Consider the following 55,612-nt stretch of genomic DNA (forward strand, 5'->3'; position numbering starts at 1 on the left):
CGGGCGCGCGAGCGGCGCGTGGGAGTGGCGCCCGGCCTGGCGGCCACCGGCCGGTGGGGCGGGAGGGTACGTCTGGGGCTCGTGGGATCAGGTCGCGGAGTGAAGTGCGACTTTGGTACACCAAAAGTCGGGCAAAAGGGGCGGCTTGCTGTACCAAAGTCTCCCTTTACCTCCGACAGGGGTGGGATGGGGTCGCCGAGCAGCCCCCAGCTCGACTCACCGACCCTGACCCCGGGCCCTCGCTCAGCGTCACGCGCTGGGCGTGAGCGACGGCCGACAGCAGACCACCACCCCTGCCACCTGCCGACCTCAAGCCGAGGCCGCAGACACCGACACCGACACCGACACCGACACCGACACCGACACCGACACCGACAGGCCACACCCCACCACTCGCATCCCGCAACCACCCGCAACTGCCAAGCCGGGGCCCCACACCCGACCCCGCCGCTCGCGCGCCCGGCCACCCTCACTGTCCGCAGCCGCCAGGCCGACACCACACTCCCACCCGGCCTTGGCGCGCTCGGATCACCCACGACCCGCAGCCGCCGAGCCGGGGCAGCACAACCCACTCAGCCTTCGCGCGCACCGACCGCCCCCACGACCTGCAGGCGCTGAGCCGGTGTCGGGCCACCCATCCCCCTCGTGCGCACCGGCCACCCCCACGACCCGCAGCCGCTGAGCCGGTGTCGCACCACCCCACCCCCCTCATGCGCCCCAACAACCAATCCGCACCCGGCACTCAAACGCTCACCACCCTCCACCCGTCCCGCTGCCCTGTTTTTGGGCCGCCCGGTGTACCTCAGCCTCGCGGGTCCGGGACGGGTGTCAAGGGTGGAGCGACAGCGGAATCGGCGCAGCCGACGCGACCAAAGGGAGCGCCCTTTACACCCGGCCCGGACCCGCCACCATCCGACGAACCGGGCGGCCACCGGCGCCCAACGCGGTACTGGCCCACCACAACGCAGCCCCGCCCCACCCCCACCACCCCCACCACCCCAACCGACCCCGGCGCCGCTGGTGGTCCAGTACTCCACGGTCCGCTAGGTGCGGGTTGCCGTGCTGGGGGCGGTGGCTGACGCAGTGTCGATTGCTTCGGCCAGGACGTCGCGGGAGCGGACCAGGTCGGCGATCGTTCGGTCGATGCGGTCGCGTTCCGCGATCAGCTCGTTGACCAGCTGGGGCGTGGCGAACTCGTTCGGGCGGCCGTCCTCGTCCCGCATACACGGAAGCAGCCGCGCGATCTTCTTGCTGGTCAACCCTGCGGCGTAGAGCGCCTGGATACGGATGACCCGGTCGACCGCCCACGCGCCGAAGTTCCGATGACCACCGGGCGTTCGCTCGGCCCGCAGCAGGCCCTGCTGCTCGTAGTAGCGCAGGGAACGTTCACTCACCCCGCTCCGCCGCGCCAGTTCACCGATCCGCATGGTCCACCTCGCAACTGTCCGCCCCACCACTGTCCGACCCACAACTGTCCGACCCACAACTGTCCGCCCCGCAGGGCTGACACGGGCTTGACGCCCGACACGGGGCTTGAATCTGACACGGGTGTCACCTTTTACCGTACCGGCATGACGAGCACATCAGCTGACTCCCGCCTCTTCGACCCCGCCACCCTCGGGCCTCTGCGCCTGCCGAACCGGCTGGTGATGGCGCCGCTGACCCGTAACCGTGCCGGAGCCGACGGGGTTCCGCAGCCGATCATGGCCACCTACTACGCGCAGCGGGCCTCGGCGGGGCTGATCATCGCCGAGGCGACCACGCCCAACGCCGTCGGGCAGACCTACCCCAACATCCCCGCCATCCATGACCGAACCCATGTGACCGGGTGGCGGCGTGTCACCGACGCGGTACGTGCGGCCGGTGGCCGGATGTTCCTGCAGTTGCAGCACGGTGGCCGGGTCGGCCACCCGGACAACAGCGGGCTGATGCCGGTCGCGCCCTCGCCCGTTCCGCTGCCGGACACGATCCACACCCCCGGAGGGCGCGTGCCTTCCGTCGTTCCGCGTGAGCTGGCCCTCGGCGAGATACGGACCACGGTGGCCGACTTCGCCGCGGCCTCGCGCAACGCCATCGACGCGGGCTTCGCTGGCGTGGAGGTACACGCGGCCAACGGTCAGCTCATCCACCAGTTCCTGACGAAGAACACCAATCACCGCACCGACGCCTACGGGGGCCCGGTCGCCAGCCGCATCCGATTCGCGGTCGAGGTGGTCCGCGCCGTCGCCGACGCGATCGGTCCCGAACGCGTGGGCCTGCGTATCTCCCCTGGAGCCACCTTCAACGGCATCAAGGAAGAGGAAAGTGACGCCGAGCGCGTCTATACGGCACTCGTCGACGCCGTGGCCGAGATCAGCCCGGCCTACCTGCACATCGAGTTCGCCAACCCGGACCAGGGCCTCTTCCAGGACATTCGCGCGGCCTGGCCGGGCACTCTGATCGCCAACCCCGCGCTGGCGTGGGGGCAACCGCTGCCAGCCGACGGTGGCCGCCACGCGGGCGAGCGGCTCCTGGCCGCCGGAGCCGACCTGATCGCGCTGGGCCGTGCGTTCCTGGCCAACCCCGACCTGGTCGAACGGTTGCGCGTCGGCGCACCCCTCAACCCCGTACGGGACCAGTACACGATGTACACGGGTGGAGAGACGGGTTACACCGACTACCCCGTGCTGGCCGCCGCCGCCCCGCAGCCGGCTGGAACGCCTGGCTGAGGCGGGCAGCGGTCTCTTGTCTACTTGAAGAAGGCGATGCCGTCGTCGGGGAGGTCGCCGAGGTCCTTCGCCCAGGACTGGACGTCCTCGGGGGTGACGACCTTCTTCAGCTGAGCTGACATGTACGGGCGCAGCGGGACCTCGGGGGTCTGCTTCTCGCCGACCCACATCAGGTCGCTCTTGACGTAGCCGTACAGGCGCTTACCGCCGCTGTACGGGCCGGACGCGGCGGTGCGGGCGACCGCGTCCGTTGCCAGGTCGATCTGCGGCTTCTTGTCCGCCAGCTCGCCGTACCAGACCTCGACGACACCGTCGTCGCGGACCATCACGACCTCGACCTTGCGCTCCTTGTCGATACGCCAGAAGCCGGACTCGGACTCCAGCGGCTTGACCTTGTTGCCCTCGGCGTCGAGCACCCAGGTGTGGGAGCGATACTCCAGGAAGTCCCGGCCGTCGTGGCTGAAGCTGACCTCCTGCCCGAAGTTGCACTTCTCGGCGCCGGGGAAGTCAGAGACTCCCGCGCCCGCCCAGTTGCCCAGCAGGAAGGCGAGGGGGACGAGGTCCGGGTGGAGGTCGGACGGGATCTCGATCATGAGTTCAGCTCAGGCGATCTGTGTAGGAGGCGGTGCGGGGTGTGCGGGCGGTCAGCGCTGGCCCTGGTACAGCTTCTTCACGGCCAGCACGGAGAACGCGAGAACGCCGACGGCGACCAGAACCAACAGAGACTCGAAGAATGCCACAAGCACGGGGTGCTCCTCGATGAGCGATGGTGAACGGTGAGTGGTGGATGGGCGTGGTGGATGGTGAGCAGGACAGAGCCGGACCCAGCTTAGTCGGCCGCCGCCCGGCTCTCTCTGTGAGGTCCGCCGGGTGTGATTTCAGTGCGGGCATACAGTGCGGGCATGGCGAAGAAGCTCGTGATCAAGGTGACCGCCGGGGCCGATGCCCCTGAGCGCTGCTCGCAGGCCTTTACGGTGGCGGCTGTGGCCGCGGCCAGTGGGGTGGAGATCTCGCTGTGGCTGACCGGTGAGTCGGCGTGGTTCGCGTTGCCGGGGCGGGCCGCGGAGTTTGAGCTGCCGCATGCCGCGCCGTTGCCGGATCTGCTGGCGTCGATCCAGGCGGCCGGGCAGGTCACGCTGTGTACGCAGTGCGCGGCCCGACGGGACATCGGCGAGAAGGACGTGCTGGAGGGGGTGCGGATTGCGGGGGCTCAGGTGTTCGTCAGCGAGATCATGGCGGATGGGGCCCAGGCGCTCGTCTACTGAACCCGGCCGGTCATTCGGAGCCGCGGCGCTTCTTGCCGTCCAGTTCGTCCCACCACTCGTCGGACTTCGGGTCCCCGGACGGATCGTCCCACCAGCGGTCGTCCGGGCCTCGCCGGTTGGCGACGATGGCGGAGAGCGGCGCGAGGACCATCGCGACCACGCACATTGCGACAGCCGCGGGGACCGACCAGAGCCGTACGACGGCCGACCCCAGTACGAACAGGGCCAGACAGCCGCCCATCATGACGAAGTAGACATGCATCCGTCTCGCCAGCATAGGTCCAGCGTAGGACGGAAAAGCCGGAGAGCCGCACCCTTTGTCCTGGTAAGCGTCCAACCCCCAGGGGCGCGGCCCTCCGGCCGTAGGTGTGCCGTCTGGATCAGACGGCGATGGCGACCTCGGCCGCCCCGCCCTGCTGGGCCACGACCGTACGGTCGGCCGTCGCGCCGGGCACCAGGGCCCGCAGGGTCCACGTACCGGGCGCCGCGAAGAAGCGGAACTGTCCGGTCGCCGAGGTCGGAACCTCGGCGGTGAACTCGCCGCCGCCGTCGAGCAGACGTACGTAGCCGGAGACCGGCTCGCCGTCGCGGGTCACGGAACCCTGGATGATCGTCTCCCCGGCCACGTCAACGCCTGCCAGGTCCGGGCCGCCAGCCTTTGCTCCACACATCTCGTCAGTCCTGTCCTCTGGTGCGAGTGGGTCGGTTGGTGTCGCTCAGTCGCTCAGTAGCTCAGTTGCTGAGTCGCTGAATCGGTCAGTCGCTCAGTTGGAGCCGAGCTCGATCGGCACGCCGACCAAGGAGCCGTACTCGGTCCACGAGCCGTCGTAGTTCTTGACGTTCTCGACGCCGAGCAGCTCGTGCAGCACGAACCAGGTGAGCGCCGAGCGCTCACCGATGCGGCAGTAGGCGATGGTGTCCTTGGCGAGGTCGACCTGCTCGTCGGCGTAGAGCTGCTTGAGGTCGTCGTCCGACTTGAAGGTGCCGTCGTCGTTGGCGTTCTTGGACCACGGGATGCTGCGGGCGCTCGGTACGTGGCCGGGGCGCTGCGACTGTTCCTGCGGCAGGTGGGCCGGGGCGAGGAGCTTGCCGCTGAACTCGTCGGGCGAGCGTACGTCGACGATGTTCTGGGTGCCGATCGCGGCGAGCACGTCGTCGCGGAAGGCGCGGATCGCGGTGTTCTGAGCCTTGGCCTTGTACTCGGTGGCCGGGCGCTTGGGGACCTCGCTGACCAGGTCGCGGGAGTCCAGCTCCCACTTCTTGCGGCCGCCGTCGAGGAGCTTCACCGAGTCGTGGCCGTACAGCTTGAAGTACCAGTAGGCGTAGCTGGCGAACCAGTTGTTGTTGCCGCCGTAGAGGATGACCGTGTCGTCGTTCGCGATGCCGCGCTGCGAGAGCAGGGCCTCGAAACCGGCCTGGTCGACGAAGTCGCGGCGGACCGGGTCCTGCAGGTCCTGCTTCCAGTCGATCTTGACGGCGTTCGTGATGTGGTTCTTGTCGTACGCGGAGGTGTCCTCGTCGACCTCGACGATGACGACCTTCGGGTTGTCGAGGTTGGCCTCGACCCAGTCGGCGTCTACCAGGACGTCACTGCGGCTCATGTTTTCTACTCCTCCGGGGCAGTTCGGGGCAGTTCGGGGCAGTTCGGGCAGTTGCGGCGGGGGCGGTACGCGAGAGTGTGCTGCTGCGGACGTCGGGTCGGCACGAGCGTTTGCGGGTATGCGTCAGCGTCGGCGCAGGGCACACGGGCGGCCCTGACTGAGGTCGAAGGGCCTGGGATACGGGAGTGGGAACTCCCGCTCAGATGGCGCGACAGAGCATGGCGGCGACGCGGCACAGGTCTACTGCCCGCCGCTTCGTGAGGTCCGCCTGTCGCTGCTTCATGGGGTCGATCGTAGGGATGCTGCCGGGCCGTGTCACCGGCGTGTCGGATCGTGAGACGCGATCGTCCGCATGTCGGGATCGAATGCGGGTCGAGGCTGGCCCCGCACGGGGACGGGGCGGCTCGGGGGTGCTGTGTATCTACTGATCGGACGAGGGCGTCTCGAATTTCGGACAACCTCGCATTTCGCTGGCCGGGACCGGTCAGCGACTCACCGAGTTAGCGACTCACCGAGTTAGCGAGTTAGCCCGCCAGCCTCACCTGGGAGCCCGTCACCGAGATCGCGACACCGTCCGCCACCGCCTCCACCTTCTCCAGGCCGATCCCGGACGGCAGCCCGTCGACCTTCTGCTCGAAGTCGGTGATCTCCCGCAGCTTCGCGTCGGCGATCGGCAGCGCGGTCAGCCGCGGCATCGTGTCCGCCCGTACCTTCACCGTGTTCCCGCCATCGACGATCACCGAACTCAGCACCTCCGCGGGGGTGGTGAACTTCTGCCCGGTGCCCGGCATCGTGCCGGTGACCTCGATCTCGACCTTGATCTTGCCGTCGCCGCCGTCGGACAGGCCGGTCACCTTGGCGGTCACTCCGGGCATCACCTGTACGGGCTCCACCTCGGCGGCCTTCAGCAGTTCGGCATACGAGATCCGGGCCGAGCCGGTGGCCCGACTCGCGGTGGCCGAGCTGTAGTTGTTGGAGAACGCGACGTCGTGCATCGTGGCCTTCAGCTCCTCGATGCGGACCTTCTCGCCCTCGTTCGACGCCTCCAGGCCGTCGATGCCGATCCGCACCTCGTCGAACTCACCGCTCATGACCTGGGTGAGGAACGGGAAGCCCTTGATCGAGACGTCCGGCGTCTGCGCCAGGCCCTCGCTGGTCCGCAGCCGGTCCGCCGCCTTGTCCTCGGCGAAGCCGACCGCCAGGCGGTCGGCCGCCACGAACAGGCCCCCCAGAACCACAGTGATGATCAGGATGATTCGCAGTGCGCGCATGATTCGGTGTTTCCCCCACCTCAGCTGTCGTTGTTCGACCCTAAACGACACATCCCCCACGACTTGCCGTCGCGGGGGACTGTCGACCAGCTGTGACGATCAGGGGTTTCGGCCGGGCTCTCAGGCCACGACCCGGCCCAGTACGTACACCGCGGGCGCGGCCAGTGCCAGCGGCAGCGCGACACCCGCCGTCATGTGCACGAAGCGGGACGGGTAGTCGTAGCTGGCCACCCGCAGCCCGACCAGCGCGCACACCCCGGCGCCGAGCCCCAGCAGCGCCGCGCCCTGGGCGACGACGCCGGTCAGCTGCCCGGCGACGATCCCGGCACCGGCAGCGGCCAACAGCGCCACCACGACGGAGGCCACACCGGGCAGCGGCAGCGCTCGGGCGAGTACGGCGGCGGCCACGGCCACCGCGCCCACCGAGATCGCCGCGGGTTCCGCCCCGAGGTGCCCGGCCGCCAGGATGGCCAGCGCCGCCGACGCGACGGTCGCCATCAGGCCGTACATCCGCTCGTCGGCGCCCGCGCGGCTGCGCAGCTGGAGTACGAGGGTGAGCAGCACCCACCCACCGAGGGTGCCCAGGATCGCGGCGGGCGCGTGCTCCCGGCCGACGCCCAGCAGCACCGCGTCCGCGACGACGCCGCCCAGGAAGGCGAGCGCGATGCCCTGCCGGGCGGGCCACATGCCGTTCAGCCGGAACCAGCCCGCCGCGGTGACGGCCTGCAACAGCACCAGCGGCACCAGCAGCGCGTACGACCCGATCGCGGCGCCGCCCGCGAGCAGCAGGGCCAGTACGGCGGTGAGCGCGGCGGGCTGCATACCGGGCGCGATGATCGGCGACCGGCCCTCGGCGCGGGCCCGCTGGGCGTCGGTGATCCGGGGGTTGCCGGTGGTGGTGGCGGGTCCGTAGCCGGGGCCCGCGGCTGCGGCGTCATCCGGCCGCGGGTGAGCAGCCGTGTGCGGAGAGGTCGGCGCCGGGGCTTCGGACGCGTGGGTCGGGTACGCGTGCGCCGCAGCCCCGTACGGCTGCTCGGGCGCCAGGGGCTGCGCGAAGGGGGCGTAGCCATGCTCGGGCCCGATGACCGGCTCCGGCGAGGCCTGCTGCGGCAGATACGCCGTCTCCGCCGCGTTCAGGGGCGCGGCGGGTGCGGCCGGTGCCGTCGGCGCCACGGGGGGCTGGACCGAGGTCTCCCAGGTCTGCGCCTGCCAGGTCTGGGTCTGCTGCGAGTCGCCCGGCATCTGCTGCCCGGTGGGCCACTGCGAATCGGCGGGCCACTGCGGCTCGGGCTGCGGCGGGTACGGCTGATGCGGTTGGTACGGCTGCTGCTGGTGGTGCTGGTGGTGCTGGTCCTGCTGATACGGGTCGTCGTACGGGTCGTACGGCTGGTTACTCATCTCGCGGTCACCCTCCTGCGAACGGCGGGAGCACCTCGACCGTGCCGCCCTCGGCCAGCGGTACGGTCTCATGCGCACGGGTACCGACAGGGTCACCGTCAATAAGGAACGAGCATCGCCGCAGGACGCGCTCCAGTTCCCCGGGGTGTCGCAGCCGCGCGGCGTCCAGCGCGTCGGCCAGGGTCGCCGCGTCATACGGCTCCTCTGCGACACCGGCGGCCGACTTGGCGGCCGCCCAGTAGCGGATAGTGCCGATTGCCATCGCAGCGGCTCCTTACGTTGTAGTACCGCCTCCATGATGCGGCCTGTGGCAGGGCGCTCAGACCCGGGCCGCCACCGCCCAGGCCCCGATCCGCGCCAGCAGCGCGTCGTCCGCCGCGTGCTCGGCGTGGCCCATCCCCGGCTCCAGCCACAGTTCCGTGTCGTCGGGCGCCGCCGAGGCCAGCATCCGGGGGTGGTCCAGGGGGAAGTACGGATCGGCGTCGCCGTGCACGATGAGCAGCGGCGTCGGGGCGATCAGCGGCACGGCCGCGACCGGCGACAGCGGCACCGGGTCCCACTCGTCGCGCTGGATACGGGTGCCCAGGACATGGCGGCCGACCGCCCGGCCGAGAGGGCGGGTGACCACCCAGTGCAGCCGCCGCATCGGAGCCGTACCGCGGTAGTACCAGCGGGCCGGGCCACTGACGGACACCACACCGTCAACGCCGTCAACGCCGTCAACGCCGTCGACAGCGGCAACACCCGCGACGCCATCGACACCGTCAACCGCCGTACCGACCGCTCCACTAACCGCCCCATCGCGCGCCTCTACGCGCCCCCAGCCTTCCATGCGCCCCCCGCGCGCCGCCCCCTCCCTCGCCCCCTCCCGGGAACGCCCCAGCGCCGCCTGCCGCAGCACCACCGAACCGCCCATGGAGAAGCCAACGGTCACCACGCGCGCGTGCCCGAACGAACGCGCCCACCGCACGGCCGCCGCCAGGTCCAGCACCTCGCGATCACCGACCGTCGAGCGCCCGGCCGACTTCCCGTGGCCCCGGAAGGAGAACGTGACCACGGCCGCGTACCGCGTGAAGACCCCCGCCGCCCGCCGCACATGCGGCCGCTCCAGATTCCCCGTGAAACCGTGCGCGACCACGATGACCGGTCCTTCGGCGCCGAGCGCGCCCGGCTCGTACCGCGCGTCGATCGCGACCCCGTCAGCCGTGCGCAAAGTCGCGCGCAAACCAGAGTGCAATGTGGCCCGCGCCACACCAACCGTCTCGTGCCGAGTGATCGGCTGCACAGAAGATCCTTCGGTTCGGCCTGCCGCGGCGGAAGTCATGTGGGTTATTCTGCTTGGCGAAGGACCCGGGCAACGCAGCCCCTGGGTCCTTTCGTGCTTTCCGGCAGGCTTTAGGCCTCAAGCCCGATACCCACCGGAAGGCGAAGTGTGGAAAGCGGCGGCTCCAGGGCGCGGGACCGCCAAAGCACCACCAGCAACACCAGCACCACAGCACGACCAGCACTGCCACATACGTCCTCGCAGGGACCGAGGAGGAACCGACGTAATGGGCGAGCGAAACCAGCACCACCCCAGTCCGAGCCAGGCAGGTGGGCGGCCATGAGTTCTCTGCTGCTGCTCACCAATGCCCTCCAGCCGTCGACGGAGGTACTCCCCGCCCTTGGCTTGCTGTTGCACAACGTGCGGGTGGCCCCCGCCGAGGGCCCGGCACTCGTCGACACCCCAGGTGCCGACGTGATCCTGATCGACGGCCGCCGTGACCTTCCGCAGGTCCGCAGCCTCTGCCAACTTCTGCGGTCGACCGGCCCCGGCTGTCCGCTGGTGCTCGTGGTCACCGAGGGCGGCCTCGCGGCCGTCACCGCTGACTGGGGCATCGACGATGTCCTGCTCGACACCGCGGGCCCGGCCGAGGTCGAGGCCCGGCTGCGGCTCGCGATGGGCCGCCAGCAGCTCACCGGCGACGATTCCCCGATGGAGATCCGTAACGGCGACCTCTCCGTGGACGAGGCGACCTACAGCGCCAAGCTCAAGGGCCGGGTCCTGGACCTGACCTTCAAGGAGTTCGAGCTGCTGAAGTACCTCGCCCAGCACCCCGGCCGGGTCTTCACCCGGGCGCAGCTGCTCCAGGAGGTCTGGGGCTACGACTACTTCGGCGGCACGCGTACGGTCGACGTCCACGTACGGCGGCTGCGGGCCAAGCTGGGCCCGGAGCACGAGGCGCTGATCGGCACCGTCCGTAACGTCGGATACCGATTCGTCACCCCGGAAAAGGTCGACCGGGGCGCGGACGAGAAGCAGGCGAAGGCCGCCCGCCCCCAGCCGCCTGGCGAGGGGCAGAAGAGCGCGCCCCCGAGCGCACAGCCGACCGAATCGGCACCCGCCCCGTCGGACTCCGTGCATAACGATGCGGTCATGCGCCCTGCCAAGCGATGACTCTTCCCGCGTAGACTCACGCGCGTGGCCAAGGTGACTAGGGACGATGTAGCGCGACTGGCGGGTACGTCGACCGCGGTCGTCAGCTACGTCATCAACAACGGACCGAGGCCGGTCGCCCCGGCCACGCGCGAGCGGGTACTCGCCGCGATCAAGGAGCTGGGCTACCGCCCGGACCGGGTCGCGCAGGCGATGGCGTCGCGCCGTACGGACCTCATAGGCATGATCGTGCCGGACGCGCGGCAGCCGTTCTTCGCGGAGATGTCACACGCCGTGGAGCAGGCCGCCGCCGACCGCGGAAAGATGGTCCTGGTCGGCAACTCCGACTACCTGCACGAACGCGAGGTGCACTACCTGCGGGCGTTCCTCGGCATGCGGGTCTCCGGTCTGATCCTGGTCAGCCAGGGCCTCACCGCGCAGGCCGCCGCCGAGATCGACGCCTGGGACGCGCGCGTGGTGCTGCTGCACGAGCGGCCCGAGGCCATGACCGCCGACGACGTCGCGGTCGTCACGGACGACATCGGCGGGGCGCAGTTGGCCACCCGTCACCTCCTGGAGCACGGCTACGCCTACGTGGCCTGTCTGGGCGGCACCGAGGACACCCCGCTGACCGGCGACCCAGTCACCGACCACGTCGAGGGCTGGCGCCGGGCCATGCAGGAGGCGGGCCGCTCCACCGAGGGGCGGCTCTTTCACGCCCCGTTCAACCGCTATGACGCCTACCAGCTCGCGCTGACCCTGCTGGGCGGGCCCGACCGTCCGCCCGCGATCTTCTGCGCGACGGACGACCAGGCGATCGGTGTGCTGCGGGCCGCGCGCGAGCTGCGGATCGACGTGCCGGGCGAGCTGGCCGTCGCGGGCTTCGACGACGTCAAGGAAGCCGCGCTCACCGACCCGCCGCTGACGACGGTGGCATCGGACCGCCAGGCGATGGCGCGGGCGGCGGTCGACCTGGTCCTCGACGACGGGGTGCGGGCGGCGGGCTCCCGACGCGAGCGGCTGCGCCAGTTCCCGTCCCGGCTGACGGTCCGCCGCTCCTGCGGCTGCGACTGATCCGGCAGTCGGTAGTCCGGTCGTCCGGCTGCCTTTATATCGGGCATACACGGTTCTGCCGGGCTTCTCAGGGCGTACTCAGACAGCTCTCATGGTGGCTGGCGAAGCTCTGAGACATGACCGAGAGCTTCCGCCGCGACGGCGAGTACCCCGAGCAGCAGCCCACTGACAGCTCCGCTCCGAGTCCCGACGGCAGCGGGTACGACGGTAGCGGGTACGACGGCTTCCCGCCCCCGCCGCCGTACGCCCCACCGGCGCCCTACGCCCCACCCGCGCCCCCGACCCCGACCCGCCACCGCGCCAAGCGCCCGGTCGCCGTGCTCGCCGGTGTCGCCCTGTTCGCCGCGGCGATCGGCGGCGGCACCGCCTACGCCGCCCAGGAGCTGTTCGGGAGCGCGAGCCCCGCCGCCAGCTCCAGCACGCCCGTCGTACCCACCAGCCAGCGGGGCACGGTCAGCGGCGTCGCCGACGCGGTCAGCCCCAGCATCGTGGAGATCAGCGCGAACGGCGGCTCCGGCCAGTCCACCGGCTCCGGCGTGATCATCACCGAGGACGGCGAGATCATCACCAACAACCACGTCATCTCCGGCGCCAGCTCGATCAAGGTGACGACCAGCGACGGAAAGTCGTACGACGCCGAGGTGGTCGGCACCGACAGCTCCAAGGACCTGGCGCTGATCAAGCTGCGGGACGCGTCCGGCCTCAAGGCCGCCTCGCTCGGCGACTCCGACCACCTCAAGGTCGGCGATACGGTCGTCGCGATCGGCTCCCCCGAAGGCCTCACCGGCACCGTCACCAGCGGCATCATCTCCGCCCTCGACCGCGACGTCACGGTCTCGACGGACGGCGGCCAGGGCCAGCGCGGCGGAAACGGCGACGGCGGCGGCCAGGACCGGTGGCCGTTCGAGTACGGCGGTGAGCAGTTCAACGGCGACACCGGGTCGTCCAAGACGACGTACAAGGCCCTACAGACCGACGCCTCGCTCAACCCGGGCAACTCCGGTGGCGCGCTGATCGACATGAACGGCAACATCATCGGCATCAACTCCGCGATGTACTCACCGAGCGCCTCCTCCGGCGCGAACTCGGGCAGCGTCGGCCTCGGCTTCGCCATCCCGGTCAACACGGTCAAGGACGACCTCGCGGGGCTCCGCGCGGGCGAACGGAACTGAGAGCCTGTACCCGGACCACTCGAACGACCCGAACGACCCGAGCGACACGAGCGACACGAACCACTCGGACCCTGACCACCCGCACACCCCGAGGACCCGACACCGATGAACGCCGCCGCCCCCGATGCCGCCCCGCAGCGCATCCTGATCGTCGACGACGAGCCCGCCGTCCGCGAGGCCCTCCAGCGCAGCCTCGCCTTCGAGGGATACGCCACCGAGGTCGCCGGGGACGGAATCGAAGCGCTGGACAAGGCCGCGACGTACGCCCCCGACCTCGTCGTCCTCGATATCCAGATGCCCCGCATGGACGGCCTCACCGCGGCCCGCAGGCTGCGCGCCACCGGCTCCACGACCCCGATCCTGATGCTCACCGCGCGCGACACCATCGGCGACCGGGTCACCGGCCTCGACGCGGGAGCCGATGACTACCTGCCCAAGCCGTTCGAGCTGGACGAGCTGTTCGCCCGCATCCGCGCGCTGCTGCGGCGCAGCTCGTACGCGGCGGCCGTCAGCGCCGACCAGATCGACGACGACGTCCTGTCCTTCGGCGACCTCCGGATGAACCTGGCGACCCGCGAAGTGGTACGCGGCGCCCGCCCGGTCGAGCTGACCCGTACCGAGTTCACGCTCCTGGAGATGTTCCTGGCCCACCCGCGCCAGGTGCTCACCCGCGAGCAGATCCTGAAGGCCGTCTGGGGCTTCGACTTCGAGCCGAGCTCGAACTCCCTCGACGTGTACGTGATGTATCTGCGCCGCAAGACCGAGGCGGGCGGCGAGCCGCGCCTGCTGCACACCGTGCGCGGAGTCGGCTACGCCCTGCGGACCGCGGCCAGCCCGGGTGGCCCGGGTGGCCCAGGCGGCGCCGAGTGATCCGTCGCTTCCGGGCGCTGCCGCTGCGGACCCGGCTCGCGATGCTGGTGGCCACGGCGGTGGCGGTCGCGGTCGCGGCCGCCGCCGCGGCGTGCTGGCTGCTGACCCGGCAGCAGCTGCGAAGCGAGCTCGACACGTCCCTGCGGGGGATGAACGCCAGCCGCGACTACCTCTTGGACACGGTAAGCAAGTGCCGCGACGAGAGCCAGACAGCTCCCGCCGGGAACCTCCCTCCCGGCACCGCCTACATCCAGGTGATCCAGCCCGACGGCAGCCGTTGTGTCGGGTTCAGCTCGAAGTCGCTCCGGGTGGAGGACTCCGACCTGGAGGTCGCCCAGCAGTTCCTCCGTGAATCCCTGCACGACGGCCGCACCGACGACGGGCAGAAGGTCCGTGTCCTCACCCGCCAGGACACAGCGACCGGGCTCACCGTGTCGATCGCCCGCCCCACGTCGGAGATCGACAGCGCGCTGAACCAGCTGGCCCTGCTCCTCCTCGCCGTCGCCGGGATCGGCGTGCTCGGCGCCGGGGCGGCGGGCCTGGTGATCGCCCGTACCGGACTGCGCCCGGTCAACGACCTGACCGGAGCCGTCGAGCACATCGCCCGCACCCAGGACCTGACCGTCCGCATCCCGCTGGAGGGCGACAGCGACGACGAGATCGCCCGGCTGGCCCGCTCCTTCAACGCGATGACCGCCGCGCTGGCCTCGTCCCGCGACCTCCAGCAGCAGCTGATCGCGGACGCGGGCCACGAGCTCCGTACGCCGCTGACCTCACTCCGTACGAACATCGAACTCCTCGCCCGCAGCGAGGAGACCGGCCGCGCCATCCCCCCGGACGACCGCAAGGCACTCCTCGCCTCCGTCACCGCCCAGATGACCGAACTCGCCGCTCTCATCGGCGACCTACAGGAACTCTCCCGCCCGGACGCGACCTCCAGCGGCAAGATCCAGGTCGTCGCTCTGCACGAGATCGCCGAAACGGCCCTGGAGCGCGCCCGCCTGCGCGCGGGCCCCGACCTCACCATCACGGCGGACCTCACCCCGTGGTACGTACGGGCCGAGCCCCCCGCCCTAGAGCGCGCCCTGATCAACCTCCTGGACAACGCGGTCAAGTTCAGCCCGCAGAACTCCACCATCGAAGTGACCCTCCTCGACGGCGAACTGACCGTCCGCGACCACGGCCCCGGCATCTCCCCGGATGAACTCCCGCACGTCTTCGACCGCTTCTGGCGCTCCCCGGCGGCCCGCGCCCTGCCCGGCTCGGGCCTGGGCCTGTCCATCGTGGCCCGTACGGTGCACCAGTGCGGCGGCGAGGTGACGCTGCGCGCGGCGGAGGGCGGCGGCACGGCGGCGACGGTGCGCCTGCCGGGAGCGGCTACTCCGCCCCCGGAGGCACCCCCGCACACCTGAAAGCGAGTCAGCCAGTCACGTCACCGAGACGGAACAACTCGCGAACGGCACGCGGTTACAGCTAACGGACCAGGTCCACCACCGCGTGGAGAGCCAGCCCGTAAACGGCCATCAGCGTCAGCACCCACACGCACGACAGCGCACGCGCCCACCAGGCACGGCGGGACATCACGACCGCCCGCCCTTGAGTAGGCCCAGCGCCGACCGATGGCACAGGCACGTACCCACCAGGTACCGGACGCCGGGCGTGGGGTGCTCGCGCTGCGCCGCGTCACGGGAGTGGACGTGCATGCCAAGCGCGCAACGCGGCGAAAATGGCGGAGTCGGTCAGCTGATGGTCGCCGACCAGGCGCCGCGTTTGAGATGTGCGGTGCCGTCGGGGTCGATGCGGACGTGCGCGCCGTAGACGGGCAGGCCGCCCTCACAGTTGAGGCGGTGCCGGATACGTTCGAGTTCGTCCCACAGGCGGCGCGGCCCGCTCTGATGCACGGTGGGCGGGTCGGTCCACACGCCTGCAGCGCGCGCCCATGACCCGTCGGGGTGGAGCAACCACACGGTCCGCCGGTCTCCGTCGTCCATGCGCCGGTGCTCGACGCCCGGCACGGCGAGTTCGAGCATGGACCACACGTCCCACGCGTCCGGTACGTACAGCACGGGATACCGGCCGGTCGTCACCGCTTCCCCCTCCGCTGTCCTGGCCTGCTCGTACACCGCGTCGAGGCCGGGCGGGTAGTCGTCGCCATGGCGCGTGGCCATGAATCCGGCCGCGTCTGGCGTGATACGGCCAACGGCGCCGCCGTCGGGGGTCTTGTCCGCGGTGACGATCAGGCCCGTGCGGGCGATCGTCGTCACCAGGCGCCCGCCCGGCTTCAGCGCGGCCAGCCATGAGGCGGGAACGGGCTGTACGGACACGGTGGACACGATCCGGTCGTACGCACCAGGCAGGGGACCGGTGATGTCGCAGACGGCCACGCGCGGGTTCAGTCCGACGGATGCCAGCCGCTCGCTCGCTTTGTCGACGAGGGCGGGGTCTACGTCGATGCTCGTCACCTGCTTGTCTGTCAGGCGGCGACAGGCAAGCGCGGTGCCGTAGCCGGTTCCGGTCGTGACCAGCACGTCCGAGTCGTCCGCGATCACCGCGTGCCGGTACATGGTGACGACCAGGCTGGGCAGCGTCGAGGACGATGTGGGGTGCCCGCTGGTGACCTCGGCGCCGGGCTCGGCGTCGTCGGCGTGCAGCGGTCCCACGCGGGTCACGAGCGTGCCGTGACCGTACGCCGCCCGCGCCCACGCCTCGGGGTCGCTGGGGCCGTCCCGCAGCACCCACCGGTCACCGTCGTTCGCCCACCAGCGCGGCACGAGGACGTGCCGGGGGACGGTGGCGAGCGGCCCGTACCAGCGCGATTCGGGCCGGACGGTGTCGGCCGCCAGCCGCCGCGCGTGTGTCTCCCAGTCCATGACCAGCCTGCTTTCAGTACTTGGGGTTACAGGCTTCGGTTTCCGCGGGCGCGCAGTCCGAACCATCCTGGTCGGGGTTGCACGCCGTCACCACACCTGAGGAAGGCTGGCACGAGTCCTCTCGGGGAGTGCACGAGTCCGGGACACAGCCCCCGCCACTCCTGCGCGGAATGACGGCCATACGGTCGGCCCACTCAGGCCCGTTCAGGATCTCGGCGAGGGTCTGTGTCTGGATGCTTCCGGCCGTCAGCCACCGGGACATGACGCACGGCGTGACAACGCCGTCAGGGCTGATGGCCGCGCGGTCCGTGCCGCACCGGCCGCACAGTTCGGCCGGATCGTGAAGGGTGACGCTCACGCTGTCGCCGTTGCCGATGGCCCGGACCCGGTCGAGTCGGATTTCCCCGGCGACGCCAAGCCGCCGTAGCTCCGCGCGCGCTCCGTCGACGGCCTGCCCGTCGAGGACGTGCACGAGCGAGGCGCGTAGCGGGATACCGCGGCGGATCGCTTCGACGATGTTCGCCTTTGTGCGCGCGTAGGAGCCGCGCCCGCCGGTGATCTGCTCGTGCTCGGCCGCGTTGTCGCTGTAGTACGAGGTGGCCAGCGACACTCCGGTCCGCTCGAAGGTGCGCCACATCGACGGGCGCACATGCACGAGGTTCGAGAACACCTCAACCCGCAGGCCAAGACTCAGCGCGCGGTCGATCAGTCGAGGCAGGTGGGGGTGCAGGGTGGGTTCGCCACCGATGTACTGCACCATGCAGACGCCGAGCCCCTCGGCCTGGTCCAACAGCGCGAACCAGTCCTCCCGTCGCATGGTGCCGTGACTGCCGTGCGGTCCTGACTTGGCGTAGCAGTGTGAGGCGCAGGTGTTCTGACACTGGCCGGTGATCTCCAGCGCAAGCGAACTCAGCCGCTCTACGGGCGCATTGGTGGGGTTGTCGATGATGGCTGTCACGGTGGCGGACTCCTTCGCGTCGTGTCGTGCGCTGGCGCACCCGCTCCCCTGCCGGGGGTCTTGCGGTGTGGGAGAACCGTCAACAGGTCGCCCCGGCAGGGGGCGGAGTCTTCACAGGTAGAGCTGTCGCTTACAAGTACGGCAGTAGGTCTTGCCGTCGCGCTTCTCGGTCTTCAGGTGCTCACACGTCTTGGTCTGGGTCATCGCGCCTGCCCGGCCAGTAGAGCCGCGGGCAGGCGATCTCGCTTGCGGCGCGGTAGCCGGTGACGACCGCCGGGCTCGCCTACAGGCAAGGCACTCGGCGGGGGTGCGTGCGCGGGCATGGTGAGCGTGGCGGACTGCGCGGCGCGGTCGGCAGGCGCGTCCCTGCCGTGCGACTGGACGCGCACCATGCGGTCAAGCTCCGCGATGCACGGGCCACAGGCGTACACGTCACCCGTCGCGCCGGGGGTGTTCACCGAGCCGACCCACAGCACGCGCACGCCGTCGCGTCGGCAGTACAACCAACAGACCCCGGCGACCCACGCGTTGCCGTCGCCCGTCTGCGCGACCAACGGCCACGCATCGCGCCACGGACGCTCGACAGCGGGGGCGAACGTCACGCCGTGCCCCCGTTCGCCCGCACCAGTGCGACCCACTCTGCCGGGGGTTGCATGACCGCGTAGTCGCCGAAGTTCCGGCGGTAGCGCGTGTGCCTGGTCTCCTGGGTGTGCTTGCGCTGCCACTCCTCGACCGGTCCGGGGTGGCAGTGCGTGCCGGACCGCGCGCCGCATTCGGTTTCGTCGCCGGACACGCAACGGGCCTCGTACTCCGGTTCCGCCGTCACGTCTTGCTCGATCGTGAATGGCACGTATCGAAAGACACGGCGGGCCTTCCGGGTCTCGCCTGTGTTCGCATGGCGTGCCGCGCCCGCCTGCTGCTCCACGTCCTCACCCTTTCCTAACTGGGCTAACAGCGTGGATTGTTGGCACTACGCTCCGCTAGACAGGTGGATGTGAAGACGGAGAGTTCATATGCACTACGGCAAAGGATGACGGGGGCACATGCCAGCGCGTAAGCAGATTGACCCCTCGGAAAGCCTGGAAATGTTCCTGGGGAAGATGGTGGAACGGGCCAGGATCGCCAAGGGATGGACCCGGCAGAAGGACTTGGCGGACGCGGTCCGCGTCGCCCCCTCCCGCATCTCACAGATCGAGTGCGGCGCCGAAGCCCCCAACGTGGCGTTGGCCGAGTTCCTCGATGACGTACTCGGTACCGGTACGTACATCACCGACCTAGCGCGGATGATCGCGCGCAAGGCCATCCGGGACTACGCGCAGTTGTTCGTTGATCGCCAGCTCACCGCGCACGCCGTCCACCAGTTCGCCCCGATCGTGCCCGGCCTCATGCAGACCCGCGCATACGCACGAGCCTTGATGCTCGCTACCGACCCCAGTAACAGCGACGTGGACGACGCGCTGCGGCTCCGTATAGAGCGGCAGGAGGCAGTCACCCGTGAGAGCAGCCCGGTGTGGCTCAGTGCCGTGATCGACGAGGCGGGGCTACGCCGCACGATGGGCGACGCGGAGGCCCACAGGGAACAGCTCCGGCATCTGCTAGCTCTGTCCCAACGGGACAACGTCTTGATTCAGGTACTGCCGTTCACCGCGCCGAGCCCCACGGGAATGCTCACCTTGCTCGATCTGCCGGACAGCCCCCGATGTGCGTACGCTGAGGCTGCGTTCACCGGACGGCTCTACGAAGAACCGGCGGACGTGGCGCGCATGCAGCACACCTATGATCACCTCAGCAGCGAGGCCCTGAGCCGCCAAGGGAGCCGGGACCTCATCCGGAAGATCCTTGACAGCTACGAGGAGAACCACCAGTGAGTGACGCCGTACCGAACTGGCACAAGTCGAGTTACAGCAACGAAGCCGGGTCGGATTGCATCGAGGTCGCCGACAACTTCCCCGGTGTAGTCATGATCCGTGACACCAAGGGACACGAGAAGGGCACCCTGCACGTCACCCCGGACGCGTGGGCCGCGTTCACCGGGATGGCCAAGGAGTGATACCGGCACCATGAGGGCCCGTACCGATCCAGCCGATCCGGTACGGGTCCTCACCGCTTTCCAGCGTCGTCGGGCCACCCTCGTCGTGCGCAGCAGGGCCTACCACATCGGCACAGGGAACAGCAGGCGCGCGCCGCGCAACGGCTGACCTGCGCATCTGCCGACTCCGCCACCCGGGGAGGCCGCTACGCGGTTCCGAAGTCCACCATCCAGGTGACGCCGAACCGGTCCGTGCACATGCCGAAGACGTCACCCCACATCTGCTTGTCCAGCGGGACCAGGACCGTGCCTCCGTCGGACAGCTTCTCCCAGTAGCCGCGCAGCTCGTCAGCGTCCCCAGCCTCCCCGCTGACGCTCACGGAGATGTTGTTTCCCGGCTTGTACTCCGTGTCCGGCGGGTTGTCGGCGCCCATCAGCGTGTAGCCGCTGTCGGTCGTCAGCGCGCCGTGCATGATCTTGTCGGCGACGTCTCCGGCCTTCGCCCCGCCGAGGTCGCCGTAGGTGTGCACGGTCAGGGTGCCGCCGAAGACGCCCTGGTAGAACTCCATCGCCTGCCGCGCGACGCCGTCGAAACTGATGTAGGGGTTGAGCCTGGAGGCCACGAGATCACCCTTTCCTGATGAACCGTCAGTTCCGGCAGATTAGCCGGACCGCGGTGTCAACCAGCTCTTTGTCCCTGACCTGGGTGAGCCGGTCGCGCGCCGCGCCCGGTGGGAGCCAGAGCAGCCGGGACACTTCACTGTTCGGCGCGAAGCTGCCGCCGATGGCCTCGGCCGCCCAGTAGCGGACCTGCTTGGGGACGCCCTCCACCTCGTAGTGGACGGTCCGCAGCTCGGGGCCGGGTTCGCACGTCATCCCGGTCTCCTCCAGGACCTCCCGGAGCGCTCCGTCCCGCGCGTCCTCGCCGCGCTTGAGCTTGCCCTTGGGGTGCGACCAGTCTCCGTACTTCGGCCGGAAGACCAGGGCGAGTTCGATGCCGTCCCGGTCAGCCGAGCGGCGCCACAGCACACATCCAGCGGCCAGGATCATGGCGTGCCCACCGCCGATCCCGATCCCGATCCCGATCCCGCCCCCCGCCACACCCGTTGGAAGGCGTACCGCGCCGCCTCCACCTCGTGGCGCTGGTCGGCGTGCAGCACGCCGAGGGCGTAGGCCGTCGTCGGGGCGATGCGGGGGGTACGGGCGGCCGAGGCGGCGGCGGCCGCGGCCTCGGCGGCGTCGCGGTGGCGGTCCAGGGCCTCGCCCGCGGTGAGCAGCCGTACGTCGGCGGTCTTGGCGTCCGAGGCGCGGATCGCCTCCTGGGCGTAGCGGTGCAGACGCAGCAGCAGGCGGACCTGGTGCCAGGGGGCGTCCTGGGACTCCGGGGCCTCGTCGGGGGCCAGGCCATGGGTGAGGGCCTCGGCGTTGTACGGGTGCCCGGCGCGCACCAGCGGGAGTGCGGCGACCGCCTCGTTCAGCCGGGCCTCGACGTCCGCGGCGAACGGCGTGAGCTGGTGCGCGGCCGCCTCCCGGCGCAGCGGCACCTCACTGGCCAGTAAAGCGACCCCGTCCGCGACGGCGTGGAAACGGGAGCTGCCCAGAGCCTGGAGGGCCGCCGAGTGGGCGCGGGTCCTGGCGAGGGTGAGTTGACGCTCCAGCAGGGCGCCCGCCTTGGCCGCGCCCACCGTCAGCTGCCCCTTCGGCGGAGGCGGGCCACCCCGCCGGGCGTCGGAGGCCGCCTGCGCGGGGAACGCCGCCGCCCCCGACAACCGGTGCAGCGCCCCGACCAGCCGGTCGAGCCGCGCCGCGTACCCGTGCTCGCGGGCCAGCGTCCCCGACAGCCAGGCCAGTTCCGTGCGGAGCTGGTCGGACCACTCGGCGTCGAGCAGCGGCCGGAAGGTGTGCAGGGTGCCGCTGATGCGGCGGGCCGCACGGCGCAGCGCGCGGGCCGACTCCGCGGACTCCTCCGCGCCGCTCTCGCGGTGCTGCCGCAGCGCGCGCAGGAATTCCATGGCCTGCTCCCGCAGGTAGCGGGCCAGCACCTCGCCCGCTACCCGCGCGCCCTGCGCCACCGGGGCCGAAGCCGACACCGAGGCCGAGGCCGACAGCGGGTCCGGGCCCGGGGCACGCGCGGTGGCAGTGCGGTCAGGGTTTCGCTGAGCCACGGCGGCGCCTCCGGGCGTCAATGAGCATCTCCTGTACGTTCCGCAGGGGGTGGCCGTCCGAGTCGGTCGCGTGCCGGGTCCAGTCGCCGTCGGGCCCCAGGTGCCAGGAGGCGGTGGTGTCCGACATCCCGGTCTCCAGGAGCCTGCTCAGCGCGGCGCGGTGGGCCGGGTCCTGGACCCGTACCAGCGCTTCGATCCGTCGGTCGAGGTTGCGGTGCATCATGTCCGCGCTGCCGAGCCACACCTCGGGCTCGCCGCCGTTGCCGAAGGCGAACACCCGCGAGTGCTCCAGGAAACGGCCGAGCACCGACCTGACCCGGATGTTCTCGGAGAGGCCGGAGACTCCGGGGCGTACGGCACAGATGCCGCGCACCCAGATGCCCACCGAAACGCCCGCCTGGGACGCCCGGTACAGCGCGTCGATGACGGCCTCGTCGACCATCGAGTTGACCTTGATACGGACATAAGCGGGGCGGCCCGCCCGGTGGTGCTCGGTCTCCTTGTTGATCCGGGCGACCAGGCCGTCCCGCAGGGACTTGGGTGCCACGAGGAGACGGCGGTAGGTCTCACGGCGCGAGTATCCGGACAGCCGGTTGAAGAGGTCGGAGAGGTCGGCGCCGACCTGCGGGTCGGCGGTGAGCAGCCCCAGGTCCTCGTACAGCCGGGCGGTCTTGGGGTGGTAGTTGCCGGTGCCGACGTGCGAGTACCGGCGCAGCGTCTCGCCCTCCTGGCGGACCACCAGGGACAGCTTGCAGTGCGTCTTCAGACCGACCAGGCCGTAGACGACATGGCAGCCCGCCTCCTCCAGCTTGCGCGCCCACTTGATGTTGGCCTGCTCGTCGAAGCGCGCCTTGATCTCCACCAGGACGAGAACCTGCTTGCCGGACTCGGCGGCGTCTATCAACGCGTCCACGATCGGCGAGTCGCCGGACGTGCGGTACAGCGTCTGCTTGATCGCCAGCACGTCGGGGTCGGCGGCGGCCTGCTCCAGGAACGCCTGCACCGAGGTGGAGAAGCTGTCGTAGGGGTGGTGCAGCAGGACGTCGCGCTCGCGCAGGGCCGCGAAGATGTCCGGCGCCGACGCCGACTCCACCTCGGCCAGGTCCCGGTGCGTGCCCGCGACGAACTTCGGGTACTTCAGCTCGGGCCGGTCCAGGCTGGAGACGCCGAACAGACCGGTCAGGTCGAGCGGGCCAGGCAGCGGGTACACCTCGGCCTCGGAGATCTTCAGCTCGCGGATCAGCAGGTCAAGGACGTACCGGTCGATGGACTCCTCGACCTCCAGGCGCACCGGCGGCCCGAAGCGGCGCCGCATGAGCTCCTTCTCCAGGGCCTGGAGCAGGTTCTCGGCGTCGTCCTCCTCGACCTCCAGGTCCTCGTTCCTGGTGACCCGGAACATGTGGTGGGCGAGCACCTCCATGCCGGGGAACAGCTCCTCCAGGTGGGCCGGGGCCGCGATCACGTCCTCGATGGGGACGTACCGCCCGGGCGCCGCCTCCAGGAAACGGTTCAGCAGCGGCGGCACCTTGACCCGCGCGAAGTGCTGGTGCCCGGTGACCGGGTTGCGGACGACGACGGCCAGATTGAGGGAGAGACCCGAGATGTACGGGAAGGGGTGCGCCGGGTCCACTGCCAGCGGGGTCAGTACGGGGAAGATCCGCTGCCGGAACAGGGTGAAGAGCCGGGCCTGCTCCTTCTCGGTGAGGTCGGGCCAGCGCACGATCTCGATGCCCTCGTCGGCCAGCGCGGGCGCCACGTCCTCCTGGAAGCAGGCGGCGTGCCGCGCCATGAGCTCGCGGGTCCGGGTCCAGATCAGGTCCAGCACCTCACGCGGCTGGAGCCCTGAGGCCGAACGGGTGGCGACCCCGGTCGCGATGCGCCGCTTCAGGCCCGCAACCCGGACCATGAAGAACTCGTCCAGGTTGCTGGAGAAGATCGCCAGGAAGTTCGCCCGCTCAAGGAGCGGGGTGGTCGGGTCCTCGGCCAGTTCGAGTACCCGCTCGTTGAATCCCAGCCAGCTGCGCTCCCGGTCCAGGAAGCGGCCCTGCGGCAGCTCGTCGCCGTCCACGCCGCCGTCTTCCTCGTACACGTCGAGGTCCGAGTCGAGGTCGGGCTCCAGGTCGGACACCGCCGCCGACACCGTGTGCGGGCGGTGCGCGGCTATGGAGCCGACGGACGGCTGGACGTGCTGGACCGGAGTCGGGGCGGTGGCCTGGGCGGGGGCCTTGGCTCGGGCTTCGGCGGAGGGCTGGTTCATGTACCCATTGTTCCGCCTTCGCCCGTCGGCGGGCGCGCCGACGAGCCTCGGTCGGGGGCGGGCCTCCGCGGGCGGCGAGGGCCGAGAGCCTGCCTCAGGCACGTCGGGCTGCATTCCGCGAGCGTCGCAAGCCTGTCTGAATCACTGGTTACGGCGACATGACGTACGGGAGCCCAGGGAGCGGCTCTCAGGCATCCCCGCGATACGTCAGGTCTCCGTGCGGTGCGTCAGGTCTCCGTGCGGTACATCAGGTCCGTCTCATGGGTGACGAACCCAATCCGCTCGTAGACCGAGACCGCCGCCTTGTTGTCCGCGTCGACGTACAGCATCGCGGTGGGCAGGCCCTGGCTCTCCAGATGCCGCAGCCCGATCGCGGTGAGCGCCTTGCCGAGGCCGCCGCCCTGCGCGCCGGGCCGGACCCCGAGCACGTACACCTCACCCAGCCGCTCCGCCTCGTGCACCTTCGTCCAGTGGAAGCCGAGCAGCTCGCCGTCCGACTCCCGCTCGGCGAGGAAGAACCCGGCCGGGTCGAACCACGGCTCGGCCTTGCGGTCGTCCAGGTCGCGCTGGGTGAGCGAGCCCTGCTCCGGATGGTGGGCGAACGCCTCGGCGTTGGCGGCCAGCCAGGCCGCGTCATCCTGGCCCGGTACGAAGGTGCGCACGGCGACGCCGGGCGGGAGCACCGGCTCGGCCAGCGGCTGCGACTCACCCGGGCCCAGCGGCCGCCTCATCTGCCGCAGTTCACGGAAGAGGGACAGACCGAGCACCTGGGCCAGATGCCGGGCCGACGAGTGGCCGCCGTGCGCCCAGACCCGCAGCCGCTTCCCGGACGCGGCCAGCAGGGCGGTGCCCAGGGCGCGTCCGTGTCCGTGCCCACGCCGCGCGGGGTGCACCACCAGCTCGCCGGCCGGGGCCTCCACCGGGTCGGTGTCCTCCAGTTGGGCGTAGCCGAGCAGTTCGTGGTCGACGTGCAGCAGCAGATGGCGTACCCCTGGCCGCGGCCCGCCGCGCAGCTGCAACCGGCCCTGCTCGGACACGGCCTGCTGCCCGTCGGTGCGCGCGGCCTCCGCGATCAGGGCGAGTACGGCTTCGGCCTGTTCGGGGGTGAGCGCGTCAAGGGTCTCGATGGACCGCTGGGGTACTCCGGGAGCTGCGTCTGTCATGCCCTTGAGCGTAAAGCCCCGGGCCCCGCACAGGGGAGGACCTCCACCAGCAACCTCCTCGTAACCAGTTACCCCCTGTTGCGCTACGCGCGTTGACCATAGGCTGCGGCCCACTAACAGCACAATCAGACAGTCGTCTCGCTGTCCACTGAGGGGAACTGATGTCAGCGACACCACAACGGCGCCGGGTCGGCGGCCGGTTGATCGCGGTCACCGTAGCGCTCGCCGCGGCCACCGGCGTCATGACGGCGGCGCTGCCCGCCGGAGCCGGAGAGGCCGAGGCCAAGAGCCAGGCCAGGGGCCAGGGCCACGGGCACGGCAAGGGGCCAGGCAAGGGGCCGGGGAGGAACCACGGCCGTACGGTCGACGTACAGCTGCTGTCCTTCAACGACTTCCACGGCAACCTGGAGCCGCCGAGCGGGTCTTCGGGCCGGGTGACCCACCACCACGAGGACGGCACCGAGGAGCAGATCGACGCCGGTGGTGTCGAGTACCTGGCGACGTCGCTGCGGAAGGCGCGCAAGGGCGAGCGGTTCAGCGTCACGGCCGCGGCCGGTGACGTGATCGGGGCCAGCCCGCTGATCTCGGGGCTCTTCCACGACGAGCCGACCATCGAGGCGATGAACAAGATCGGCCTGGACGTGGCCGGTGTCGGCAACCACGAGTTCGACGAGGGCCTCGACGAGCTGAAGCGGATACAGCGGGGCGGCTGCCACCCCGAGGACGGCTGCTACGAGAAGGGCAAGAAGTTCCAGGGCGCCGACTTCCCCTTCCTCGCCGCGAACGTGACGTACGAGAAGAGCGGCAAGCCGGTCCTCAAGCCGTACAGCATCTGGAAGCACCGCGGCGTCAAGATCGGCTTCATCGGCGTGACCCTGGAGGGCACCCCGGACATCGTGTCGGCCGAGGGCATCAAGGGCCTGAAGTTCCACGACGAGGTCGAGACGATCAACAAGTACACCAAGGTGCTGGAGCGCAAGGGCGTGAAGTCCGTCGTCGCGCTCATCCACGAGGGCGGCTACCCGGCGAGCTCCTCGTACAACTACGACTGCGACAGCCCCGGCCCCGGTGACGGGATCTCCGGCCCGATCACGGACATCGCCAAGAACCTCTCGCCCCAGGTGGACGCGGTCGTCACCGGCCACACCCACCAGGCGTACGCGTGCACCATCCCGGACCCGGCGGGCAACCCGCGCACGGTGACGTCGGCGGCGTCCTTCGGCCGTCTGTACACGGACACCACGCTGACGTACGACCGCGCCACCAAGGACATCGTCCGCACCAGCGTGAAGTCGGCGAACCACGTCGTGCACCGCGACCAGCGCAAGGCCCGCGACATGACCCGGCTGATAGACCGGTGGAACACGCTGGCCGAGCCGATCTCCAACCGCCCTGTCGGCCATATCTCGGCCGACATCGCGGGCCGCGGCGCGAACACCCCCGAGTCCCCGCTCGGCGACCTGATCGCGGACGCCCAGCTCACCCACGCCAGGACCCTGGACGAGGGCACGGACCTGGCCCTGATGAACCCGGGCGGCATCCGCTCCGACCTGACCTTCGCGGCCAGCGGCGGCGAGGGTGACGGTGTGGTCACCTACGGCGAGGCCTACACCGTCCAGCCCTTCAGCAACACGGTGAATCTGGTCGACCTGACCGGCGCCCAGCTGGTCACCGCCCTGCGCCAGCAGGTCAGCGGCCGGAACGAGGAGTCCCCGAAGATCCTTCAGGTCTCCGACGGCTTCACCTACACGCTGGACCTGACGAAGACGGGCGCGGACCGGGTCGTCACGGACTCCATCCGGCTCAACGGCGAGCCGCTGGACGAGAACGCCACCTACCGCGTCGCGATGAACTCGTTCCTCGAGGGCGGCGGCGACGGCTTCACCGCGCTCGGCGAGGGCACGAACCCGCTGGTCGGCGGTGACGACCTGGAGGCCTTCGAGACGTACCTGACGGCCAACTCCTCGGCGTCGGCCCCGATCGCCCCGCCGAAGGCGGACCGCATCACGGTCGTGCAGTAGTAGCAGCAGTAGCGGTATAGGAACGAGGGCGGGGCCGCGGGTAACTACCCCCGGCCCCGCCGTCGTCTGTACTGCCGTATTGCCGTACTGCCGTGTTGCCGCGCGGGGTCAGCCCCGGCGCTTGCCCGCGAGATGGGCGGTGGCGCAGGCGGCGCCCGCCGCGGCGGCCAGACCGAGCAGGGCGATACCTTCCTTGAGGCTCCCCTCCCACCAGCTCTCAGCTGGGAAGAAGGGGTCGTCCTCCAGGAGCTCGCCCACGATGTCAGCGTCGAGCGCGTCGGCGAGGATGAACACCTGGCCGTTGGTGTACCCGAAGAAGGTGCCGAGCGCGGCCAACAGGCCCGCGATCACCATCGTGGAAGCGCCCCGGGCGCCCGACTTACCCACCACGGCGCCGACGAGCGCGCCGATGGCGAGGGCGAAGCCCACGTAGCTGAGCTTGAGGCCCACCTTGGACAGGTCCTCATAGCTGGCGACGAGGATGCCCGCGAACACCAGCGAGCCGACGACCGAGACCAGCAGCCCGAGGAAGAAGGCCTTGGCGGGATTGCCCGCGGCGGGCGGCGGGAAACCCGGCTGGAAGCCCTGCGGCGGGTAGGCGTAACCGGGCTGCATGGGCTGCATCGGCGGACCTGGCTGCTGCGCCATCGGCGGGCCGGGGTAGCCGTAGCCGGGCTGCTGCTGCGGCGGGCCGGGGTAGCCGTACCCAGGCTGCTGCGGCGGGCCCGGTGGCTGCTGGCCGTACGGGTTGGGTTGCTGAGGTGGCTGCGGCTGCCAGGGCTGGCTCATGGGTCCCCCGAGTGGTGACGCTAGGAAAGTGCGGTGGCTCAACGTACCAATGCTGTATTGGTGCCCGGGAGACTCGAAGCGGGGCGGGAGAGGTCCGGTAGCCTGCCTGTGCTCTCAAGCTCTTCAACGATTCAATGATTCAACCGCGCTGAACTGGAATCAGCGCAACGGGGGATGCCATGCGAACCAGCCGTACGCGAAACAGCCGTGCCCGAAGCCGTGCCCGAACCCGTGCCCTCGGGGCCGCCGCACTCGCCCTGACGGCCGCCGTCACCCTGGCCGGCTGCACCGACGACCCGAACGACAAGGCCTTCGGCGGGCTCGGGGACGCCGGGAAGACGCCCTCGTTCAACCCGTCCGGCATGCCCAGCCTCAAGCCCCCCAACCCCGACGGCATGATCGGCGGCGGCTCCGCCGGCAGCACCGGCGTGACCGGCGGCAGCTCGGGCGGCAGCAGCGGCCTCACGGGCGGCACCTCCGGAGGCACCGGCGGCAGTACGGGCACCACCGGGGGCAGCTCCGGCCTGACCAGCGGCGGAGCCGGCGCGCCGCAGCCCACCCGCTCGGCCCCGCCCACGTACAACCCGAACGCGCTCGGCGAGGTCGTCGGCCAGAAGTGCAACGCCTCGCGCTCGGGGGCCGTCGTGCGTATCAGCTACGAGGTGGACATCCAGAACGCGTCGACCGAACAGGCCTTCGACTACACGTTCTCCGTGGCCTTCAAGGTGGGCGCCACCCCCAGCTCGACGATCGCCACCAAGCGGATCGCCACCAGGAACGAGCGGGCGACGGTCGCCCCCAGCGGCAACCGCAAGGTCACGCTGAACGCCTCGTACACGAACAACGACAAGGGCGTCTACTCCTGCCAGGTCACCTCGGCCCGAAAGACCCTGTCCCGCTAGCGGGCATACGGAAGCGGGGGCGGCGGGCGACAGGCCCGGCGCCCCCGCTTCCGCGTGCTCGCCCCCGCTTCCACATGCTCACGCCCGCGACGACACGTAACCTCTTCGTGACCTCACCGCACCGACTGCGTAGGTTCACCTTCCGTTCACTCTCGACGGTCGACCACTTCACCTCTCCTGCCTAATTTCGGACTTACGCAGTGCGCGTCGCGGCCAAAGCGACCCGCACAGCCTCCCGAGATAGACGACGACCAAGCAGTCGACCTCTACGCACGCCGCCACCGACGGCGGCTCCTGGAAGGAACACCCGAAGTGAAGCTTCAGCGCATGAACCGGCGGGCCCTCACCCTCGGTGCTCTCACGGTCTCCGGCGCCCTGGCCCTCACGGCGTGCGGCTCGGACGACACGACCCGCGGCGGCGACGGCGGCGAGAAGACCGTCGCGAACTCGAACATCAAGTGTGACGAGGCCAAGGGCGACATCAAGGCCTCCGGGTCGTCCGCCCAGAAGAACGCGATCGACGCCTGGGTCAAGGAGTACGTGGCGACCTGCAAGGACGCCCGTATCGACTACAACCCGACGGGCTCCGGCGCTGGTATCACCGCCTTCCTCCAGGGTCAGACCGCCTTCGCGGGCTCCGACTCGGCGCTGGACGCGGATGAGATCACCGAGTCGAAGAAGGTCTGCAAGGACAGCCAGGCCGTCAACCTCCCGATGGTCGGCGGCCCGGTCGCGGTCGGCTACAACCTGCCGGGCGTGGACGACCTGGTCCTGGACGCCGAGACCCTGGGCAACATCTTCAACGACAAGATCAAGTCCTGGGACGACCCGGCGATCAAGAAGCTGAACCCGGACGCCGACCTCCCCAAGCTCAAGGTCCAGTCCTTCCACCGCTCGGACGACTCCGGCACCACGGACAACTTCACCGAGTACCTGAACACCGCCGCCCCGAAGGCCTGGCCCTACGAGCCCGCGAAGGCCTGGGCGGGCAAGGGCGGCCAGTCCGCTCAGGGCTCCTCCGGTCTGGCCGGCCAGGTCAAGCAGGTCGAGGGCGCGATCACGTACTTCGAGCTGTCCTACGCCTCCTCCGACGACATCCCCACGGTGAAGCTGGACACCGGCGCGGCCGAGCCCGTCGAGGCCACCGTCGACAACGCCTCCGCGGCCATCGCCGCCGGCAAGGTCGTCGGCAAGGGCAGCGACCTCTCCATGGAGCTCGACTACGCGACCAAGGCCGACGGCGCCTACCCGATCGTCCTGGTCACGTACGAGATCGCCTGCGAGAAGGGCAACAAGGCCGAGACTCTCGGTGCCACCAAGTCCTTCCTGACCTACATGGCCAGCGAAGAGGGCCAGAACGTCCTGAAGGCCAACGACTACGCCCCGATCCCGACCGAGATCATCACCAAGGTCCGCGAGACCGTCGCGAACCTGAGCTGACCCTGAGTGCGGCCGGCCCCCACCAGGGCCGGCCGCACCTTCCGGTGCACCGCCAGCGCCAGGAGCTCTCCCACCGGAGAGCTCCGCAGACCGGAGAACCCCATGGACATATCGACTACCAAAGCACCTCCCCCCACCGAACCCGCCGACGCCAGGCCCCCGGCCGATGACCGTCGCAAGAGCAACAGCGCCACCCGCCCCGGTGACCGGGTCTTCCTCGGACTCTCCCGCGGCTCCGGCATCGTGCTGCTCACGATCATGGGCGCGATCGCGGCCTTCCTGACGTACCGCACGGTCCTCGCGCTGTCCGACAACTCGGGCAATTTCTTCACCACCTTCGAGTGGGACACCGCCGCGACGCCGCCGAAGTTCGGCATCCCCGTCCTGGTCTTCGGTACGGTCGTCAGCTCGATCATCGCTCTGGTGATCGCCGTGCCGATCGCCGTCGCGATCGCGCTCTTCATCTCCCACTACGCACCGCGCAAGCTCTCCGGGCCGATCGCCTATGTGATCGACCTGCTGGCCGCGGTGCCCTCCATCGTGTACGGCCTGTGGGGCGCCCTAGTGGTCGCTCCGCACCTGGTTGGCCTCTACAGCTGGCTGGACGACTACCTCGGCTGGACCGGCATCTTCGAGTACTCGGGCGGCGCGCCGCGCTCCCTGATGACCGTCGGCATCCTGCTCGCGATCATGATCCTCCCGATCATCACCAACGTGAGCCGTGAGGTCTTCCTGCAGTCCCCGAAGATGCACGAGGAGGCCGCGCTCGCACTCGGCGCGACGCGCTGGGAGGTCATCCGCATGTCGGTGCTGCCCTTCGGCCGCTCCGGCGTCATCTCCGCCTCCATGCTGGGCCTGGGCCGCGCGCTCGGCGAGACGATCGCCGTCGCCACCGTGCTCTCCCCGAGCTTCCTGATCAACGCCTCGCTGCTTGACCCGGGCGGCGGTACCTTCGCCCAGAACATCGCCAGCAAGTTCAACGAGGCGGACGAGTTCGGCCGGGACGCCCTGATCGCCTCCGGCCTGGTGCTCTTCGTCATCACCCTGCTGGTCAACGGCGCGGCCCGCCTGATCATCGCCCGCCGCAAGGAGTACTCGGGGGCCAACGCATGAGCACCGACACCGTCATCAAGACGCCCGCCCCCAGCACCCTGAGCGCGGCCCGCCTCCCCCGCTGGGCGCCGCTGGTGGTCGCCCTCGGCTCCGCCGCGACCGCCGTCGCCATCGGCATGGTGGCCGGTCTGCACAGCCGCCTGCAGTGGGGCATGATCGCCGCGCTGCTCTTCGTCGTCGCCTCGTACGTCATCGCCGCGCGCGTCGAGGGCCAGCGGCAGGCCAAGGACCGGCTGGCCACCTCGCTGGTCTGGGTCGCCTTCCTGCTGGCGATCATCCCGCTGGCATCGCTGCTCTGGGAGACCGTCGCACGCGGCTCCAAGGTCTTCGACATGTACTTCCTCACCCACTCCATGGGCACCCTCGGTGACCGTGAAGTCGGTGGCGGTATCTACCACGCGCTGCTCGGCACCCTGCAGCAGGTCGCGCTGGCCTCGCTGATCGCCGTGCCGATCGGTCTGCTGACGGCGATCTACCTCGTCGAGTACGGGCGCGGGAAGCTGGCCAAGGTGGTCACCTTCTTCGTCGACGTGATGACGGGTATCCCGTCGATCGTCGCGGGTCTGTTCGTCCTCACCTTCTGGATCCTGATCCTGGGCTTCGACTTCTCCGGCTGGGCAGGCGCCATGGCGCTGTCGATCCTGATGATGCCGGTGGTCGTCCGCTCCACCGAGGAGATGCTCAAGCTCGTTCCGAACGAGCTGCGTGAGGCATCGCTCGCCCTCGGTGTGCCGAAGTGGCGGACTATCCTCAAGGTGGTCCTGCCGACCTCTATCGGCGGCATCACGACCGGCGTCATGCTCGCGGTAGCCCGCATCACGGGTGAGACCGCGCCGGTACTGCTCGTCGTATGGGGTACGAACTTCATCAACACGAACCCGTTCGAGGGCGCCCAGTCCTCGCTGCCCCTGTACATCTACCAGCAGTACGCGGCCGGTAACTCGGCCTCGTACGACCGTGCCTGGGCAGCGGCACTGACCCTCATCGGTTTCGTGATGATCCTGAACCTGGTGGCTCGCGGCATCGCCCGCTGGAAGGCCCCGAAGACCGGTCGCTAAAGCGACATATACGGCTTCGCCGCGCGGGGCCCCAGCGACTGAACCTCCCGAAAGAAGTAGTGATCCACATGGCCAAGCGAATCGACGTCAGCGGCCTCACCGCCTACTACGGCAGCCACAAGGCCATCGAGGACATCTCGATGACCGTGGAGCCCCGCTCCGTGACCGCCTTCATCGGCCCGTCCGGCTGCGGCAAGTCCACCTTCCTGCGCACCCTCAACCGCATGCACGAGGTCACCCCCTCGGGCCGTGTCGAGGGCAAGGTCCTGCTCGACGGCGAGGACCTGTACGGCTCCGGGGTCGACCCGGTGAACGTGCGCCGCACCGTCGGCATGGTGTTCCAGCGCCCCAACCCGTTCCCCACGATGTCGATCTTCGACAACGTCGCGGCGGGCCTGCGCCTGAACGGCTCGTACAAGAAGAACGAGCTGAACGACATCGTCGAGAAGTCCCTGAAGGGCGCCAACCTCTGGAACGAGGTCAAGGACCGCCTGAACAAGCCGGGCTCCGGCCTCTCCGGCGGCCAGCAGCAGCGTCTGTGCATCGCCCGCGCGATCGCGGTCGAGCCGCAGGTGCTGCTGATGGACGAGCCCTGCTCGGCCCTCGACCCGATCTCGACCCTCGCCATCGAGGACCTTATCGGCGAGCTGAAGGAGCGCTTCACGATCGTCATCGTGACGCACAACATGCAGCAGGCGGCCCGTGTCTCCGACCGCACCGCGTTCTTCAACCTCGCGGCGATCGGCCAGCCCGGCAAGCTGATCGAGATCGACGAGACGGAACGAATCTTCTCCAACCCGTCCGTCCAGGCGACCGAGGACTACATCTCGGGCCGCTTCGGCTAGAGCCAGACCGCTAGACCGCTGACACCTGAGCCGCTCGGCTCCCAGGACTGCCTCACGGTGCTGCATGGCGGTGCCACCGTGCAGGCGAAAGGGTCCGCCCCCTCTCGGAAGAGAGGGGGCGGACCCGTTTCACGTTCACGGTGGCAGCGCGAGCCCTACAGGAACGCGACGTTCACGACCCAGAAGCTGAGCGCCGCGACGAACGCCGCCGCGGGCATCGTGATGAACCAGCCCATGACGATGTTCTTGGCGACACCCCAGCGCACCGCGCGCGACCCCTTGGTCGACCCCACGCCCATGATCGCCGAGGTGATCACATGCGTCGTCGAGATCGGCGCGTGGAACATAAACGCGGTGGTGAACATGATGCCCGCGCCGGTCGTCTCGGCGGCGAAGCCCTGCGGCGGGTCCAGTTCGATGATCTTCCGCCCGAGCGTCCGCATGATCCGCCAGCCGCCCGCGTACGTACCGAGCGAGAGCATGATCGCGCAGGAGAACTTGACCCAGACCGGAATCGGGTCACTCGGATTCTCGATATCGGCGATGACCAGGGCCATCACCACAATGCCCATGGTCTTCTGCGCGTCCTGCAGACCGTGGCCGAGCGCCATTCCGGCGGCCGAGACGGTCTGGGCGATACGGAATCCGCGTTTGGCCTTGTGTGGATTGGATCTGCGGAACATCCACATGATCGCGACCATCACCAGATAGCCGACGACCAATCCCACAAGGGGCGACAGGAACATCGGGATGACGATCTTCTGGAGCACCCCCGACCAGATAACGTCGATTCCCCCGGCGAGCGCCGCGCCGACCATGCCGCCGAACAGGGCGTGCGAGGACGACGAAGGCAGCCCGAAGTACCAGGTGATCATGTTCCAGGCGATCGCCCCGACCAGCGCCGCGAAGAGAATCCACATTCCCTTACGGCCCTCGGGCGTCTCGATCAGCCCCTCACTGACGGTCTTGGCGATCCCGCTGCCGAGGAAGGCACCGGCGAGGTTCATAACCGCCGCCATGGCCAGCGCGGCGCGCGGGGTGAGCGCGCGGGTGGAGACCGAGGTCGCGATGGCGTTCGCGGAGTCGTGGAAGCCGTTGGTGTACGTGAATCCGAGCGCGACACCGATGGTCACGACAAGGGCAAAGGTGTCCACGAGGTTCAGGACTCCTTGACCGCGATGGTCTCCACGGTGTTGGCGACGGTCTCAAACGCGTCGGCCGCCTCCTCCAGTACGTCGACGATCTGCTTGAGCTTGAGCACCTCGATGGCGTCGTACTTGCCGTTGAAGAGGTGGGCGAGGAGCTTGCGGTGTACCTGGTCGGCCTGGTTCTCGAGGCGGTTGATCTCGATCCAGTACTCGGTGAGGTTGTCCATCGTCCGCAGGTGCGGCATGGCCTCGGCGGTCAGCTCGGCCGCCCTGGCCAGTACCTCGACCTGCTGTTCGACACCCTTGGGGAGTTCCTCGATGTTGTAGAGGACGACCAGGTCGACGGCCTCCTCCATAAAGTCCATGATGTCGTCGAGGGACGACGCGAGAGAATAGATGTCCTCACGGTCGAACGGTGTGATGAACGAGGAGTTCAGCTGGTGGAAGATCGCGTGAGTCGCATCGTCACCGGCGTGTTCCGCTGCCCGCATCCGCTCCGCGATCTCGGCCCGGGCGGAGGGGTCAGCCCCGAGCAGTTCCATCAGGAGCTTGGAGCCCGTGACGATGTTGTCCGCGGACGCGGCGAACATGTCGTAGAAGCTCGTCTCCCTGGGGGTCAGACGAAAGCGCACGTGGGGTCCTCGGGGTGCTCTGGATTCGGTCAGGCTGATGCTAGGCGCATCATCCGGCCACGACTAACCGGCCGCCCACCAGTGTCGCGCATCAGGCACAGTGAACCGTACGGCCCCTGATTCGACCCCGACGTGGCGCTGGTAAATCCGCTAAGATATACCCACGGGGGGTATATAGATGATGAAATTCGTGATAGTTCGCCAGTTCACCAGGAGGACGCGATGACGACCACCGAGGCCGGCGCGGCGACCCCAGCGCCCTCCACGGAAACCCCGCACGACCGTGGTGTGCACGGATACCACCACCAGAAGGACGAGCACCTGAAGCGGCTGCGCCGTATCGAGGGCCAGGTCCGTGGCCTCCAGCGGATGGTCGACGAGGACGTCTACTGCATCGACATACTCACCCAGGTCTCGGCCAGCACCAAGGCCTTGCAGTCCTTCGCGCTGCAACTGCTTGAGGAGCACCTGCGGCACTGCGTCGCGGACGCCTCCATCAAGGGCGGCGACGAGATCGACGCCAAGGTCGAGGAAGCGACGAAGGCGATCGCCCGGCTGCTGCGTACCTGACGCGATACCTGACTCGCGGTATCTGACTCGCGGCACCTGGTGCGCGACAGTCATATGGCGCGGCGGGTTCCGGGCCGCGCCATATGACGTCGGGCGTCGAACGTCGGGTGTCGAGCGTCAGGCTCGTTCCGCCGCCTGGCGCTCGTCCGTGACCCTGAGCACCTCGTCGATCCGGTCATCCGTGAGGCGCTCGTCCGCGGCGGACGCCGCGATGATCAAGTCGCCACACAGCTCGATCTCGGCAAGGGCGACGTGATCGTGCACCGCCGCCTTACTCGGCATCGCAGCCACGCGCATCACCTCTTCCTACCCCACCGTCGCTTCCTAGCGTAGGGAGGGGTCTACACAACGCGCATGGCACGGAAGGGCTATTCTCCGCGCGTCGCATAGCCACCCCGGGGCCCTCCCCGGGCCCTACCGGGCCCACCCGGGCGCTACTGCCGCCCTGGGGGCCCTGCTCCGGTGCCCCTACCCGGCTTCCCACTCCTCAGCGATCTTGCCCGCGAAGATGTCCCCCGCGGCGGGGAGTTCCGCGTTCACCGGCGTCCCGAACCCGTAGAGCAGCGTCGTCGACGCCACCTCCACCTCGTCCGACCGCCCACCCGCGCTGGGTCCGCCGCTGTGGGTGAAGTGGAAGCGGTGGCGGATCTTGCGCAGCCGCCCCTCGTCGTCGAGGTAGACGTCGAACGCCACGTCGCGCTTGCTGAACCCTTTCGCCGCGGCCTCCAGCGACCCTCGGTTCTGCTTCGACGCGGCCTTCGCGGCCCGGCCGATGTCGGCGGTCCCCCGGTAGTGCCGTACGGGGGTCCCGGCGAGCTTCGTCCGGCCGACGTACGTCGCCGCCCGCGCGCCCCGCAGGAGCTCGGCGGCGGCCATCGGGTCGGTCACCCCGCCGGTGACGAGGTTGCCGTCCGACAGCGTCGTCGTGTCGACCCGCACCCACTTGTCCGGGGGCACGCCGGCGCCGCGGTTCTTCATGTACAGCGCTCCGGGCGCGAGCAGTTCGGTGATCGGCTGCTGTCCGGGCTGACCTGACGGCTCCTGCGGCAGCGTCACCTTCAGCTGCCCCATCCGGTCCTTGAAGTCGTACGTGCCCCGGCCCCGGATGGTGACCCGGGTGCCGCCGGTCGCCATCTCCATGGCCGTACGGGCCTTGGCGCTGCCCGCGCTCTCCAGCGTCACGGGTACCCGGTGCACGGCGGCCACCGCGTCCTCGGGCGTCTGGTCGTCGGCCGCGGCCCCGCGGTCGGCGCATCCCGCCGTGCTCCACATCACCAGGGCCGCCGCGGCTACCGCCGCACCGCCTCCGCGCCCATGCTGCCGCACCACCATCGCCTGCCTTCCCCCGACTGGCCGTCTGCCCGCGGGGCCCGTCGTCGTCGTTCCGCTTAACGACCGGTCCTGGCCGCCGTCACGGGGCGGGCCGCGCGCCCCAGGGGCGCGGTGGTGTGAGGGACGGCGGCGGCTGGGTACCGTGGAGGCTGTGTCACCCCCGGAACAGCACCGCAGCACCACGGCCGAGCTAGGCCCTTTCTGCTTCGCTCGCTGCGTCTGCGGCTGGCGAGGCCCGGCCCGCCGAGCGCGCTCCAAGGCCCGCGACGACGCGGAGACCCACGACCGCGATCCGAGCCCGACCGCCGCCTGAGACCGTCCGTCACCTGAGACCCGTCCGTCACCTGAGGCCGTCCGACTCCCAGGAGCCCCATGGATCGCCGCTCTCTCCTCACCGCGACCGCCGCCGCGCTGACCGCCTCAGCCTGCGCGACCCACGACGATCCCAGGACAGACACCACAGCCGACGCCACAGCCGACGCCAAAGGCGGAGCCAGCCCCGCCCGCTCCCCCACGCGCTCCCGTACCCGCTCCCCCACCCCCGACTGGCCCGCCCTCGCCCAGGACCTGGACGGCACCCTCGTCCGCCCCGGCGAAGCCCACTGGGACACCGCCCGCCAGCTGTACAACCGCCGCTTCGACGACCTCCGGCCCACCGCCGTCGCCTACGCCACCCACGCCGACGACATCCGCACGGCCCTGGCCTTCGCCCGCCGCACCCAGACACCGGTGGCCCTCCGCAACGGCGGCCACTCGTACACCGGCTGGTCCTCAGGCGACGGCCGCCTGATCATCGACGTATCGCCGCTGGACAAGATCTCCGTACGAGGCTCGACGGCCACCATCGGCGCGGGCGCCAGGCTGATCGGCGTCTACCGCGCGCTCGCCGCCCAGGGCGTCACCCTCCCCGCGGGCACCTGCCCCTCCGTCGGCATCACCGGCCTCACCCTCGGCGGCGGCCATGGCGTGGGCTCCCGCGCCTACGGTCTGACCTGCGACAGCCTCACCCAGGCGACCCTGGTCACGGCCGACGGCACGGAGCTGGTGTGCGACGACGAGAAGGGCGGCAGGCACCGCGATCTATTCTGGGCCCTGCGGGGCGCGGGCAACGGCAACTTCGGCGTCGTGACCGAGCTCCGCTTCCGTACGCACCCCGCGCCCCGCGCCGTCAGCGCGTATCTCAACTGGCCCTGGAGCCAGGCCCGTCAGCTGCTCACGGCCTGGCAGCGGTGGGGACCGGACCAGCCCGACGAGATCTGGTCCTCGCTCAACTTCGCCGCCGAGCCGGGCGCGCGGCCCACCTACTACCTCACCGTGTTCTCGCTCGGCGGCTACGACGAGCTGCAGAACGCCGTCGACCGCCTGGCCGACGCCGTGGGTTCATCGCCGAGCCGGGTGATCATGGAGCGCCGCGACTACCTGGAGGCGATGGACCTGTACGCGGGCTGCGCGGGCCGCACCGACGCCCAGTGCCGCCTGCCGGGGACCACTCCCGGTCGCGATCCCGAGGGCGTACTGCGCCGTGGGACCTACGCCTCGCGCTCGGACTTCTTCGACCGCTCGCTGCCCGATGCTGGCGTACGGACCCTGCTGGGCCAGCTGGAGCGCCTGGAGGGGATGCCACGCGAGGCGGGCAGCAGCGGGTCCATGCTGCTCACCGCGCTCGGCGGGGCGGTCAACCGGGTGGCCCCGGACGCCACGGCGTTCGTCCACCGCCGCAGCCGGATGCTGGCGCAGTACATCGGCGCGTGGGAGGCAGGGACCCCGGGAAGCGTCGCGCGGGGGTGGCTGAAAACCACCCATGACGCCCTGCGCCCGTACACGTCGGGCGCGGCCTACCAGAACTACCCGGACCCGACGCTGCCCAACTGGCGCACCGCGTACTACGGTTCGGCGGCGCCCTGGCTGGCCGAGGTGAAGAAGCGGTACGATCCGGCCCGGCTCTTCGACTTCCCACAGGCGATCTGAGCGGGGCCTGAGCGGGTTCTGAGCGGGTTCTGAGCGGGTTTCGACGGCGGGCTCTCACCCGTACGGCCCTATCGACCCCGCGTCGGCTGGCCCACCCGGCGTAAGCACGCTGTCCTGAACGGGTGACCCTCCACCCCACAGACCACACCCGCCACTCCCGCCACCCCCCGCAGCCCGCGCACCCTCCGCAGCCCCGGCAGCCAGGGCAGCCCCGGCCACACCGAGCGGGTCGCAGCGCGATCAGGCTGGCGTTCGGCGCCTCAGCCCTGTGCGCCCTGGCGGCCGTACTCCTCCAGCTCGTCCCGGCCCTGCGCTGAACCGCTCAACCGCTGGGCCGCTGGGCCGCTGGGCCACCCAACCCCGTCACGCCGCGAGGTCCTTCCCGCCTGACCCCGCCGACCCCGCTGACCCGGCCGTCGCCGCGGCCCGTGGCTCGGGCAGCTCCACCGCCCCCGCGACCGGCCGCGCCCGCACCAGCCACCCCAGCCGTCGCGACCGGGAAACCGCCCTGGTCAGCGGCGTGAGCAGGGCCATCGCCAGCGGCGCGAGCAGCAGCGTCACCGCCGTACCGAGGGCGAATCCGCCGATCACGTCGGTCGGGTAGTGCACCCCCAGGAACACCCGCAGCAGGCCCTCGACCATCGCGAGCCCGATCGCCACCAGGCCGAACTTCCGGTGGGCGACGAACAGCCCGACGCCCAGCGCCATGGCCAAGGTCGCGTGATCGCTGACGAACGAGTAGCCGGACGGTTCGTCGCCCAGCACCGCGATCCCGTCCTGCTCGACGAACGGCCGTGGACGCCCCACGAAGCCACGGATCGGGATGTTCACCAGCAGCGCGCCCAGCGCGGCGAGCGGCGCCCAGAGCACGGCGGCGACGGCCCCCTCCGGGTCGGCCACGCGCCGTACCGTGATCCAGCACCAGAGCACCAGCAGCACCATGGCCGCCAGCAGCCCGTACTCGCCGACGAACCCCAGGGTCAGGTCGAGCCAGCGTGGGGTGCTCTCGGCGAGGCCGTTGATATCGCGCAGCAGCCCGACGTCGGGGTTCGACCCGGAGGTCTCCAGTACAGCCATGGTGCCGTGGCCCCTTGTCCTCGTCGCCGGGGTGATGCTCCGGAAGGTGATGTTCCGTCAAGAGAACGCCACCATCCCCCATGGGAACGTTCCTTCCCCCCATCTACGTTCCACTCTCCACCGAAAGATCACCGCGACGTTATCGAAGAGAGACACAATCACCGCAGCTCAGGGGCGGGGCATAACGGAGAGTTCAAGCCACCTCACCCGCCGGAAGGGCCTTGGCACCGGCTTCCGTTACGCGCGTGGCCCCGAAGTAGTCGGGTGTGTCGACTGGCGCGAAACGGATGACGGCGCCGGGCCGGGGAGCGTCGATCATGTACCCGCCACCCACATAGATCCCGACATGCCGAATCGCCCGCGAATTGGTCAGATCGTCGGAGAAGAACACCAGATCCCCGGGGAGCAGCTCATCGCGCTTCGGGTGCGGACCCGCGTTGTACTGGTCGTTGGCCACCCGTGGCAGCGTGACCCCGACCTTCTCGTACGCCGCCTTCGTCAGCCCGGAGCAGTCGAACCGGCCGTCCTGTTCCGGCGTGCCGTTCCCGCCCCACAGGTACTCCTTGCCGAGCTGCTCCTGCGCGAAGGAGATCGCCCCCGCCGCCTGCTTCGACGGGTCGACCCGCCCGACCGGCCGGGCGAAGCTCTTCTCCAGCTGCTGGATGTTCTTCACGTAGTTCTGCGTCTCGCTGTAGGGCGGCACGCCTTTGTACTTGATGACGGCGTACGCGCCCGCGTTGTAGGCCGCGAGCATGTTGTGCGTCGGATCTCCGGGCGCGTCCTTCACGTACTCGGCCAGCTTGCAGTCGTACGTGGCGGCCGACGGGATCGCGTCGTACGGGTTCCAGACGTCCTTGACGCCGTCCCCGTCCCCGTCGACGCCGTGCGCCGCCCAGGTCCCGGGGATGAACTGCGCGATGCCCTGCGCCTGTGCCGGGCTCTGCGCCTTCGGGTTCCACCCGCTCTCCTGGTACAACTGCGCGGCCAGGAGTGCCGGGTTGATCGCCGGGCAGAGGTTGCCCCATTTCTGCACGACCGGCTGGTACTCCGCGGGCACCGCGCCCTTGGCCAGCCCGACGGCTCCCTTGCCCACGCCGTTGACGAGATTCCCGGCGACCATGACGGTGCCCACCACCAGCAGCAGAACGAAGCTGAGCATCCCCGCGAAGCAGACACCGGCCAGCAGCCACGCCTTACGCACCGTCAACCACCCCTAGCACCCTGGAAGTCCGCGGAAGTCAGCCGAAGCCGTCGAAGCCCGCGGCTAAGTCTAGAACCGGGTCATGGCTGTACGGGCCCGGAAACCGAGCCCGTACAGCGCGGGAATGGCTCACGCGGCCAGCGCCACCGCCTCCACCGCCGGAGTCCGCAGCCCCCGCCGCGCCGTCCCCAGGCTGGTGACCAGCGTCGCCGCCGCGGCGATGGACACCACCCCCAGCCAGATCCCGAGCCCCTGCCCCTGACCCGGCCCCGACCCCGACCCCAGCGGGAGCGCCTCGTCCACCCGTACCGAACTGAACGCCACGATCCCGGCGAGCCCCGACAGCGTCCCGAAGAACACCCCGGTCAGGGTCAGCACCAGACCCTCCACGCCGACCATGCCGAGCACCTGCGCCGGAGTCGCCCCGGCCAGCCGCTGCTGCCCGAACTCCCGGCTCCGGTAGGAGGTCGCCGCGTACAGGCTGTTGATGAGCATCACGCAGGCGAAGACCACGATGATCCCGACGACGACGAGGTTCAGCGTCTCCAGGTTCTTGTCGTCCACGGACTTGGCCACGCCCGACGCCTTGATGGCGTCGTTCTCGATGGCCTGCATATACAGCGTCGCGGTGGCCATCCCCGTGAACAGCACCAGCGGCATCAGCACCCCGGCCAACTGCGCGGCCCGCTGCCGCATGTTGTGCACCGTCAGATACCCGCTGGCCCCGGCGAGCGCCCCGAGCGGCCGCTCCAGCACACCCAGCACTCCGCTCAACAGCCGTGGCGACAGCAGCGCGAAGCCGACCGACAGCAGGATCGCGCCATACGCGGGTGCCGCCATCAGCGCGGGCTCCGTCGCGTCCATCGCGAAGGTGGCGCTGACCGCACCCGCTCCGGCGACGAGTGCGCCGTACGCGAAGAACCCGCGCAGCCGGGTACGGGGCTCGCGCTCCCCCGTCGCGACGGCCCTGGTCGCCCGCCGCACCGCGAGGAACGCGGCACCGGCGCAGGCGAGCAGCATGATGGAGAGCCCGGACATCAGCGCGACGGGCCCGAAGGCGTAGTCCACCCGCTCCGCGACCTGCCCACTGTCCCGAAAGACGGACAGCAGCGCCCGCCCCGCGAGCATCGCGGGCCCCACCGCCAGCACCGAAGCCACCAGCCCCACCACCGAGGCCTCACCCACCACCATCCGCCGGATCTGCGCCGGGGTGGCCCCGGTGTTGCGCAGCAGGGTGATCTCCTCGTGCCGCTGCCGTACGTTCACGGTCAGCGTCGAGGCGACGGCGAAGAACACCAGCAGCGTCCCGTAGCCGCCGACGACGGAGGCCGAGGTGGTGAGCGTGTCGGAGCTGACGGTGTCGACCCCGGCCCCACCCGCCGTGTCATGCATCGAGTTGAAGGTCATGATGATCGTCGCGCCCAGGAAGGCGGACAGCAGCGTCGCGACGAAGCGCCCGGGGCGCAGCCGGATGGATCGCATGGCGAGCGAGAACATGGCTCAGACCCCCAGCGGAGCGTCGTAGCCGGAAGCATCGGCATCGGCGCTGTCACCGAGGTGCGCCATCCGCTCGGCCACCGCGTCCACGGTCGGCGCGTGCAGCTCACCGGCGAGGCGCCCGTCCGCGAGGAAGACGACGGAGTCGGCGTACGAGGCGGCGACCGGGTCGTGCGTCACCATGACGACGGTCCTGCCGTGCACCCGTACGGTCTCCCGCAGCAGCCGCAGCACCTCGCGAGCACTCCGGGTGTCCAGCGCGCCGGTCGGTTCGTCGGCGAAGATGACGCTCGGCTCGGTGACGAGGGCCCGCGCGATGGCGACCCGCTGCCGCTGCCCGCCGGAGAGCTCGTCGGGCCGGTGCCCGAGCCGGTCGCCGAGCCCCACCTGCGCGAGGATCTCGCGCGCCCTGTTCCGGTCGATCCGCCGCCCGGCGAGCTTCAGCGGGAGGGTGGTGTTCTGCTCGACGGTGAGCGTCGGCAGCAGGTTGTACTGCTGGAACACGAACCCGATCCGCTGCCGCCGGAACTTGGTGAGCGCGGCCTCGGTGCCGCCCGTCATCTCCTCGCCGTCCACCCTGACCACCCCACGGTCGGGCCGGTCGAGCCCGGCCGCGCACTGCAACAACGTGGACTTACCGGACCCGGAGGGCCCCATGACGGCGGTGAAGGTCCCGGCCCGCAGCCCGAGGCTGACGCGGTCGAGCGCGGTGACGGCGTTCTCGTCCGACGACCCGTAGGTCTTGGTGACGCTCACCAGACGCAGGGCCTCGGAGCTGGTGCTCCGGCCGGGCCCGGCGGTCCCCTTGCGGCTCGTTCCCGTACGACGAAACATGTCGGCCTCTCCGTTGCTTCGTAGCTTCGTGGCTTCGTAGGCGCTCCCTGCGCCATGCCTACGAAGCTACGGACGGTGACGGCGGTACACATTGGGCGTACACCCCGAGTGCGGGGTGGTGCTGGCTACACCCTGCGCTGGACTTCACCCGCTATCCACAGCCTGTGGACAACTTCCCGGCTTCCCGACTTCACGGTCGGCGGGCGTTGAGCCGGGCGGCCTGGCGCGTCAGGTGGTCGCGCTCGGCGAGGTTGGGGGCCTTGTGGGCCGCCTCGGCGTACAGCCGTGCCGCCGTCGCCTGGTCGCCGTCGCGCTCATGGAGGTACGCCGCCACGGCGGTGTGGCGGGGCAACGAGTCCTCCAGCTCCGCGAGCGCGGTCAGCCCGGCGCGCGGTCCGTCGGCCTCCCCGACGGCGACGGCGCGGTTGAGCCGTACGACCGGGCTGTCGGTCAGGCGGGTGAGCTCGTCGTACCACTCGACGATCTGCACCCAGTCGGTCTCCTCGGCGGTGGGCGCGTCAGCGTGCAGTGCCGCGATGGCGGCCTGGGCCTGGAACTCGCCCAGCCGGTCACGGGCGAGCGCCGCCTGCAAGATCCCCACACCCTCGGCGATCAACGCGGTGTCCCACCGGCCACGATCCTGCTCGGCGAGCGGCACCAGGCTGCCGTCAGGCGCGGTCCTCGCGGCGCGCCGGGCGTGGTGGAGCAGCATGAGGGCGAGCAGGCCCGCCACCTCGGGGTGGTCGATCGCGGCCGCGAGCTGCCGGGTGAGCCGGATGGCCTCGGCGGCGAGGTCGACGTCACCGGAGTAGCCCTCGTTGAAAACGAGGTAGAGGACGCGCAGCACGGTGGCGACGTCGCCGGGCTGGTCGAACCGTATGCCGGAGACGGTGCGCTTGGCCCGGCTGATGCGCTGCGCCATGGTCGCCTCGGGCACCAGGTAGGCCTGGGCGATCTGGCGGGTGGTCAGCCCGCCGACGGCGCGCAGCGTGAGCGCGACCGCGGATGCCGGGGTCAACGACGGGTGGGCGCACAGGAAGTAGAGCTGAAGCGTGTCGTCCACCGAGGGCGCGGGCCCGGGCCCCGGCTCCTCCTCGACGCGCTCCTCACGCCTGCGGCGGGCGGTGCTGGCGCGCGTCGCGTCGAGGAACTTGCGCCAAGCCACGGTGACCAGCCAGCCCTTCGGGTCGCGCGGCGGCGCTTCCGCCCAGACCCGTAGCGCCTCGACCAGAGCGTCCTGCACGGCGTCCTCGGCCACCGCGAAGTCAGCTCCGCGGCGGACGAGGACGGTGAGCACGCGCGGCGTGAGGCTCCTCAGCAGAACCTCGTCCATCAGTGACGTCACTGTGTGATGTCACTCGGTGATGGTGGGCGGCGCGGCCAGGAACGGGCGCACCTCCAGCCACTCGTGGATCGGCTTGCCGCCCGCGCCGGGGGCGGCGGACAGCTCCCCGGCCAGCTCGACGGCGCGCTCGTAGTTGTCGACGTCGATGATCATCCACCCCGCGATGAGATCCTTGGTCTCCGCGAACGGCCCGTCGGTGACCGGCGGACGCCCCTCACCGTCGTAGCGGACCCAGGCGCCCTCGGGCGCGAGCGCCTGACCGTCGACGAACTCGCCGGTCTTCTCCAGCCGGTCCGCGAAGTCCTGCATGTACTGCACATGCGCCGAGATCTCCTCCGGCGTCCACTGGTCCATCGGGACGTCGTTCACGGCGGCCGGGGCGCCACGGTAGTGCTTGAGCAGCAGGTACTTGGCCATGATGCTTCTCCTCGATGCTGGTGCGACCGACCCATTGTGGTCGTGTTCACTACGGGGACGGAGCCAGCCACGCCTTCTCGACATCCTGGCCCGATTAGTTTTCGGCAGGTGTCGCAGCTGTCCAGCGCCAGCCCTTCACCCGGAACTCCACCCACAGCAGCTTCCCGGGCCACCGCCACCCGAAATCGTCTCCCGCCAGGCTGTACGCGCCCCACTCGTCGGCGCACAGTTGCACCAGGAAGAGCCCGCGCCCCGACTCGGCGCACTCGTCCGGGGCCCGCCCCATCCCCTGGAACGGCGGCGGGATGTCGGGGTTGCTGTCCCACACCCCGACCCGCACCCGATCCGGCGCCATCACCCGCAACCGGAGCGCGTACGGCCCGCCCGAGTACTGGTGAGCGTTGGTGACAAGCTCACTGGCCAACAGCTCGGCGGTCTCGATGAGTTCGGGGAGGTGGTGGGACCGGAGTACGGCACGGAGGGTGGTGCGGGCGATTCCGGGGGCGCGGGGGTCGTGGGGGAGGTGGAGGGTGTAGGTCCAGGGGGCGGTTACGGTGGCGGTCATGGGGTTCTCCGTTCAGGTAGGGGGAGTTGGCTGATGTCCCAGTGACCCGGCCGCTCCGTCGAGCGGGGTACTTCTGGGTGGGGGCCCGAGTTAGAAGATAGGGCGCAACAAAGTTCCTTTGCAGAGATACGAGAAACTTTGGCAGACTTCCCCCCGTGTGGGTGACAGCAGAGGAGTTCGCATGACCCCGAGGCCTGCCTTGACAGCTCGCCGCCTCAGACTGGCGGTGGAGCTACGCAAGATGCGTGAGCGGGCAGGAATGACCGCAACAGACGCGGCTCGCGCGCTCAGCAGCAGTTCGGGCCAGCTCAGTAACGTCGAGTCCGCCCGGTTCGGGGTCAGCCCCGATCGCATCCGGGCTATGGCGCGCGTGTACTCCTGCCCCGACCAGTCTTTGACCGATGCCTTGGTCGAGATGGCAGCTGACAAGACACGCGGCTGGTGGGAGACATACCGCGAGGTGCTGCCGTCGGGCCTACTGGACCTGGCCGAGTTGGAGCATCACGCAACCGCTGTGCGTACCGCGTACACCTCTCACATCCCTGGACTGCTCCAGACGACCGATCACGCCCGCGAGATCTTCCGCCATGTCATCCCTGCCCCCACGCCTCCCGAGGTCGAGCACCGCGTTTCCCACCGCATCAAACGGCAGGACGTCATCTACCGAGACGAACCAACCCCGTACAGGACCGTCATTCACGAAGCAGCCCTGCACATGCGGGTCGGCGGACGGGACGTAGCACGCGCCCAGCTCCAGCACCTGCTCAACATGAGCGAGCGGAGGCACATCGCCATCCGGGTGCTCCCGTTTGACGTCGGCGCGTTCCCCGGGTCAGGCCAGTCGATCAACTACCTGCACGGCCCGGTACCACCGTTGGATACCGCCCAGCTCGACCAGTTCCACGGCCCCGTACTGCTTGACGCCGAGGCCCACTTGCAGAAGTACCGGCGGCTCCTCGACACCGTGGAGGCCACCGCCCTCAGCCCCGAGAAATCCCGGGACCTGATCCGCTCCATCGCTCACGACCTGTGAAGGGAACGCACATGCCTGTGCGCAGTTGGCAGAAGTCGTCCTACTGCCAGGAGGGCGACGCCTGCGTACACATCGCCACCCCCCATGCCGGAACCATCCAAGTGACCGAATCAGCTGACCCCACCCGATCCATACTCTCGACCACCCCGCACGCGTTCACCGCCCTCCTCCGCACCCTCAAGGAGACCCGCCCCCATGGCTGCTGACGTACCGCCGAACCTGACCTGGGTCCGAGCCGCGCCTGAAGACGCCACCGGGCCCGGCCCCTGGATCGAGCTCGCCTTCGGCGACGACGGCACCGACAACCCCCCGGTCTATATCCGCGAGACCAGCGACCCGGACAACGTCGTCACGACCACCCAACGCAAGTGGGACGCCTTCGTACTCGGCGTACAGGCAGGCGAGTTCGACCACTTCGTCGAAGGCGTAGAAGGCGCCGAGGAGGTGCGCGGCTGGCCTGAGAGCCCGTAGGGGTGGACGACTTCATTGGGACTCAGGCACCACGACTCCGACTGACCGAACCACTTGGGTCAGTTGCCGAACTGGAGCGGTCTGTGCCCGGCCTTGGTGCGCATCGGCTGGCTACGCCAGCCAACGTGGACTGGGGCGTGGTCGAGTCCGAGCTGGGCACGGCCCCGTCCCAGCGGACTTCAAGCTGCTGTGCGGCCTCTATCCGACGTTCGACCTGGGCGACTTCTTCCTGTGGTGTACCAGCCCCGCCGGGCCCGAGGAATGGGCGGTCACCGTCGCGTCACGCAACGGTGGATGGTGGCATTACGCCGGAGGCACGGTTCAGTTCCTCGCCGACCTGGTGACGGGGGCCGTGGAGCCCTGGGGGCTCCCTCCGGTCCGTGCGGAGGTCACCTGGTCACTCAGCGGGGACGCCAGTCGGACCAGCTGAGCCGGTGGGCGAGGTCGTTCAGCGGGCGGAACGTACAACTCCCGGTCCGCCGCCGCGTGCCCGCGCATCCCCGCAGAGACGAGAGACGAGATAGGCGGCGACCTGGGGGGCTTGGCGCTGCCCCCGCGCGATGTGGCTGCCATCACACGCGGGTGGTGTCACATCTGATGCCGCTGCCCCCGTCCTACTACCGAAGCGAGGGAAGGGACCGTGAGGATGAAGACCATCATCGTGTGCGCCTCCGTGTCGCACGGCAATACGCGTCGTGTCGCCGACAGCATGGCGCAGGTACTGGGCGCGAAGGTCGTCTCCCCCGAGCAGGCCGACCTGGCGGAGCTGGCCGACGCCGACCTCGTGGGATTCGGCTCAGGCGTCTTCTACAGCAGGCTCCACTCCCACCTGACCGACTTCGTCAAGGCACTTCCCGCCGGGCGGGGCCGGGCGTTCGTGTTCGCCACCAGTGGGCTCCCGGACATCCCCTTCGCGCCTTTCACCCGCCCCCTTGTCCAACTCCTCGAAAGCAAGGGCTTTGAGGTGGACGGGAGCTTCTCCTGCCGGGCGTTCGACACCTGGACACCCTTCAAGCTCGTCGGCGGTATCAACAAGCAGCGGCCGAACGACGGGGACCTGGCCGCCGCGCGGGCGTTCGCCGAGCGGCTACGGGACGGGCGAGGACCGGCGTCCTGACACATGCCGCTCCACCCAGCCGGGGCCAGAACCCGAGATTCTCAGCAACCTTCTAGTACGCCAGCGGGAGCGTAATCCCTGCTGGGGAAGGAGCCTGGTAGGGCAGGTACGCAAGGCGGGCCTGTTCCTGCCGGGAGTACATGAACGATTCGAGGATGTAGCCGACAAGCAGCACGAGAACCGCGATGATCATGATGGCGGCGGCCAGGACGGCGGTCGGCAGCCGGGGCACGGTCCCCGACTGGGCGAACTCGGCGACGACGGGCAGTCCCAGCGCCACCGAGGCGGTCATCAGCATCGCGGCGATCACCGAGTGGAACAGCGCCGGGCGCTGCCTTCGGGCCAGCCCCAGAATGAGGCTGAGGATGCGCCAGCCATCGCGGTAGGTGCGCAGCTTGCTCGTGCTCCCGGCCGGGCGGTCCTTGAAGTCGACCTCGATCTCGGCCGTCGGCAGGCGCAGGCTGAGCGCGTGCACGGTCATCTCGGTCTCCGTCTCGAACTCACGCGACAGCGCGGGGAAGGACTTGACGTACCGGCGCGAGAAGACGCGGTAGCCGCTGAGCATGTCGCTCACTTCGTTGCCGAACAGTGAGGCGACGGCGCCGGTGAGCACCTTGTTGCCGACCGCGTGTCCGGTCCGGTACGCGGTCTCGACGATCTCCCGGCGGGCACCAACCACCTGATCGTAGGGACCCTCGAACAACAGGTCGACCATCTCTCGGGCGCGCGAGGCATCGTAGGTGTCGTCCCCGTCGATGATCAGCAGCGCGTCGGCCTCGACGTCGGCGAAGGCGCGGCGGATCACGTTGCCCTTGCCCTTGTGCGGTTCGTGTCGCACCGTCGCACCCGCCGCCTCGGCCTCGGCGACGGTGTTGTCCGTCGACGCGTTGTCGTACACATAGACCAGGGCCTCAGGCAGGGAGGCGTGCAAGTCGCGCACGACCTTCCCGATGGCCGCCTCTTCGTTGTAGCAGGGGACAACACACACGACGGTAGGGCTCATCAACATCCCTCGAAACGCCACGATTGCTTCACCTGAGCACTTATATCGGGCATTTTAGACATTCTTCGCCCTCTGTCGTTAGCTTTGACGCATGCTGCTTTCGACGTCGTGGGAGCGACGTGTGCCCGCGTGGTTGCGGAGGATCTGGCGGGAAGTCGCGGCCTTCGGCACCGTCGGCGCGCTCGCGTTCCTCGTGGAGACCGCGGCGTTCAACCTCCTGATCCTTGGCGCGGGGGACGGCGGCGGCTCACTGAGCGGCGCACCGGTCCTCGCCTCGGCCGTCGCCACGCTGCTCGCCATGGCGGTCAGCTGGTTCGGCAACCGGCACTGGACCTACCGCGACCGGAAAGGCCGGATCGACCGGCGCGAGGTCGCCTGGTTCCTGGCCGTCAACCTGGCGGGACTGTTCGTCACAGCCGTTCCCCTCTACGTCGCACACGAGTTCTTCGGCCCTGGCTCGCCGTTGAGCGACAACGCGGCACGGCTGGTCGGGTGGGCGGCGGCGTCCCTGCTGCGCTTCACCGCGTACCGCAGTCTCGTCTTCACCTCCACCCGAGAGGACTCCGCACCCGTGCCCAGTACCACCGACCGGCGGACTCTGACGCTCCGTCACGACCGCTACTGGCCCTGGTGTCTCGCGGCCGTCGCGGCGTTCTGCGGCTACGCCGTGTCCGTGGTCTTCCATCCGGGATTCCTCAGCAAGGACAGCGTCGAGCAGTTGCTGCAGGCAGAGGGCGTCCGGCCGGTGACCGACTGGCACCCGCCGGTGATGGCACTGCTGTGGCGGACCCTCATCGACATCACCGGGGCGCTCGCGACGATGGCCGCGCTGCAGGCCGCGGTGCTGTGGGGGGCGTTGTGGGCAATCGCCGTCGCCGTCTGGAAGCGCACCGGCAGCCGACCTCTTTCGCTCCTGGCGCTTTCGATCGGTCTGGCACCCCACATCGTGACGTTCACAGGTGTGGTGTGGAAGGACACCCACATGGCCTACGCGCTGCTGGCGGTGTGCGCGATCGCGTTCCTCGCGCGCGAGTTGCCCGCGGGCCGCGACCGTACTCGATGGGCCCTGCTGGCACTGGGCATCCTGTTCCTCGCCTACGCGATCCTGGTCCGGAAGAACGGTTTCCCGGCCGCGGTCGTGGTCTTCGTTCTCCTCGTCCTCGCCATCTGGCCGAAGCCCGGCCGACGCCGCTGGCTGGTTGCCGTCGGCTCGTTGCTGGCGATCACGGCCGTCGGCAGCGTGCTCGTGTCCTCGGCGACCCATCCGGTCGCCGCCCGGCAGCACGCACAGATCCCGCTCGACGACGTGGTCCACGTACTGACACCGGAACAGGTGCGCACCGCGGCCGAGAAGGCGGGCGCGGACCCGGAGTTCCGCGACACCCTCGTCTCCACCGCCCGCAAGTGCCGGCAGCGGGACATCCCCGCGGACGCGTACTTCGCCTGCTACCCACGCACGCCGGGCGATCGTCCCATCGGCCCGACGATCCCCGCCGAACACGCCGACGTGCTGGTGAAGATGTGGGTACAGCAGATGCCGCAGCACGCGGCTGGCTATGTCGAGTACCGCACCCGGATCTTCGCCAGGTTCCTCTTCCAGGGCAACCTGCCTTACTTCAACGGCACCTGGCAGGGCACACCAGAGAGCGTCCAGGTGAACCCGACCCTCAACGCCACCCTCAGGTCCTACGTGACCGGCTTCGTCCGGGATGTTCCAGCGCTCTTCCAGGGCTGGTTCTGGCTGACGGTGGCCCTGATTCTGCTGCTACGACGCCGCTGGAGCGGCCTCTGGGCCCGTGACCTGCGCCTCCTCGGCGCCAGCTCCGTGCTCTACCTCGCCACCTATTTGCCCACCGCACCCGAGTCGAACTACCGGTCCATGTACTGGCCCGCCCTCGCGGGCACCCTCGCGGCGGTCCTGATCGTGTCGTCCCACGTGACGCGCCGCCGTGCACCCCGGACCACCGAGGAGACCAAGGAGACTAAGGAGACCGAGGAGTCGGCGCCGACAACGTACCCCGACGAGAGCCCAGCCACACCGCGCCCCGACAACTGGCGCGACCGGGCCGACGCCTGGAACTGACGGCCGGTGAAACGGGTGATGGTCGTTCCCCTCCATTCGGCGCAGGGGCACCGCGCGTCGTTGGCCCATTGCGATGACATTCGTACAGCATTCCGTGGCGCGCTGAGGCGGCACGTACGGACCGAGGGACGCTCCTCTCGCCTCCGGCCGGAGCCCCAGATGTCCGCACCGACGAGGGAGTAACCGCATGGGTCCTGTGCCCAGGACTAGCCGACGCAGGTGGCTGGCCAGCAGTCTCGTTCTTCCGGTGGCGCTCGCACTCGCGGGCTTCACCGCACCCGTCGCCGTAGCCGCGTCTCCCACCGCGGAGTCGGCCACGCTGGCGGCCCCCACCACCGACAAGTGCCCCCCGCACAAGCCGCACCACAAGCCGAAGCCGAAGCCGAAGCCGAAGTCGGATAAGCGCGGGATGGCCGATGGGGCAGTCCCGAGCACCGACAAGTGCCCTGGGCCGCCTGGCCCGCCCGGGCCCAAGGGCCCCAGAGGACCCAAGGGGCCCAAGGGGCCCAAGGGCGACACGGGACCTGCGGGCCCTGAAGGACCGGCAGGCCCGAAGGGCGACACTGGCGACACGGGTCCGCAGGGTCCGGCAGGCCCCCAAGGACCGGAAGGACCGGCAGGACCGGCAGGACCGGCAGGCCCCGAAGGACCCGCAGGTCCGAAGGGCGACACCGGCGACACAGGACCCGCAGGCCCCCAAGGCCCAGTAGGTCCCGAAGGTCCCGAAGGCCCCCAAGGACCGAAGGGTGACACCGGCGACACGGGACCGACCGGACCGTGCTCCAGCATTGATTCGTACCTGCCGTCGAACTCGGAGGAGTTCACCGTCGTCCTCGTGGACGGCGAAACGAGCATCGGCCGTAGGGCGAGGCCTGCGGTCGGGCAGGACTTCGGTCCCTTCGCCTGGCAGGACCTGTCAGGCAACACCGGCTACCCGGACGGCGTCTGCTCGGTGACGGGCAGCACCCAGGGCAACGACACCTGGGTCAAGGCGCTGACGACCGACGGCACGGTGTACCAGACGCGCTGCGACTCGGAGGGTCAGTCGCTGGTCTGCGAGGAAGCGTGGGTCGAGGTCACCGCCCAGCCGTGACACCCCGCGCCGGGCCCGGCCCCCGGGGAATTTGATCTCACCCGTTCGGAGGACACGGGCGCCGATACGCGTACACGCGACCGAACGCGGACGAAGAATCGGCGCCCGTGACCAAGAACAACACCACTGGCAGGCCCAGCCTCCCCGCACAGCAGCAGCCGCTGCCCTCCTGGTACGGCGACCTGCTCGGCGAGATCAAGCAGACCGTCTCCCAGGCCCGCATCCGCGCCCAGCGGGCCGTGAACACCGAACTCATCCAGATGTACTGGGAGATCGGCCACCAGATCCTGCGCCGCCAGCGCGAGGAAGGATGGGGTACCAAGGTCGTCACCCGCCTCGCCGCCGACCTCAAGACGACCTTCCCGAACCAGCGCGGCTTCTCCCGCACGAACTTGATGTACATGCAGCAGATGGCCCGCACCTGGCCGGACCCAATTGTCCAACAGCCTGTTGGACAATTGCCCTGGGGCCACATCACCGTCCTCATGCGCAGCCTCAAAAACCCCGATGACCTCGACTTCTACGCCACCGAGGCGGTCCGCTACGGCTGGTCCCGAGGCTGGCTGGAGCACTGCATCGCTCAGGGGCTGCACCTCACCCAGGGCGCCGCCCCCTGCAACTTCGAGGCGACGATCCCCGAGGGATCGAAGATCGTGCAGGACATCACCAAGGACCCGTACCGGCTCGACTTCCTCAGCCTCGACGGCGAGTACACCGAACGCGAACTCGAAGACGCCCTGGTCGCCAACATCGTCCGCTTCCTCACCGAACTCGGCGTCGGCTTCGCCTTCATGGGGCGCCAGGTCCCGCTCCTCATCGGCGGCGAGGAGTACCGCATGGACCTGCTCTTCTACCACGTCAGGCTGCGCCGCTACGTGGTCGTCGAGCTGAAGACGAAGGACGCGCTCCCCGAGCACGTCGGCAAGCTCGGCTTCTACGTCACGGCAGTCGACCAGCTGGTACGCGACCCGGAGCAGGACAACGAGACGCTCGGGATCCTCATCGGGTCCAAGCACAACCGTGCCGCCGTCCAGATGGCGCTGCAGAGCAACAACAGCCCGATGGCGGTCAGTACGTACTCCATCTCCTCGCTCACGCCGGAGATGCGCGCTCTGCTGCCCACCGAGGAGGACCTCTCCCGAGTAGCGCAGGACGTCCTGGACGCCAACGCGTAGCTGGCAACACTGGCAGGACCAGTGACGGACCTCTTAGTCACCGCCACCGCCACCGCCACCACCGTCCCCGCCACCACCGCTACCGCCGTCGCCACCGCCGCCTCCCCCGCCGTCGCCGCCATCGCCGCCGTCTGAGCCCCAACCATCGCCGCCGCCAGGCTCGTTGTCCTCCCTCCCGGAGCCGAGGTTGCTGTACCAGGGTTGCTCCCAGGGGCCCACCACGAAGGCGTCATCCGCCGACGCGTCGCGCCGGGCCTGGAAGCGGTACGTACCCGTGCCGTCCCCGAGCCCGAATGCGGTCGCGAAGGTGTGCGCCATCACCGCGGCAAGAGGGTCGGACGTGTCGTATCGCACCCCGGCCAGAGGCAGCAGCACAGTGCCCGGCTCGGGGCGGGTGCGGGGGCCCGGCCGGGTGAGGAGCGCGACCCGGTGTCCGTCCCTCAGGAGCCGCGACGTGCTGGCGCTCTCCCGTTGCAGCTCCCACTGGCCCTGCGGCGTCCGCGCGGACACGGAACTCCGCGACTTCCGCCAGACCTTGGTGAGCGTGAGCTCCGCTGGCACCTCGCCCACGGTCAGCACCAGGCCCTTCCCCGGCGAGGTGTCACCCGCGTACAGCCCACCCGGCGCCCGTACCCGTACGACAGGCGCGCCCGGTCCCCACACATCCACCCGCACCAGCCGCCGGTCAACGGCGACCGCAACCGGTCCCAGGGGCCCGGCGGCAAACCGCCGCGCGATCCACAGCGGCACCCCCTCCGACCTGGCCCGCGCCCCCAGCGCGGCGACCTCATCGGGCCCACCGCACCGCTCAACCGCCAACTCCCCTAGCTGCCGCGCGAACTCAGCGGCCTGCCGCACCTTGACCGGCTTCGCCGTCCCGGTGACGCGTGTCACCGGCACCACTCCCGGCCCGTCCGCCAACGCCCGCAGCTCCCGCTCGGAGCCCCCGCCCCCAAGCCAGCCCCCGCGCAGGTACGCCTCCGCCATGGCCCCGAGGTTGAGCTCGCTCAGAGCCGCCGTCCGCCCTCCGACTCGCAGGCCGTCCGCACTCAACTCCACCGTCTGTGCGAGGGGGTTCCAGGACCGCCCCTCCTCGTAGACCGCTACTGCGTGACTCACGCGCACTCTCCCCCGCGACTCAGAAGACCACTCAAAAGACCGGCCAGCATCCAACACAGCACGACGCCGAACGGCAACTTCTCGGTTCGCGGGAGGTCTCAGGTGCGGGGGCGGTAGGTGTCGAAGGCTGCGAGGAACGGGTTCGCGCGGTAGGGCTGCCAGTAGGCCTCGCCCTTTCTGGCTATCGCGTCCGCGGGGATCTCGGCGGGGTGCCAGACGGGGGCCGCGAGTCCGGCCGAGGTGGCGGCTTCCTCGTAGACGTCGCGGTCCCAGCGGCGGTAGCGCAGCCGGGTCGGAGGTGTGGACAGGATGTCCATGGCCAGCTCGGTGTGGCGGAAGCCGGGGGCCGCGTCGACGACCCGGAGCCCGTACGGCTCCCAGGAGGGGCCGGAAGGGTCGTAGTCGGGGCCGATGGTGATGGCGACCAGGCGGCCGCCCGGGAGCAGGTTGGCGTGGAGCGCGGTGAACATGGACGCCAACTGGTCGGGGCTGTCGGCGTAGTTGAACAGCCAGACCGCGGTCGCGGCCTGGAAGGTGCCCAGGACCG

General features: G+C 69.9%; 58 protein-coding genes (1 of these 58 only partly in view). 26 read left to right on the top strand and 32 right to left on the bottom strand.

Translation table 11 applies throughout. The features are described 5' to 3' along the window. Positions 1–1,043: 1,043 nt before the first annotated feature. Positions 1,044–1,427: a MerR family transcriptional regulator gene (locus GCN81_RS28765; RefSeq protein WP_156727475.1), complete on the bottom strand. Its 384-nt coding sequence runs from the start codon at positions 1,425–1,427 to the stop codon at positions 1,044–1,046. Between the two features lie 144 nt (positions 1,428–1,571). On the opposite strand from GCN81_RS28765, the gene GCN81_RS28770 reads away from it, so the two are divergent. After that, on the top strand, positions 1,572–2,708 hold the full coding sequence (locus GCN81_RS28770) for an alkene reductase (RefSeq protein ID WP_156727476.1): 1,137 nt from the start codon (positions 1,572–1,574) through the stop codon (positions 2,706–2,708). 20 nt (positions 2,709–2,728) lie between these two features. Here GCN81_RS28770 and GCN81_RS28775 read toward each other — a convergent pair whose 3' ends face one another. Continuing rightward, a complete protein-coding gene (locus tag GCN81_RS28775; RefSeq protein WP_156727477.1) occupies positions 2,729–3,301 on the bottom strand; it encodes an FABP family protein in 573 nt (190 codons plus the stop codon). Between the two features lie 309 nt (positions 3,302–3,610). Here GCN81_RS28775 and GCN81_RS28780 point away from each other — a divergent pair, with 309 nt between their 5' ends. After that, positions 3,611–3,973 carry a DsrE family protein gene (locus GCN81_RS28780; protein ID WP_156727478.1) on the top strand — a complete coding sequence of 121 codons (363 nt, stop codon included), beginning with the start codon at positions 3,611–3,613 and terminating at the stop codon, positions 3,971–3,973. Positions 3,974–3,983: 10 nt separating this feature from the next. On the opposite strand, the gene GCN81_RS28785 is transcribed toward GCN81_RS28780, so the two are convergent. From GCN81_RS28785 to GCN81_RS28815, 7 genes are all read right to left on the bottom strand, one after another. Then, a complete protein-coding gene (locus tag GCN81_RS28785) occupies positions 3,984–4,250 on the bottom strand; it encodes a DUF3099 domain-containing protein (RefSeq protein ID WP_156727479.1) in 267 nt (88 codons plus the stop codon). 103 nt (positions 4,251–4,353) lie between these two features. Then, positions 4,354–4,644 carry a DUF1416 domain-containing protein gene (locus GCN81_RS28790; protein ID WP_156727480.1) on the bottom strand — a complete coding sequence of 97 codons (291 nt, stop codon included), beginning with the start codon at positions 4,642–4,644 and terminating at the stop codon, positions 4,354–4,356. Between the two features lie 93 nt (positions 4,645–4,737). Continuing rightward, positions 4,738–5,574 carry a sulfurtransferase gene (locus GCN81_RS28795; RefSeq protein WP_156727481.1) on the bottom strand — a complete coding sequence of 279 codons (837 nt, stop codon included), beginning with the start codon at positions 5,572–5,574 and terminating at the stop codon, positions 4,738–4,740. Between the two features lie 524 nt (positions 5,575–6,098). Then, positions 6,099–6,845, bottom strand: coding sequence for an LmeA family phospholipid-binding protein (locus tag GCN81_RS28800; RefSeq protein WP_156727482.1), 747 nt, complete (start codon positions 6,843–6,845; stop codon positions 6,099–6,101). Between the two features lie 120 nt (positions 6,846–6,965). Beyond that, positions 6,966–8,243 (bottom strand): hypothetical protein, encoded by a 1,278-nt coding sequence (locus GCN81_RS28805; RefSeq protein ID WP_156727483.1) that lies wholly within the window; start codon positions 8,241–8,243, stop codon positions 6,966–6,968. A 7-nt stretch (positions 8,244–8,250) separates the two neighbouring features. Continuing rightward, positions 8,251–8,505, bottom strand: coding sequence for a MoaD/ThiS family protein (locus GCN81_RS28810; RefSeq protein ID WP_156727484.1), 255 nt, complete (start codon positions 8,503–8,505; stop codon positions 8,251–8,253). Between the two features lie 57 nt (positions 8,506–8,562). Continuing rightward, positions 8,563–9,567: an alpha/beta hydrolase gene (locus tag GCN81_RS28815; protein ID WP_156727485.1), complete on the bottom strand. Its 1,005-nt coding sequence runs from the start codon at positions 9,565–9,567 to the stop codon at positions 8,563–8,565. A 279-nt stretch (positions 9,568–9,846) separates the two neighbouring features. On the opposite strand from GCN81_RS28815, the gene GCN81_RS28820 reads away from it, so the two are divergent. The 5 genes from GCN81_RS28820 (at position 9,847) to GCN81_RS28840 (ending at position 15,187) form a co-directional block, all read left to right on the top strand. Continuing rightward, positions 9,847–10,680 (top strand): response regulator transcription factor, encoded by an 834-nt coding sequence (locus GCN81_RS28820; protein WP_156727486.1) that lies wholly within the window; start codon positions 9,847–9,849, stop codon positions 10,678–10,680. 24 nt (positions 10,681–10,704) lie between these two features. Beyond that, positions 10,705–11,733: a LacI family DNA-binding transcriptional regulator gene (locus GCN81_RS28825; RefSeq protein WP_156727487.1), complete on the top strand. Its 1,029-nt coding sequence runs from the start codon at positions 10,705–10,707 to the stop codon at positions 11,731–11,733. 116 nt (positions 11,734–11,849) lie between these two features. Next, positions 11,850–12,905 carry a S1C family serine protease gene (locus GCN81_RS28830; protein WP_156727488.1) on the top strand — a complete coding sequence of 352 codons (1,056 nt, stop codon included), beginning with the start codon at positions 11,850–11,852 and terminating at the stop codon, positions 12,903–12,905. 105 nt (positions 12,906–13,010) lie between these two features. Further along, entirely contained in the window at positions 13,011–13,775 is a 765-nt protein-coding gene (locus GCN81_RS28835) for a response regulator transcription factor (RefSeq protein WP_156727489.1), read from the top strand. Next, a complete protein-coding gene (locus GCN81_RS28840) occupies positions 13,772–15,187 on the top strand; it encodes a sensor histidine kinase (RefSeq protein WP_231627052.1) in 1,416 nt (471 codons plus the stop codon). Before GCN81_RS28835 ends, GCN81_RS28840 begins: the two co-directional genes overlap by 4 nt. A gap of 327 nt (positions 15,188–15,514) precedes the next feature. Here GCN81_RS28840 and GCN81_RS28845 read toward each other — a convergent pair whose 3' ends face one another. The 3 genes from GCN81_RS28845 to GCN81_RS28860 form a co-directional block, all read right to left on the bottom strand. Beyond that, positions 15,515–16,645 (bottom strand): methyltransferase domain-containing protein, encoded by a 1,131-nt coding sequence (locus tag GCN81_RS28845; protein WP_156727490.1) that lies wholly within the window; start codon positions 16,643–16,645, stop codon positions 15,515–15,517. A gap of 13 nt (positions 16,646–16,658) precedes the next feature. After that, positions 16,659–17,603, bottom strand: a complete 945-nt coding sequence (locus GCN81_RS28850; protein WP_156727491.1) for a radical SAM protein — start codon at positions 17,601–17,603, stop codon at positions 16,659–16,661. A gap of 598 nt (positions 17,604–18,201) precedes the next feature. Beyond that, complete coding sequence (locus GCN81_RS28860) at positions 18,202–18,453, bottom strand: DUF7848 domain-containing protein (RefSeq protein WP_156727492.1); 252 nt, start codon at positions 18,451–18,453, stop codon at positions 18,202–18,204. Between the two features lie 193 nt (positions 18,454–18,646). Here GCN81_RS28860 and GCN81_RS28865 point away from each other — a divergent pair, with 193 nt between their 5' ends. Genes GCN81_RS28865 through GCN81_RS28875 form a run of 3 tightly spaced genes read left to right on the top strand, consistent with a single transcriptional unit; the run spans position 18,647 to position 19,801 of the window. Continuing rightward, complete coding sequence (locus GCN81_RS28865; RefSeq protein ID WP_156727493.1) at positions 18,647–19,471, top strand: helix-turn-helix domain-containing protein; 825 nt, start codon at positions 18,647–18,649, stop codon at positions 19,469–19,471. Continuing rightward, positions 19,468–19,653: a DUF397 domain-containing protein gene (locus GCN81_RS28870; RefSeq protein WP_156727494.1), complete on the top strand. Its 186-nt coding sequence runs from the start codon at positions 19,468–19,470 to the stop codon at positions 19,651–19,653. The genes GCN81_RS28865 and GCN81_RS28870 overlap by 4 nt, the downstream gene beginning before the upstream one ends. A gap of 10 nt (positions 19,654–19,663) precedes the next feature. After that, a complete protein-coding gene (locus tag GCN81_RS28875) occupies positions 19,664–19,801 on the top strand; it encodes a hypothetical protein (RefSeq protein ID WP_156727495.1) in 138 nt (45 codons plus the stop codon). 37 nt (positions 19,802–19,838) lie between these two features. On the opposite strand, the gene GCN81_RS28880 is transcribed toward GCN81_RS28875, so the two are convergent. The 5 genes from GCN81_RS28880 to mshD all read right to left on the bottom strand — a co-directional run bounded on the left by GCN81_RS28880 (position 19,839) and on the right by mshD (position 25,217). Continuing rightward, entirely contained in the window at positions 19,839–20,255 is a 417-nt protein-coding gene (locus GCN81_RS28880) for a VOC family protein (RefSeq protein WP_156727496.1), read from the bottom strand. A gap of 25 nt (positions 20,256–20,280) precedes the next feature. Then, positions 20,281–20,682 carry an NUDIX hydrolase gene (locus tag GCN81_RS28885; RefSeq protein WP_156727497.1) on the bottom strand — a complete coding sequence of 134 codons (402 nt, stop codon included), beginning with the start codon at positions 20,680–20,682 and terminating at the stop codon, positions 20,281–20,283. After that, positions 20,679–21,797 carry a CHAD domain-containing protein gene (locus GCN81_RS28890; protein WP_407698030.1) on the bottom strand — a complete coding sequence of 373 codons (1,119 nt, stop codon included), beginning with the start codon at positions 21,795–21,797 and terminating at the stop codon, positions 20,679–20,681. The genes GCN81_RS28885 and GCN81_RS28890 overlap by 4 nt, the downstream gene beginning before the upstream one ends. After that, positions 21,778–24,054, bottom strand: coding sequence for an RNA degradosome polyphosphate kinase (locus GCN81_RS28895; RefSeq protein ID WP_231627053.1), 2,277 nt, complete (start codon positions 24,052–24,054; stop codon positions 21,778–21,780). The genes GCN81_RS28890 and GCN81_RS28895 overlap by 20 nt, the downstream gene beginning before the upstream one ends. A gap of 227 nt (positions 24,055–24,281) precedes the next feature. Next, positions 24,282–25,217: a mycothiol synthase gene (gene mshD, locus GCN81_RS28900; protein WP_156727499.1), complete on the bottom strand. Its 936-nt coding sequence runs from the start codon at positions 25,215–25,217 to the stop codon at positions 24,282–24,284. Between the two features lie 161 nt (positions 25,218–25,378). On the opposite strand from mshD, the gene GCN81_RS28905 reads away from it, so the two are divergent. Continuing rightward, a complete protein-coding gene (locus GCN81_RS28905) occupies positions 25,379–27,238 on the top strand; it encodes a bifunctional metallophosphatase/5'-nucleotidase (protein ID WP_156727500.1) in 1,860 nt (619 codons plus the stop codon). Between the two features lie 108 nt (positions 27,239–27,346). On the opposite strand, the gene GCN81_RS32075 is transcribed toward GCN81_RS28905, so the two are convergent. Next, a complete protein-coding gene (locus GCN81_RS32075; RefSeq protein WP_197287823.1) occupies positions 27,347–28,027 on the bottom strand; it encodes a hypothetical protein in 681 nt (226 codons plus the stop codon). A 179-nt stretch (positions 28,028–28,206) separates the two neighbouring features. Here GCN81_RS32075 and GCN81_RS32080 point away from each other — a divergent pair, with 179 nt between their 5' ends. The 5 genes from GCN81_RS32080 (at position 28,207) to pstB (ending at position 33,385) form a co-directional block, all read left to right on the top strand. Further along, positions 28,207–28,929: a hypothetical protein gene (locus GCN81_RS32080; protein WP_197287824.1), complete on the top strand. Its 723-nt coding sequence runs from the start codon at positions 28,207–28,209 to the stop codon at positions 28,927–28,929. Between the two features lie 312 nt (positions 28,930–29,241). Then, a complete protein-coding gene (gene pstS, locus GCN81_RS28920) occupies positions 29,242–30,369 on the top strand; it encodes a phosphate ABC transporter substrate-binding protein PstS (RefSeq protein WP_156727501.1) in 1,128 nt (375 codons plus the stop codon). A 102-nt stretch (positions 30,370–30,471) separates the two neighbouring features. Further along, positions 30,472–31,482: a phosphate ABC transporter permease subunit PstC gene (pstC, locus tag GCN81_RS28925; RefSeq protein WP_156727502.1), complete on the top strand. Its 1,011-nt coding sequence runs from the start codon at positions 30,472–30,474 to the stop codon at positions 31,480–31,482. After that, complete coding sequence (gene pstA / locus GCN81_RS28930) at positions 31,479–32,540, top strand: phosphate ABC transporter permease PstA (RefSeq protein ID WP_156727503.1); 1,062 nt, start codon at positions 31,479–31,481, stop codon at positions 32,538–32,540. The genes pstC and pstA overlap by 4 nt, the downstream gene beginning before the upstream one ends. A gap of 68 nt (positions 32,541–32,608) precedes the next feature. Next, positions 32,609–33,385 (top strand): phosphate ABC transporter ATP-binding protein PstB, encoded by a 777-nt coding sequence (pstB, locus tag GCN81_RS28935; protein WP_156727504.1) that lies wholly within the window; start codon positions 32,609–32,611, stop codon positions 33,383–33,385. 155 nt (positions 33,386–33,540) lie between these two features. Here the strand turns inward: pstB and GCN81_RS28940 are convergent, their stop codons facing one another. Together GCN81_RS28940 and GCN81_RS28945 are read right to left on the bottom strand one after the other, a co-directional pair. Continuing rightward, on the bottom strand, positions 33,541–34,539 hold the full coding sequence (locus GCN81_RS28940) for an inorganic phosphate transporter (protein WP_156727505.1): 999 nt from the start codon (positions 34,537–34,539) through the stop codon (positions 33,541–33,543). Between the two features lie 5 nt (positions 34,540–34,544). Further along, on the bottom strand, positions 34,545–35,165 hold the full coding sequence (locus GCN81_RS28945) for a DUF47 domain-containing protein (protein WP_156727506.1): 621 nt from the start codon (positions 35,163–35,165) through the stop codon (positions 34,545–34,547). A 222-nt stretch (positions 35,166–35,387) separates the two neighbouring features. Here GCN81_RS28945 and GCN81_RS28950 point away from each other — a divergent pair, with 222 nt between their 5' ends. Continuing rightward, the gene (locus GCN81_RS28950) at positions 35,388–35,735 is read left to right on the top strand and encodes a metal-sensitive transcriptional regulator (RefSeq protein WP_156727507.1); all 348 of its coding nucleotides are present in this window, start codon (positions 35,388–35,390) and stop codon (positions 35,733–35,735) included. A 117-nt stretch (positions 35,736–35,852) separates the two neighbouring features. Here GCN81_RS28950 and GCN81_RS28955 read toward each other — a convergent pair whose 3' ends face one another. Further along, entirely contained in the window at positions 35,853–36,032 is a 180-nt protein-coding gene (locus tag GCN81_RS28955; RefSeq protein ID WP_197287825.1) for a hypothetical protein, read from the bottom strand. 171 nt (positions 36,033–36,203) lie between these two features. Further along, positions 36,204–37,067, bottom strand: a complete 864-nt coding sequence (locus tag GCN81_RS28960; RefSeq protein ID WP_156727509.1) for a hypothetical protein — start codon at positions 37,065–37,067, stop codon at positions 36,204–36,206. A gap of 151 nt (positions 37,068–37,218) precedes the next feature. On the opposite strand from GCN81_RS28960, the gene GCN81_RS32085 reads away from it, so the two are divergent. Both GCN81_RS32085 and GCN81_RS28965 read left to right on the top strand, forming a co-directional pair. After that, on the top strand, positions 37,219–37,380 hold the full coding sequence (locus GCN81_RS32085) for a hypothetical protein (protein ID WP_197287883.1): 162 nt from the start codon (positions 37,219–37,221) through the stop codon (positions 37,378–37,380). A 59-nt stretch (positions 37,381–37,439) separates the two neighbouring features. Further along, on the top strand, positions 37,440–39,035 hold the full coding sequence (locus GCN81_RS28965) for an FAD-dependent oxidoreductase (protein WP_156727510.1): 1,596 nt from the start codon (positions 37,440–37,442) through the stop codon (positions 39,033–39,035). Positions 39,036–39,398: 363 nt separating this feature from the next. Here the strand turns inward: GCN81_RS28965 and GCN81_RS28970 are convergent, their stop codons facing one another. The 7 genes from GCN81_RS28970 to GCN81_RS29000 all read right to left on the bottom strand — a co-directional run bounded on the left by GCN81_RS28970 (position 39,399) and on the right by GCN81_RS29000 (position 45,971). Next, positions 39,399–40,112 (bottom strand): phosphatase PAP2 family protein, encoded by a 714-nt coding sequence (locus GCN81_RS28970; RefSeq protein WP_156727511.1) that lies wholly within the window; start codon positions 40,110–40,112, stop codon positions 39,399–39,401. Positions 40,113–40,305: 193 nt separating this feature from the next. After that, the gene (locus tag GCN81_RS28975) at positions 40,306–41,313 is read right to left on the bottom strand and encodes a bifunctional lytic transglycosylase/C40 family peptidase (RefSeq protein WP_156727512.1); all 1,008 of its coding nucleotides are present in this window, start codon (positions 41,311–41,313) and stop codon (positions 40,306–40,308) included. Between the two features lie 129 nt (positions 41,314–41,442). Then, on the bottom strand, positions 41,443–42,810 hold the full coding sequence (locus tag GCN81_RS28980; RefSeq protein WP_156727513.1) for an FtsX-like permease family protein: 1,368 nt from the start codon (positions 42,808–42,810) through the stop codon (positions 41,443–41,445). A gap of 3 nt (positions 42,811–42,813) precedes the next feature. Continuing rightward, positions 42,814–43,644, bottom strand: coding sequence for an ABC transporter ATP-binding protein (locus GCN81_RS28985; protein ID WP_156727514.1), 831 nt, complete (start codon positions 43,642–43,644; stop codon positions 42,814–42,816). A 190-nt stretch (positions 43,645–43,834) separates the two neighbouring features. Then, the gene (locus tag GCN81_RS28990) at positions 43,835–44,977 is read right to left on the bottom strand and encodes an RNA polymerase sigma factor (RefSeq protein WP_156727515.1); all 1,143 of its coding nucleotides are present in this window, start codon (positions 44,975–44,977) and stop codon (positions 43,835–43,837) included. Between the two features lie 21 nt (positions 44,978–44,998). After that, complete coding sequence (locus GCN81_RS28995) at positions 44,999–45,406, bottom strand: YciI family protein (protein WP_156727516.1); 408 nt, start codon at positions 45,404–45,406, stop codon at positions 44,999–45,001. A gap of 94 nt (positions 45,407–45,500) precedes the next feature. Then, positions 45,501–45,971 carry an ATP-binding protein gene (locus tag GCN81_RS29000; RefSeq protein WP_156727517.1) on the bottom strand — a complete coding sequence of 157 codons (471 nt, stop codon included), beginning with the start codon at positions 45,969–45,971 and terminating at the stop codon, positions 45,501–45,503. 181 nt (positions 45,972–46,152) lie between these two features. Between GCN81_RS29000 and GCN81_RS29005 the strand changes: the two genes are divergently transcribed. The 4 genes from GCN81_RS29005 to GCN81_RS29020 all read left to right on the top strand — a co-directional run bounded on the left by GCN81_RS29005 (position 46,153) and on the right by GCN81_RS29020 (position 48,592). Next, a complete protein-coding gene (locus tag GCN81_RS29005) occupies positions 46,153–47,004 on the top strand; it encodes a helix-turn-helix domain-containing protein (protein ID WP_156727518.1) in 852 nt (283 codons plus the stop codon). 11 nt (positions 47,005–47,015) lie between these two features. Next, the gene (locus GCN81_RS29010) at positions 47,016–47,210 is read left to right on the top strand and encodes a DUF397 domain-containing protein (protein ID WP_156727519.1); all 195 of its coding nucleotides are present in this window, start codon (positions 47,016–47,018) and stop codon (positions 47,208–47,210) included. After that, complete coding sequence (locus GCN81_RS29015; protein WP_156727520.1) at positions 47,200–47,475, top strand: DUF397 domain-containing protein; 276 nt, start codon at positions 47,200–47,202, stop codon at positions 47,473–47,475. Before GCN81_RS29010 ends, GCN81_RS29015 begins: the two co-directional genes overlap by 11 nt. 646 nt (positions 47,476–48,121) lie before the next feature. Next, complete coding sequence (locus tag GCN81_RS29020) at positions 48,122–48,592, top strand: flavodoxin family protein (RefSeq protein ID WP_156727521.1); 471 nt, start codon at positions 48,122–48,124, stop codon at positions 48,590–48,592. A 52-nt stretch (positions 48,593–48,644) separates the two neighbouring features. Here the strand turns inward: GCN81_RS29020 and GCN81_RS29025 are convergent, their stop codons facing one another. After that, a complete protein-coding gene (locus tag GCN81_RS29025; protein ID WP_231627054.1) occupies positions 48,645–49,595 on the bottom strand; it encodes a glycosyltransferase family 2 protein in 951 nt (316 codons plus the stop codon). A 91-nt stretch (positions 49,596–49,686) separates the two neighbouring features. On the opposite strand from GCN81_RS29025, the gene GCN81_RS29030 reads away from it, so the two are divergent. From GCN81_RS29030 to GCN81_RS29040, 3 genes are all read left to right on the top strand, one after another. Then, positions 49,687–51,678 carry a GtrA family protein gene (locus GCN81_RS29030; RefSeq protein WP_156727523.1) on the top strand — a complete coding sequence of 664 codons (1,992 nt, stop codon included), beginning with the start codon at positions 49,687–49,689 and terminating at the stop codon, positions 51,676–51,678. Positions 51,679–52,513: 835 nt separating this feature from the next. Continuing rightward, complete coding sequence (locus tag GCN81_RS32625; RefSeq protein WP_231627055.1) at positions 52,514–52,771, top strand: hypothetical protein; 258 nt, start codon at positions 52,514–52,516, stop codon at positions 52,769–52,771. 107 nt (positions 52,772–52,878) lie between these two features. Continuing rightward, positions 52,879–53,946 carry a PDDEXK nuclease domain-containing protein gene (locus GCN81_RS29040; RefSeq protein WP_156727525.1) on the top strand — a complete coding sequence of 356 codons (1,068 nt, stop codon included), beginning with the start codon at positions 52,879–52,881 and terminating at the stop codon, positions 53,944–53,946. Between the two features lie 33 nt (positions 53,947–53,979). Here the strand turns inward: GCN81_RS29040 and GCN81_RS32090 are convergent, their stop codons facing one another. Further along, positions 53,980–55,065: a hypothetical protein gene (locus GCN81_RS32090; protein WP_197287826.1), complete on the bottom strand. Its 1,086-nt coding sequence runs from the start codon at positions 55,063–55,065 to the stop codon at positions 53,980–53,982. 98 nt (positions 55,066–55,163) lie between these two features. After that, positions 55,164–55,612, bottom strand: partial view of a class I SAM-dependent methyltransferase gene (locus GCN81_RS29050; RefSeq protein WP_156727526.1) — the 3' portion only. 313 nt of this gene lie beyond the right edge of the window; 449 of the gene's 762 nt are visible here — the last part of the coding sequence; its start codon lies beyond the right edge, outside the window; the stop codon is at positions 55,164–55,166.

Source organism: Streptomyces apocyni (assembly GCF_009739465.1).
Lineage (GTDB): Bacteria > Actinomycetota > Actinomycetes > Streptomycetales > Streptomycetaceae > Streptomyces > Streptomyces apocyni.

Excerpts from the sequence above, each read along its gene's own strand:
- GCN81_RS28795 (WP_156727481.1), bottom strand. The coding sequence starts at position 5,574 with ATGAGCCGCAGTGACGTCCTGGTAGACGCCGACTGGGTCGAGGCCAAC.
- GCN81_RS29005 (WP_156727518.1), top strand. The coding sequence starts at position 46,153 with ATGACCCCGAGGCCTGCCTTGACAGCTCGCCGCCTCAGACTGGCGGTG.
- GCN81_RS28995 (WP_156727516.1), bottom strand. The coding sequence starts at position 45,406 with ATGGCCAAGTACCTGCTGCTCAAGCACTACCGTGGCGCCCCGGCCGCC.
- GCN81_RS29000 (WP_156727517.1), bottom strand. The coding sequence starts at position 45,971 with ATGACCGCCACCGTAACCGCCCCCTGGACCTACACCCTCCACCTCCCC.
- GCN81_RS28790 (WP_156727480.1), bottom strand. The coding sequence starts at position 4,644 with ATGTGTGGAGCAAAGGCTGGCGGCCCGGACCTGGCAGGCGTTGACGTG.
- GCN81_RS29025 (WP_231627054.1), bottom strand. The coding sequence starts at position 49,595 with ATGAGCCCTACCGTCGTGTGTGTTGTCCCCTGCTACAACGAAGAGGCG.
- GCN81_RS28775 (WP_156727477.1), bottom strand. The coding sequence starts at position 3,301 with ATGATCGAGATCCCGTCCGACCTCCACCCGGACCTCGTCCCCCTCGCC.
- mshD (WP_156727499.1), bottom strand. The coding sequence starts at position 25,217 with ATGACAGACGCAGCTCCCGGAGTACCCCAGCGGTCCATCGAGACCCTT.
- GCN81_RS28990 (WP_156727515.1), bottom strand. The coding sequence starts at position 44,977 with ATGGACGAGGTTCTGCTGAGGAGCCTCACGCCGCGCGTGCTCACCGTC.
- GCN81_RS28895 (WP_231627053.1), bottom strand. The coding sequence starts at position 24,054 with ATGAACCAGCCCTCCGCCGAAGCCCGAGCCAAGGCCCCCGCCCAGGCC.
- GCN81_RS28785 (WP_156727479.1), bottom strand. The coding sequence starts at position 4,250 with ATGCTGGCGAGACGGATGCATGTCTACTTCGTCATGATGGGCGGCTGT.
- pstB (WP_156727504.1), top strand. The coding sequence starts at position 32,609 with ATGGCCAAGCGAATCGACGTCAGCGGCCTCACCGCCTACTACGGCAGC.
- GCN81_RS28800 (WP_156727482.1), bottom strand. The coding sequence starts at position 6,845 with ATGCGCGCACTGCGAATCATCCTGATCATCACTGTGGTTCTGGGGGGC.
- GCN81_RS29010 (WP_156727519.1), top strand. The coding sequence starts at position 47,016 with ATGCCTGTGCGCAGTTGGCAGAAGTCGTCCTACTGCCAGGAGGGCGAC.
- GCN81_RS29020 (WP_156727521.1), top strand. The coding sequence starts at position 48,122 with ATGAAGACCATCATCGTGTGCGCCTCCGTGTCGCACGGCAATACGCGT.
- GCN81_RS28845 (WP_156727490.1), bottom strand. The coding sequence starts at position 16,645 with ATGGACTGGGAGACACACGCGCGGCGGCTGGCGGCCGACACCGTCCGG.
- GCN81_RS28830 (WP_156727488.1), top strand. The coding sequence starts at position 11,850 with ATGACCGAGAGCTTCCGCCGCGACGGCGAGTACCCCGAGCAGCAGCCC.
- GCN81_RS28985 (WP_156727514.1), bottom strand. The coding sequence starts at position 43,644 with ATGTTTCGTCGTACGGGAACGAGCCGCAAGGGGACCGCCGGGCCCGGC.
- GCN81_RS28955 (WP_197287825.1), bottom strand. The coding sequence starts at position 36,032 with ATGCGCGTGGCTGCGATGCCGAGTAAGGCGGCGGTGCACGATCACGTC.
- GCN81_RS28835 (WP_156727489.1), top strand. The coding sequence starts at position 13,011 with ATGAACGCCGCCGCCCCCGATGCCGCCCCGCAGCGCATCCTGATCGTC.
- GCN81_RS28780 (WP_156727478.1), top strand. The coding sequence starts at position 3,611 with ATGGCGAAGAAGCTCGTGATCAAGGTGACCGCCGGGGCCGATGCCCCT.
- GCN81_RS28875 (WP_156727495.1), top strand. The coding sequence starts at position 19,664 with ATGAGGGCCCGTACCGATCCAGCCGATCCGGTACGGGTCCTCACCGCT.
- GCN81_RS28865 (WP_156727493.1), top strand. The coding sequence starts at position 18,647 with ATGCCAGCGCGTAAGCAGATTGACCCCTCGGAAAGCCTGGAAATGTTC.
- pstC (WP_156727502.1), top strand. The coding sequence starts at position 30,472 with ATGGACATATCGACTACCAAAGCACCTCCCCCCACCGAACCCGCCGAC.
- GCN81_RS28905 (WP_156727500.1), top strand. The coding sequence starts at position 25,379 with ATGTCAGCGACACCACAACGGCGCCGGGTCGGCGGCCGGTTGATCGCG.
- GCN81_RS28950 (WP_156727507.1), top strand. The coding sequence starts at position 35,388 with ATGACGACCACCGAGGCCGGCGCGGCGACCCCAGCGCCCTCCACGGAA.
- GCN81_RS28765 (WP_156727475.1), bottom strand. The coding sequence starts at position 1,427 with ATGCGGATCGGTGAACTGGCGCGGCGGAGCGGGGTGAGTGAACGTTCC.
- GCN81_RS28815 (WP_156727485.1), bottom strand. The coding sequence starts at position 9,567 with ATGACTTCCGCCGCGGCAGGCCGAACCGAAGGATCTTCTGTGCAGCCG.
- GCN81_RS32075 (WP_197287823.1), bottom strand. The coding sequence starts at position 28,027 with ATGAGCCAGCCCTGGCAGCCGCAGCCACCTCAGCAACCCAACCCGTAC.
- GCN81_RS28770 (WP_156727476.1), top strand. The coding sequence starts at position 1,572 with ATGACGAGCACATCAGCTGACTCCCGCCTCTTCGACCCCGCCACCCTC.
- GCN81_RS28805 (WP_156727483.1), bottom strand. The coding sequence starts at position 8,243 with ATGAGTAACCAGCCGTACGACCCGTACGACGACCCGTATCAGCAGGAC.
- GCN81_RS28820 (WP_156727486.1), top strand. The coding sequence starts at position 9,847 with ATGAGTTCTCTGCTGCTGCTCACCAATGCCCTCCAGCCGTCGACGGAG.
- GCN81_RS29030 (WP_156727523.1), top strand. The coding sequence starts at position 49,687 with ATGCTGCTTTCGACGTCGTGGGAGCGACGTGTGCCCGCGTGGTTGCGG.
- pstA (WP_156727503.1), top strand. The coding sequence starts at position 31,479 with ATGAGCACCGACACCGTCATCAAGACGCCCGCCCCCAGCACCCTGAGC.
- GCN81_RS28970 (WP_156727511.1), bottom strand. The coding sequence starts at position 40,112 with ATGGCTGTACTGGAGACCTCCGGGTCGAACCCCGACGTCGGGCTGCTG.
- GCN81_RS28885 (WP_156727497.1), bottom strand. The coding sequence starts at position 20,682 with ATGATCCTGGCCGCTGGATGTGTGCTGTGGCGCCGCTCGGCTGACCGG.
- GCN81_RS28810 (WP_156727484.1), bottom strand. The coding sequence starts at position 8,505 with ATGGCAATCGGCACTATCCGCTACTGGGCGGCCGCCAAGTCGGCCGCC.
- GCN81_RS28960 (WP_156727509.1), bottom strand. The coding sequence starts at position 37,067 with ATGGTGGTGCGGCAGCATGGGCGCGGAGGCGGTGCGGCGGTAGCCGCG.
- GCN81_RS28980 (WP_156727513.1), bottom strand. The coding sequence starts at position 42,810 with ATGTTCTCGCTCGCCATGCGATCCATCCGGCTGCGCCCCGGGCGCTTC.
- GCN81_RS32080 (WP_197287824.1), top strand. The coding sequence starts at position 28,207 with ATGCGAACCAGCCGTACGCGAAACAGCCGTGCCCGAAGCCGTGCCCGA.
- GCN81_RS29015 (WP_156727520.1), top strand. The coding sequence starts at position 47,200 with ATGGCTGCTGACGTACCGCCGAACCTGACCTGGGTCCGAGCCGCGCCT.
- GCN81_RS28965 (WP_156727510.1), top strand. The coding sequence starts at position 37,440 with ATGGATCGCCGCTCTCTCCTCACCGCGACCGCCGCCGCGCTGACCGCC.